Below are 56,288 nucleotides of genomic sequence, written 5' to 3'. Positions count from 1 at the left end.
CCAGATCGGCCCCCGCCAGATCGGCCAGCCGCGTCACCGGATCGACCTGCCAACCGGCTTCGCGCAGGGCGGCGGCATGTTCGTTATAGGTCGGCGACAGCACCGCCGCCCGCCCCGGCGCGGCCAGCCCCGGCACCATCTGGATCGCCGCCTGCGCCCCGGCGACCGGCAGCACGGCGGCCTGCGTGCCATAGGCCGTGCGCGCCGCACGGGTCAACAGGTCCATCGCCGCGCGGGTCGGCAGGTCGGTCCAGGCGGAGCCCGGCAGGTCGGGCAGCGGATAGGGCACGCGGTTGATGCCCGTCGACAGATCGACCCAAGGCCCGCCGCCCCAGCGGGCCTGCGCCGCATCCAGATTGCCGCCATGGTCGCGCATCACAGCACCGCCATCATCAGGATCACCGCCCACAGGCTTGCCATCGCACGGCGATACAGCGCAAGCCCCCGGCCGAGATCATGCAGCCCCGGATCGGGCGCGGCGGGGTTCAGCCACGGCTCATCCGCGATGCGGTCGCCATAGGCGCGCGGCCCGGACAGCCGCACCCCCAGCGCGCCGGCCATCGCCGATTCCGGCCAGCCGGCATTGGGCGACCGATGCCGCCGCGCGTCGCGCGCCACCACCCCCCAGGCCGCCGCCCGCCCCGAGACCGCCGCGAACAGCGCCCCGGTCAGCCGCGCGGGCAGCAGGTTGGCCAGATCGTCGATCCGGGCCGAGGCCCAGCCGAAATCCTGATACCGCGCGTTGCGGTGGCCGATCATCGAATCCAGCGTATTGATCGCCTTATAGGCGGCGATCCCCGGCAGACCGGCGACCAGGCCCCAGAACAGCGGCGCGACGATGCCGTCGGACGTGTTCTCGGCCAGACTTTCCAGACCGGCGCGGGCCACGCCGGGGCCGTCCAGCCGCGCCGGATCGCGCCCGACGATCATCGACACCGCATGGCGCGCGCCGGTCAGATCGCCCGCCGCCAGTGGCCCTGCCACCGCCGCGACGTGATCGTGCATCGACCGGATCGCGATCAGCGGCCAGGCAAGGATGCCGCCCAGCACCACCCCCAGCCAGCCCCCCGGCAGCGCCGCCTGCGCCAGCGCACCCAGCCCCGCCGCCGCGCCGATCACCACCACCGCCGTGGCCACCCCCTTGACACGCCGCGCGGGGCCGTGGTTCAGCCGCGCCTCAAGCGCCGCGATCAGGCGGCCCAGCCAGGTCACCGGATGGCCGATGCGCGCATAGATCGGCTGCGGCCAGCCAAGCGCCACATCGACCGCCATCGCCACTGCCATCATCGCCGCAAAGCCCATCAGCGCCCGCCCCCCCGAAAGCGCAGGATGCCGCGCAGCCCGGCGGCCTGCAACGCCGCGCGGGCATGGGGCGGCACCGTGCCGGGCGCAAAGATCAGTCCGCGCGCCGCCCCGGTATGGGCGATCTGCCAGCCAAGCGCGCCCAGATCGCGCGCCAGATCGGCCATGGGATCGCCCCCCTGCCCGCCGCGCCGCGCCAGCGTCCGCGCCGCACTTTCGCTGGCCAGCGCCGCGAAAACCGGCAGATCGCGGCAGCCCTGCCAGCGGGTGACAAGATCGGCAATGTCGGGGAAGTCCTGATCGGCGGGATCGGTCGGGCGCGGTGGGCCGGAAAAGCCGCCGATCACCTCATGCGCGGGCAGGGCTGGCAGGCGCGCGCAGATCACCCCCCGGCGCGAGGCCCACAGCAGCCGGTCAGGCTGCGGGAACATCAGCGGATCGCTGGCCCCCTCGGCCGCCAGACAGGCGTGGGCCAGATCGGCGGGGCGGCCGCGCCAGCCCGACAGCCGCGCCGCCGCGATCAGGCTGGCGGTCGAGATGCCGGTGCCCAGACCGGGGGCGGCGCGCAGGCGCAGATGGACGGGCGCGACCGGATGGCCAAGCGCCGCCGACAGCCGCGCCAGCCGCTGATCGGGCGCCGCCGCGGCCCCGTGCCACGCCGTCAGCCCCAGCCGCGCGCAGGCCATGGTGATCAGCACGACCGGGCCATCCGACCCCAGCCGCCCCTGCATCCATTCCCCGAAATGCCCCGGCACGCGCACCACATGCCCCGACACTTGCGCCATGACGCCCCCTTTGCGCCCCGATTGCGGGCCGTCTGTCGCCAAATCCGCGCCCGGGCGCAAGCGCCATCGGGTCAGCGCTTTTTCAGCAGCCGATAGGTGTTGCGTTCGCTGATGCCCATGGTCTCGGCGACCCGCTGACGATTGCCACCGAACCGGTCCAGCAGGTCATCCAGATAGACCTGACGGATTTCCTCAAGGCTGGGCAGGTGGTCAAAGCGCAGCGAGACCAGCGCATCGGGCGGGCTGGCGGGCGCGGGATGCAGGCCGAAATGCACCGGGAGAATGTCGGCGCTGTCGGCGGACATGATGATGCTGCGGTCGATGGCATTGTGCAATTCGCGGATATTGCCGGGCCAGTCATAGGCGGCCAGCGCGGCCAGCGCCTCAGGCGTGAAGTCCTTGTCGATGCCGCGCTGAAACGCCCGCCCGGCCAGCAATGAGCGGGCGAGCGCGGGAATATCCTCGCGCCGTTCGCGCAGCGGCGGCACCATCACCACCAGCCCGGACAGCTGATAGAACAGATCGGCGCGGTAGTGGCCCTGCCGCACGCGATCCTCGAGATCGACCGAGGTGGCGGCGATGAACCGCGCGGGGCAGGGTCGGGCGACGGTGCTGCCCTGCGGGCGATAGACGCGCTGTTCGATCAGCCGCAGCACCGGGCCTTGCAGGGCGGGCGGCAAGCGTTCGACATCGTTGAAGAACACGGTGCCGGATTCCACCGGGGCCAGCAGCCCGTCGCGGCGCGGGCCGCCGGCCTGGGCCTCGCTGCCGAACAGCTCGGCGGCGGTCAGGTCGCTGTCGCAGTCGATGGTGATCAGCCGGCCATTGGCGCGGCCCGACTGGCTGTGGATCGCGTTGGCGACCACGCTTTTGCCGGTGCCGCCCTCACCCCGGATCAGCACCGGGCTGTCCGAGGCCGCGATCAGCCCGATCAGCCGGGTCAGCTCGCGCATCGCGGGGCTGTCACCGATCAGGTCGAACCGGGCGACCCGCTGCGCCTCGGCCTGCCAGAAGGCGACATCGCGTTTCAGCGACTGGGTTTCAAAGATCCGGGCGACGGCCAGATCCAGCGCCTCACGCGTGACGGGCTTGACCAGATAGTCGACGGCCCCCGCGCGCACCGCCGTCACCGCCTGATCGATCGAGCCATAGGCCGTCAGCATGATCACCGGGCACAGATCGGCCAGATGCGGCAGGAATGCCAGCCCATCGGTATCGGGCAGCCGCACGTCAAGGATGGCCAGATCCGGCGCGCCCTGATCCAGCAGCGCCTGCGCCTCGGCCCGCGACCGTGCGCCGCGCGCGACATAGCCCATGTCGTCGATCTGGTCGCACATCAGCCGGTTCAGGGTGCGGTCATCCTCGATCACCAGCACGCTGCGAACATGCAGCGGATTGGATGGCGGATGCGAGGGGCCGGGCATGTCAGACACCTTTGGCGGCAGGCGATGCCGGGGGTTCGGCATCGGGATCGGGGAAGGTCAGGGTAAAGGTGGTGCCTTCGCCCTGCTGGCTGTCAACCTTGACCTGTCCACCGCTGCGGTCAAGGATCGACCGGACGATCGCCAGCCCCAGCCCGCGCCCGGTGCTGTTGTCGGCGCGGCGCGACCAGAAGGGCATGAAGATCCGCTCAAGATCGGCGGGGGCGATGCCGACGCCGGTATCGGCCACGGTCAACTGGATACGGCCCGCCTGCGGCAGGCGACGGGCAGCGATGGTGGTCACGCCGCCGGGCTGCATGGCGTGAAAGCTGTTCATCACCAGATTGGTCAGCAGCATCCGCAGATCGGCATCGGGCATCAGCAGCCGCAGGTCGGCGGGCACGTCGGTCACCACGGACACCCCCAGCCGCTCGGCCTGAAACCGCAGGATGCCGGTCGCGCCCTGCACCACCGGCAGCAGGTCGATCAGCGCCTGCCCCTCGCCCGGCGGCGCGGACAGGCGTAGCAGATTGTCGGTGATTTGCAGGCATTTACCGATTTCATCGCGCATCAGGTCGAAGTAATCGGCGGCGCGTTCGGGCCGCCCCGCCGCCACCTCACGCGAAAGCGCCTGCATCGCCAGTTCGACCGAGGACAGGGGATTGTGGATTTCATGCGCGACGCCGGCAGCCAGAAGCCCGATTTCCGACAGCCGTTCGGCCTGCGACAGGCGCATCTGGCGATCAAGATCGCGGATCGATTCCACCACCGCATCGCCGTCATCGCCGGGGATCGGGGCCGAGGACACCTCGACTGCGGTCTGGGCATCCGGGCCGGCCACATGGGTGTCGCGGAAGGTCAGGGCGGCGCGCTGACCGGCGCGCAGCTCGGCCACGGGGCAGGTGACCAGCGTGGCCGGGCAGGGCGTGGCCCGCCCGTGCGACGACAGATGGCAGGGCTGGCCGACAATCGCCGACAGGGGCTGGCCCACCTGTCGGGCATAGGCGTCATTCGCCGTGCGGATGATGTAATCGGCACCGATCACCCGCACCCCGTCGGGGATGCCGTCGATCAGCGATTGCAGCCCGGCCTTGGATCGTTCGACCGCCGCCATGCTACCCGCCAGCCCCTGCGCCATGCGGTTGAACGACTGGCCAAGCGCCGCGATCTCATCCTGGCCGGGCAGGGCGACGCGGGTGTCCAGCGCGCCGCCCGCAAGCGCCTGACTGGCCGCCGACAGCCGCGCCAGCGGCGCGATGACCACCCGGCGCAGCGCCAGCCACAGCGCCGCGCTGCCCATCGCGGTGACCAGCGCGCCGATCCCGGCAAGGGTCAGGGTCGAGCGGATCGCCTCCGCGCGGATGGTGGCGGCCTCAAAATCGACGACCAGCAGGCCGTTCACCGGCTGGGCGCTGACCGGCGGATGGCAGGCGGCGCATTCGGCGCGGTTATGCACCGGGTTGACTGACCGCAGCACCGTCGCGCCGCCTTCGTCCAAATAGCGGGTGGCGGTGTCCTGGCTGGCAACAGCGGCCAGCACCGCCTCGCCGCCCAGCACCTGCCCGATCAGGCCGGGGTCCGAGGCAAACCGCACCTCACGTGAAGGGGCGATGATCATCGCCCGCGCCACGCCCTGCTGGGTGCCCAGCCCGGTCAGAATGTCCTGAAGGCCGGGGATGTCGCGCTTCAGCATGGCGTTTTCCAGCGCGCCTTGCAGCAGGTCGTTGATCTGGGTCGCCGCGCGGGCATGGGCGTCGATCATCTGGCTGCGGTAATGGCTGGCCAGCACGCCCAGGAACAGCACCGAGGCGAGCGCCAGCACCCCGATCACCACGAACACCAGCTTGCGCTGAAGGCCCGCGCCCGACCATGCGCGCGACCACAGGGTCATGTGAACACCTGGAACAGCTTCTTGTGGTGGCCGGTTTCGCGGCAGATGCGGCACAGGCCATCGGCGGGGGCCGCGCCGGGGGCGTGGCTGGGCACGCCGCAAGCCCGGCAGCGCCAAGCCGACAACGCCACATCGGGCGCGGCAGCGGCCAGCGGCGTGACGGTGACGGCATCCACGTCGCAGACATCCAGGCACAAGGCGCAGCCGGTGCAGCGCGCGGCATCGGCGTGATAGGCCGGGCCGGCGCCCAGAACCAGTGCCTGCGCCGGGCAGATCGTCACGCAAGCATCGCAGCCAGTGCAGCGCGCGGCATCAATCGCCGGGGAGAAGGCAAAGACCGGCACCTGGTCCCGCGCTGCGTGCCGATGCAGGGCGACCAGCGTCGGGCGGGGATCGGGGGGCGGCGCGGGCGGCGGGCTGCCGGCGCGAAACAGCGCCCGGCGCGCGGGATCATCCAGCGGATCGGCGGCGGGCAGCAGCGCCAGATCGCCCGGCCCCGCCGGACGCGCGGTGATCGCCAGCAGCCCGCGACTGGCACATATCGCCGCCAGCCGCGCCAGCGGGTCGTCGACCGTGGTCAGCGGGCGGATCGCGCACCCCTCGCAATCGCCGGTGGCCAGCGCCAGATCGACGATGCCATCGGCCAACAGCGTCGCCAGATCGGCCAATGACAGCGCGTGTACGCAGGTCGCCGCCGCGCGGCCCTGTGCCGCCGGATGGCGCGCGCAAAGCGCCACCGCCACCTGCCCCGACCGGCGCGCGGCAATCACCGGCGCGGCCTGCGGCTGGGCCAGCGCCCGCTGCGGACAGGCCGCGACACAGGCCCCGCAACCCGAACAGGCGGTGGGGTCCAGATGCAGGTCTGGCCCGGCGGGAAAGATGGCGATTTCGGCGCAGACATCCTCACACGCCTGGCACGAGGCATCCAGCGCGCGGGCATGGGTGCAGGCGCCGGGATGCAGATCGGGCGCCAGAACTGCCGCCCCGTGTCCTACCAACTGACCGACATCCCCGGCACATAGGCGGCGTTTTCCAGCGGTTCGGCCTGACGCACCGGCTTTTCATCGGGGCGCTGTTCGACCGGGCCGCGCGGCACGCCGGTGATCGCCGCGATCATCTCGCGCAGGGCATCCAGATACATCGCGGTCAAAAGCCCGGTGGTGGCGGTCAGCGGCTGCGCGGCGCGCTTGGCGACACGGCGGCCGAACTCGGGCACCCAGGGCAGGACGTGACGATCCAGAAACCGCCCGGCATCGACCGCCGCAGGCGCGGTGCCCTGCCGCAGCAGATGGGCCACGAACTCAAGCTCATGCACGATGTGGTCGTCGGACCGGATCCGCCAGTTCGGCACGCTGACGCCGTAATGGTCATACCATTCGCGCACCTCGAACATCGGCAACTGGCGTTCCAACTGATCCTCGGTCAGCCAGACCGAGCCGTTGGGCGAGATCCGCAGGCCGTGGTTCAGATAGATGTCGGCAAAATCGACAGCAAGCTGATCCAGCGTGGGATCGTCCAGCCGGTCGGGCAGCATCGCCAGCGCCTCGGCAAAGGCGCGGGCGGCCAGGTTGCCGTCCTGCCCGGTCAGCATCGCCTGAAACAGCCCGCCCGCATCCATCTGCCGCAGCGCGTCGATCAGATCCTGGTCGACCTCGCGGTCGTGCAGGCGGATCAGGATCGCCAGCGCCTCGGCCCCCGCCGCCAGTGCCTCGGCACCGCCGGCGGGCAGTTCGGTCGGCATGGCCTCAGCCATCGACACGCCCCTTGGAATGCGGGACGAACACGATCGAGGGGTTGGTCAGTTCCGGGTTCGCCATGCTTTTCACCTGGCGGACGACCTCATCATTCGGGCCGCGCGCCTTGGTTTGATAGGAACCGTCGCGCAAGCCGTCAATCGGGCCGACATCCAGCACCCGCATCATGCAGGCGCTGACGCAATAGGGTTTGCGCCCGGCATCCTGTTCATCGACGCACATGTTGCATTTGCTGACGATGTTGTGTTCGGGGTCGAACTGCGGCGCGCCGAAGGGGCAGGCGGCCTCGCATTTGCGGCAACCGATGCACAGGGTGCTGTCGATATCGACGATCCCGTCCTTTTGCCGCTTGAAGATCGCACCTGTCGGGCAGGCCGGCAGACAGGCCGGTTCGCCGCAATGGTTGCAGGACATGTTGATCTTGAAGGCAAAGACGTTCGGAAACACGCCCCCCTCGATATACTGAACCCGGCGAAAGCGCGGGCCGGCATTCAGCCCGTTCTTGTCCTTGCAGGCGATTTCGCAGGCCCGGCAGCCGATGCAATCCACGTTGTTGTGGATGAAGCCCATCTGCATGTCGGGCACCACGGGGGTATAAACCTCGTGCTTGCGCTTGCGGGCGTTTTCCTTGATCCGCGCCTTGATCGCCGCGCGATCAAGCGTCTGGGTGGTGTTGGCCATTTGCTATCCCTCCCTTACAGATCGCGGCGGAAGACGTGGCTGCGCGCCGTGGCAAGTTGATCCCAGCCCGGTCGGTGGGCAAGGTCGGTTTTCCCGATATTCACCAGAATGGTGTTATAGGCAAAGGCCCCGGCGGGCGACGGTTCGTCCAGCGTCAGGAAGTCGGGGTTGCCCGCGCGGTCGACGCCGTTTTCGTCGATGTCCATCCAGGCGCCTTCATGCAGCACCGCGACGCCCGGCATGCAGCGTTCGGTGACATAGGCCGGCACGATGCATTTGCCGCGATCGTTCCAGACCTCGACCGTGTCGCCGGTGGCGATTCCCAGCCGCGCCGCGTCGGATGCGTTGATCGTCACCTCCTGGCTGAAGGTCTCGCGCAGCCAGGGGATGTTGTTGAAGATCGAATGCGTCCGCCAGCGCGGGTGCGGTGTGACCAAGTGGAACGGAAAGTCCTTGGTCTTTTCGCTGTTCAGGCTTTCCCACGGCTCGATCCATTTCGGGATCGCCGGGATGTGGTAGCCATACTGGGTCTTGGTGAAATCCTGGATCGTGGCCAACTGCCCCGAGAAGATCTCGATCTTGCCGGATGCTGTCTCGAACGGGATGCCCTGTTCGATCTGGTCCTGGAAGGCGACATGCGGCCGCTTCAGGATGAACTTGTAGACGCCGCGTTTCTTGAACGTCTCCCAATCCCATTCGGCGCCCTGATGGTGCTGCACCTTTTCCCACCAGGCGACCAGATAGGCCTCGTCCACCGCGTCGGGGTTATCGAAATAGCTGCGGTCGGCGCGCGGGTTGTATTGCGGACCGAAGCCCAGCCGATAGGCCAGCTCGGTGAATACCTGGAAGTCGGATTTGGATTCGCCCATCGGTTCGATCACCTTGGGGCGGTGGATGTAGTAATGCCCCTTGTACCAAGGCAACGCGACATCATGGCGTTCAAAATGCGTGGCGATCGGCAGCAGATAGTCGCACCAGATGCCGGTGGGGGTGATGGTGCTGTCCATGCAGACGAACAGCGATTCCTGTTCGCCCTCGGCCTCGAGCTTCTTGATGGCCTGGATTTCCTTGTTGATGTTGGTCAACTGGTTGAACCAGTCGGACCCCTGATAGAAAATCCCGCGGATGTTGGGGATCACCCCGTCCAGCGCGTCATTGCGCGGCCAAAGTCCGGCTTCCTCGCGCGTCACGTTCGGATAGTTCAGAACGATATGCGCCCAGCGGTCGGATTTGATCGAGGCGAACCAGACATTCGCGAACTGGTCATAGGGATAGGCCACGCCCTCGGCGTGCCAGGCCTTGCCGACACCCTCGGCGCAGCCACCCAGCTTGCCGATATTGCCGGTCATCGCTTGCAGCGCGGCGGCCATGCGATTGTATTGCTCGCCATAGGCGTTGCGCCCCGGTGCCCAGCTGGCCTTCAGCGCCGCCGGTTTGGTATCGGCATACATCTGCGCCAGCTTCCTGATGTCATCCGCCGACACGCCGCAGATGTCCGCCGCCCATTCCGGGGTCTTGGGCACGCCGTCCGAGGTGCCCTCGATATATTCGCGGAAACTTTCCTGGCCCTTCGCCCAATCGGGCATGGTGCCGGGGTCCATGCCCTGCACGAAGCGGTTGATGAAATCCTGATCATGCAGGTTGTTGGCGAAGATGTGGTGGGCCATGCCCGCCATCATCGCGGCATCGGTATTGGGCCGGATCGGGATCCACCAGGCATCATAGGCCGACGCGCTGTCGGTATATTGCGGGTCGACCAGCACGAACTTGCAGCCGCGCTGCTTGGCCATCCGCATGTAATAAAAGGTATTCCCGCCGTGGAACGTATAGGCGGGGTTCCAGCCCCACATGATGATCAGCTTGGCATGGGCGAAGGTGTCATCCTCGTTCCCGTCCTGGATCGTGCCAAAGGTGATGCGGCTGCTGAAGGTCGTGCCCTGATAGGACGGCACCGACCAGCAGTTCGTGCGGCAGCCGAACATGCCCATGAAGCGGCCCAGCAGGCCCTCGATCTGGTCGGATTTGTGCAGCACGCCATAGGACGCCCCGGCATAGGATTGATCGACCAGCGCGGTCGGGCCGTATTTGTCCTTCAGATAGACCATGCGTTCGGCGATCTCGGTCAGCGCCTGATCCCAGGTCACGCGCTTGAACTTGGCCTCGCCGCGCGCACCGACGCGCTTCATCGGATAGAGCAGGCGTTCCGGGCTATACAGGCGCGCGCGATAGGACCGGCCACGCAGACAGGCCCGCAACTGCGGCTTTTCCTCGGTATCGGTGCCGTATTCATCGCCCTGATAGGTGCCGTTGTCGGTGGACAGGCGCACGATCACGTCGCCCTTTTTATGCGCCACCAGCATGTGCCGACTGCCGCAGTTATGCGCACAGGACGTCGGCACCTCGACCAGATCGTCATCGGTCGGGTAAGGCTCATAGGCGAAGGCCTCGGCCTTTTTCCCGCTGGCGGGCAGTACCAGCGCCGCCCCCGCCGTCGCGGTCGCCGTTTGCAGGAACTGGCGGCGCGTGGGCGACATCGCCTTCAGCCAGGCCGAGGGGTCCATCAGCGCGGTTTTCATATGCTTGGTCATGGCGCGTTTCCTCAATTGGCGGCTGCTGCGGGCAACGCATATTCGGGGTCAGAGGCGGTCGGGCGGTCCTTGGCCCAGTCGGGCACCGCAGGATCCATGCCCGGCCACGGATGGCGCGGATACGGATAGCTGATCCGATACCACTGCCGACCACCATGGCAACCATAGCAGGTATCCGACCCGGCTTCAGCCAGATCTTCGATGGTGGCGGCTTTCAGATAGGTCACGGCGTGGCGATTGGTGCGGAACAGATCCTTGTGGCAGGACAGGCAGCCGTTGGCCAACAGCGGGTCGTCCGAGGTCACGTCCTCCATATCGGCGCGGATTTCGTGCCAGGGACCAGCCAGACCCATGATGTTTTCCGGGTCGGGCATCGCGCCATGGCAGCGCAGGCAGGTGGTCTCTGGGTTCACCATCTTGCGCAGCGTGAACTCGGGCTGGGCCGGATCGGCGCTGAAGGCAGCGCGGTTCGGCATCATGTCCGGCGTTTCCTCGCGCACATCATTGCCCTTGTGGCAGAAATTGCAGGTCAGGTTCATCGTCGCCTGCGCGAAATCCGACGTCATGTGGCGGCTGTGGAAATCGGCCTGCGCGCCATCATAGGTCGCCAGCGTCTGATACCAGGCAATCGTGCTGTCCGTTTTCAGGCCAGCCGGGCTTTCGTCGCGCAGCTTGTGATCCAGGATTTCGGCGTGGCAGACCAGGCATTCCTGATCCGAGGCCTGCGCGATCTGCGGCGGGTAATGCAGCGGGTGATGGCGGGCGCGTTCGTAATCCATGCCCTTCACCGCTTCGGTCAGCGCGGCCACACGGGCGTCGATTTCGGCCTGCTGGGCCTCGGTCAGGGCGGGCGGGTCGACATAGACCGGGGCCGGGGCGTCGGCCACCGGCTCGGCTACAGGTTCGGCTGCGGGATCGGCGGCAGCCGGTTCGGCTGCGGCGGTCTCGGCGGCAGGCGCTTCGGCGGCCGGGGCAGCCGCACCAGTAGCGGCTGCAAAGGGCAGCGCCTCGGGCGCGATCGGGGTGTCGGCCTGCTGGGCCAGCCAGGCGATGAGATTGTGACGATCACCCGCGTCCTTGATGCCCGCGAAGGCCATCTTGTTGCCGGGGATGGATTTTTTCGGATCGGCCAGATAGGCGTCAAGCTGTTCCGGCGTCCAGGCCTCGGTGTCGGCCAGCATCGCGTCGGAATATTTGAAACCCTCGGCTGCATGCGGCGCGCGACCGACGATGTTCCACAGGTTCGGGCCGGTCTTGGATTTGCCATCCGGCTTGGCGTCATGGCAGGCCTTGCATTTGGCAAAGACCTTTTCACCGGCGGCGGGGTCCAGCCCGGCGGGCGCTGCGGCAGGCGTGGCGGCAGGTGTCCCTGCAGCGACGGCGACCGGCGCGGCCTCGGGCGCTGCGGCGGGAACCGCGGCAGGGGTCGGCGCTGTCGTCGCGGCCATCCCCTCGGGTGCGGGCGCGGCGGTCGTCGCCACCTGGGCGATCGCCGGCTTGTTCATCACATAGGCGATCAGATTGCTGACGTTGAAAAGCGCCAGCAATCCCGTCCCGATATACAGGGCGAAGGTCAAAAGTCCCAGTAGTCGTTCCATTGATCGCATCTTGGCACCCGCTATTCATCCGATCTTTTCGTTCAGGTTCCGAGGGGCGAATGCCCGCCCCCCGGAGGTTTCACTCGTCACAAAATCCGGGGCGCCCGGTCAGGCGTCCCGGCCCACAACCTCAGTTCGAGGCAGGGGGCGTCCAAGTGCCGCCCATGCCGGACATACCCGACATGCCCGACTGGCCCGAGACCGACCACTGGGTGCAAACCCAGCCGGGCGCGGTGTGACCGGCCATGCCGGACATGCCCGACATACCGCTCATGCCGCCCATGCCGGACATACCCGACATGCCACCCATGCCGCTCATCCCGGACATGCCACCCATGCCCGACATGCCATCCATACCGGCCATACCGCCCATGCCCGACATGCCGTCCATACCGGCCATGCCGCCCATGCCGGACATACCCGACATACCGCCCATGCCGCTCATACCGGACATGCCGCCCATGCCCGACATGCCATCCATACCGGCCATACCGCCCATGCCGGACATGCCCGACATGCCGCCCATGCCGCTCATACCGGACATGCCGCCCATGCCCGACATGCCGTCCATACCGGCCATGCCACCCATGCCCGACATGCCATCCATACCGGCCATACCGCCCATGCCGGACATACCCGACATACCGCCCATGCCGCTCATACCGGACATGCCACCCATGCCGGACATGCCATCCATACCGGCCATACCGCCCATGCCACCCATACCCGACATACCGCTCATACCGGACATGCCACCCATGCCGGACATACCTGACATGCCGCCCATCCCGGACATACCTGACATGCCGCCCATCCCGGACATACCGCCCATGCCGACTTGCGATTGGGCCGGAGCGAAGGTCCACTGGGTGCAGGCCCAGCCGGCGTCACCGGCCATACCCGACATCCCCGACATGCCGTCCATACCGGCCATGCCGCTCATACCGGACATGCCACCCATGCCCGACATGCCGCTCATGCCGTCCATGCCGGACATGCCCGACATGCCTTCGGCCTGAGCGACCGACAGCAGCGCGCCAGTGCACAGGGCGGCGGCCAGGGTCACTTTGAAGGTCTTGGTCATAACTTCTCTCCTTTGGGTTCCGCGTAACCATTCCCGGTTGCCCAGGGCTTCATCCGGCGTGCCGGACGGCGGTGCAGGCGATTGCCCGCCGCACCTCAATTCGCAGCGTGCCAGCCGCGAATGTCGTAGGGGCCAGGCATCCCGGGATGGTTGAACGGCGTCCACCAGCCGCCCTGATCCTCAAGAAAGCCCAGGCTGGCCGGATAGGGTTCGCTGACGCCAAAAAGGGCGTTGGCATACCATTCCGGCGATTTCACATATTCGGTAATGACCGGCGCGCCGGCGGGGCGTTCCCACGGCTTTACACCGGCGATGTACAGATAGGGGCTGGCCTCGGCAGCCGGGGCGGCTGCGGGCGCATCGGCTGCGGGCGCATCGGTGGTCTGCTGCGCCAGGGCGGCGACCGGCAGGGCGGCGGCTGCGGCGGCCATCCAGATCCAGTGACGCGCGGTAAACTGTGACATCCGTGAGCCCTTTCCTTTTGCGGATCGCCCGGTCAAGCGAGCGTGGGGGGCGGCGCATCCGGGGCGCCTTTCCCCTGATTCCTGCCGGATGTTAGCATCACATTGTAACGGGGACAGAAAAACTCGCGTCCAGCCAAAGCCTTAGCAAAATGGTTGGCGGATGGGTCGACTGACATTTTGTCAGCACCCCCGCGATTTAGGCGGGAAAGCCCCGGCGGGCCAAGCGCATTGACCTGACAAAATTGCAGACCGGTTGGGTGCGCCCAAGATGCGACATATTGTCACAGCTTGCGCCTGACCTCGGGGTGGTTAACGCTGGCACCGCAAGCCCCACCGACAGGAGAGAGCCGATGACCGACAGCACGTCCCCACCCGATGCCTTGCGTGACCGGGTGGCGCAAGCCCTGTCGGACCTGTCCCTCCCCGGCCTTGCCGGCAGCGCCGCCGACCATGCGCGCGGTCTGGTGATCGGCGCGGATGGCGCGGTTCGGATGGTGTTGGACCCGCAGGGCGCGGGCGGCACCGCCGATGAGGCCGCGCTGCGCGATCTGGCCCAGGCGGTGCGGCAGGCGCTGAGCGGGCTGGCGGGCGTGACGTCGGTCAGCGCGGCGGTCGCCTCAGCCCCGGTGATCGCGCCGCAACCGACCGCGCCGGATGGGCCGACCGGCATTCCGGGCGTGCGCCATGTGATCGCCGTCGGCTCGGGCAAGGGCGGGGTCGGCAAATCCACCGTCTCGGCCAACCTGGCACTGGCACTGGCCGACCAGGGGCTGCGGGTCGGGCTGCTGGATGCCGACATCTATGGCCCCTCGTTGCCGCGCATGTTGGGTGCCGACGATGCCCGCCCCATCGCGCGCGAGGACATGATGATCCCGATCTCTGCGCAGGGCATCAAGGTCATGTCGGTGGGCTTTCTGTTTGAACAGTCGCGCGCCTTGGTCTGGCGCGGGCCGATCCTGGTGACGGCGCTGCGCCAGATGCTGTTCGAGGTCGACTGGGCGCCGCTGGATGTGCTGGTCGTCGACCTGCCGCCCGGCACCGGCGATGTGCAGATCACCCTGGCCCAGCAGATCCCGCTGACCGGGGCGGTGATCGTGACCACGCCGCAAGACGTCGCCCTGCTGGATGCGCGCCGTGCCATCGACCTGTTCGATCAGGTCGACACCCCAGTTCTGGGGCTGATCGAAAACATGTCGATGCATGTCTGCCCGAATTGCGGCTTTCACGATCCGGTCTTTGGGCAGGGCGGCGGCGAGGCCGAAGCCGAGGCGCGCGGCATCCCCTTTCTGGGCGCGCTGCCGCTTGATCGGACCCTGCGCGAGACCGGCGACGGCGGCCAGCCGATCGTGCGCGCCCAGCCCGACAGCGCCCCGGCGACCGCCTTCCGCGATCTGGCCGAAGTCCTGGCCGAGGCGTTCCGCGATGACACCTGAGGCGCGCCCGCGGTGGCTGTTCACCGGCGGCTCGGGCCGGGTCGGGCGGATGGTGCTGCGCGCCTGGCAGCAGCGCCCGCCGCCCGCCGATCTGCTAATCCAGACCCGCCACAGGCCTGGGCTGGTCTGGTCGCCGCTGACCGAACCCCTGCCCGACACCGGGCCGCTGGATTGCGTCATCGCCTTTGCCGGGATCACCCCGGCCACCGGCAGCGACCTGTCGCTGAACACCGATCTGGCGCAGGCGACGCTGGCCGCCGCCCAGGCAGCCGGGGCGCGGCGGGTGCTGCTCACGTCATCCTCGGCGGTTTACGGCGCGCCACCCGATGCCTCGCCCCTGTCCGAGGCCAGCCCGTTGCGCCCGGTGAACGCCTATGGCGCCGCCAAGGTCGACATGGAGGCCGCCTGTCAGCCCTGGCGTGATCGCGGGCTTGAGGTCTGCTGCCTGCGCATCGGCAATGTCGCCGGGGCCGATGCGCTGCTGCTGAATGGGCCAAAGGCCAGTGCCGAGACCCCGATCCGCATCGACCGCTTTGCCGATGGTGGCGGGCCGATCCGCTCTTATCTGGGGCCTGCCACGCTTGCCGCGGTCGTGCAGAGCCTTGCCTGCACCTCCGCGCCGCTGCCCGATCAGATCAACATCGCCGCCCCCGGTCCGATCGGCATGGACCAACTGGCCGATGCCGCCGGGCTGCCCTGGGTCTGGTCGCCTGCCCCCACCGGCGCGCATCAGCGTATCACCCTGACCACCGACCTGATCGCCGGCTTGCACAGCTTTGCGCCAACCGATAGCAATCCCGCCGAAATGGTCCGCCAATGGACCGCCACACGAGACCCCGCATGACCCCCGCCAAGCGCCTGTTCGATATCATCGTGGCCCTGATCCTGGCCGTCATCCTGGCGATCCCGGTGGCGCTGACGGCGATCCTGATCCTGCTGCGCGACGGCCGCCCGGTGTTCTACATCTCGGAACGGATGAAAACCCCGACCCAAGGCTTCAACCTGGTCAAGTTCCGCACCATGACCACCGTCGCGAGCGACAGCGGCGTGTCGGGCGGCGACAAGTCATCGCGCATCACCCGCACCGGCCATTTCCTGCGCCGCACCCGCCTGGATGAGGTGCCGCAACTGTGGAACGTGCTGAAGGGCGACATCAGCTTTGTCGGCCCGCGCCCGCCGCTGCGCCAATACGTCGAACGCTTCCCCGAGATCTACCGCGAGGTGCTGAAATCGCGGCCCGGCATCACCGGGCTGGCCTCGGTCTATTTCCACGCGCATGAGGAAAAGCTGCTGGCCCGCGCCCGCACCACGGCGGAAACCGACGCGATCTATTCGCGCGCCTGCGTGCCGCGCAAGGCGCGGCTGGACCTGATCTATCAGCGCCGCCGCAACGTCTGCATGGATGCGGCGATCATGCTTAAGACGGTGTTCAAACGTCTGCGCTAGGCGGCTGACGCGCGGCGGCCTGACCCAGCCAGCGGTTCAACTGGTCATAGACCAGATCGCGGCGATACATCTGATCGTAATAGGCCCGCGCGCGGCCGCCCATCGCCTGACGTTCAGCCGCAGGCATCGCCATCAGCAAGGTGACGGCATCGGCCAGTGCCTGCGCATCGCCCGGCACCACCGGCAAGCCCCCACCCGAGGCCGCAACGACGCGCGCCCCCTCGCCCGCAAGCGCGGCGATGATGGGCCGACCGCAGGCCAGATAGCAGGGCACCTTATAGGGCACGGTCAGGTTGAAAATGTCGTTTTCCTTGAGGCTGACCAGCAGCGCATCGGCCTGGGCAAAGAAATCGGGCATCGTCTCTTCGGGGTGGCGGCCCATCAGGTGAAAGCGGTCGGCCAGCCCCAGATCGGCAACGCGCGCCCGCACCCGCTCCAGATCGCGACCGCTGCCCAGAATGACCCAATGCAGATCGGCGCGGTCGCGCAGCAGCGCGGCGGCATCCAGGATCGTGTCAAAGTTCTGGCTTTCGCCGATGTTGCCCGCGAACATCACCCGGAACGCGCCGGGCGGGTTGGGAACGCCGTGATCCGCCGCCTGTTCGGGGGCGATCGGCCGATACATGGCGGGCGCGGTGTTGCGCAGCACCCGGATGCGGTCGGCGGGAACCCCGAAGCGGGTGATCATCGGCGGCAGCGCTGCGCTTTGCACGAGCACCAGATCGGCGCGGCGGGTGATCCAGCCGCTGATCCAGTGCAGCGGCCGCACGATCAGCGGATTGGTCAGCCGCAGCGTGTGGGTGGCGCTTTCGGGCCAGATGTCCTGAACGTGGTAAACCAGCGGCACCCGGAACCGCCGGGCCAGCACAATCGCCGGTATCGCCAGGAAGATCGGCGACAGAAGCGAGACGAACACCACATCGGGCCGCGTCTTGATGCGCCGCAGCGCGGTCCAGGTTCCGGTCACCGGAAAGGTCAGGTAATTTAGCAAAAGCCGCAGGTTGCCCCGCTTCCGCGCCAGCGACCAGGCGCGAAAGATCCGCGCGCCCCGCCAAGTCTCGGTGCGTTTCTCACGGTTGGAATAGCCGGGGAAAAAGTCGGGCTGGCCGTAATTCGGCACGCCCGTCACCACATCGACGCTGTGGCCCCGTTCCACCCAGTCGGCGACATAGGAATTGTGCCCGAACTGCTCGGGAAAGAAATACTGCGACACAAACGCGATCGACAGCGGCTTCTCGGGCGGGTGGGTCATGTCAGATCGTTCTTGCGGATCCCGTCCCAACTATTCGACAGCCGCGCCGTGCCAAGGATCAGGCTCAGCACCCGTTCGGATGTGTTCAGGATGGCATAGTCATCGGGCAGCGGATGCGGGATGCCCGCCGCCTTGCGTTCGGCGTGCAAGGCGGTGACGGCCTTGACCGCCGCGCGGATCGTGTCGCGGTTCAGGCCGGTCGCGATGATGCAGCCGACGTCCAGCCCCTCGGGTCGTTCGATGGCATCGCGCGGGGTGATCGCCGGAAACCCCAGGATCGAGCTTTCCTCGGCAATCGTGCCGCTGTCGGAGATCACGCAGAAGGCCGACTTTTGCAGCGCGTTGTAATCCAGAAAACCAAAGGGCGTCATGTATTGCACGCGCGGGTCGATCTGCGCATCGGCCAGGGCCTCGATCCGCTTGCGGGTGCGCGGATGGGTCGAGACGATCACCGGCATGTCGTAATCTTCCGCCAGCGTGTTCAGCGTGCCCAGCAGCGCGGCCAGCCGATCGCTGTTATCGACGTTTTCCTCGCGGTGAAGGGAGACGACGAAATAGCGCCCCTCGGTCAGATCCAGCCGCGACAGCGCATCCGAAGCGGCGATCTTGTCGCTGTAATGGTTCAGCACCTCGCGCATGGGCGATCCGGTCAGATAGATGCGGCGGTGCTGGATACCTTCCGACAGCAGATGGCGGCGGGCGTGTTCGGTATAGACCAGATTGAAATCCGCGATGTGGTCGACCAGCCGACGGTTGGTTTCCTCGGGGACGTTGCGGTCGAACGACCGGTTGCCGGCCTCCATGTGATAGACCGGCACTTTCAGGCGGGTGGCCATCAGCGCGGCAATGGCCGAATTGGTGTCGCCCAGGATCAGCACGGCATCGGGATTTTCGGCACGGATGACCTTTTCGGATTCGATCAGAACCTTGCCCAGCGTCTCACCCAGGGTGCCGCCGCCGATGCCAAGGAAGTGGTCCGGCTGGCGAACGCCCAGTTCGTTGAAGAACACCTCGTTCAGGTTGTAGTCCCAATTCTGGCCGGTATGGACGATGCAATGGTCGGTATGCGCATCAAGCCGGGCCATCACGCGCGACAGGCGGATGATCTCGGGCCGGGTGCCCAGGATCGTCATCACTTTCAATTTGCTCACGGCAACCTCATGCTTTGGGGCGCGACAGTCGCAATTGATGGTCGCGGTGCATCTGGGCGATCAGCGCGGGCCAGGCCGGGGGGTTGAACCCGGTCGCCGCCCTGAACCGGTCCGAGTTCAGCGAACGGTCGATCACCACCGCATCCGACGCTTGCAGCGTGGCGCCGGTGCCATAGGTCTCGGCCACCAGGCGCAGAAGCGACAGCTTGTCGATGGGCGCCGCCGAGACATGATACAGCCCGGCAAGATCCGGGTTGGTCAGCACGTGATCGCGGATCACCTGCGCCAGAACGATGGTCGGCAGCCCCGAAAAGATCGCCTTGCCATAGCCAGGAACGGTGCCGGTCTGCGCCAGGAACCATTCCAGAAGCGAGGTCTTGCCGTGCAGTTCCGGCCCGATGATCGAGGTGCGCAGCGTCAGGTGGCCACCGGTCGTGACCTCACCCAGGGCTTTGCTGACGCCGTAAAGATCGCGGGCATCGGGCGTGTCGGCCTCGGCATAGCAGCCCTTTGTTCCGTCAAAGACGCAATCGGTGCTGATATGCACCAGCTTCGCGCCAACGGCGGTGCAGATCTGCGCCAGCCGGTGTGGAAACAGCGCGTTCAGCGGCAGCACGGTCAGCGGATCGTGGGCGGCCGCCAGATGCTTGATCACCCCGATGCAGTTGATCACGACCTGCGGTCGTGCCTCGGCAAAGGCGCGCAGCACGCTGTCAAGGTTATCGGCATCCACCCCGTCGATCAGCCGCGACGCGATCTCGGGGGCGAAATGGCTTTTGCCCGCCGCCGACCGGACGGTGCCGAACGCGGTGACCCCATCGGCAGCGGACAGCAGGCGAAAGGCCGCATGGCCCAGCATACCCGTCGCGCCAAGGATCAGCACGCGTGTCGAACTGTCGGGGGTCTGGCGGGTCATTCTTCCGGCTCGATCATGGTGCTGTTCATCAGCGCCTGCACGAACTTCAGCTTGCGCAGCAGATCCTGCATCCCCGCCACGTCAAGCTGCTGGGTATTGTGCGAGTTGTAATCGACCGCCTGCGAGATCTTCACCTCGCCCTGTTCGACGAACTTGCCATAGTTCAGGTCGCGCAGGTCCGGCGGAACGCGGTAATATTCGCCCATGTCCTGCGCTGCCACCATTTCCTCGCGGCTCAGCAGCACTTCGAACAGCTTTTCGCCGTGCCGTGTCCCGATCACATTGATCGGGTGATCGGGCGCATCCATCAGCCCGGTCAGCGCCTTGGCCAGCACCTCGATCGTGGCGGCTGGGGCCTTTTGCACGAAAATCTCGCCGGGTTTGCCGTGTTCAAAGGCATACAGCACCAGATCGACCGCATCATCCAGCGTCATCATGAAGCGGGTCATCGACCCGTCGGTGATGGTGATCGGCTGCTGATCCCAGATCTGGCGGGCAAACAGCGGGATCACCGACCCGCGCGAGGCCATGACATTGCCATAGCGCGTGGTGCAGATCACCGTGTCGCCGCTGGAGCGCGACTTGGCCACGATGACCTTTTCCATCATCGCCTTGCTGATGCCCATGGCGTTGATCGGGTAAACCGCCTTGTCGGTCGACAGGCAGACCACCCGTTCGACGTTGCAGGCGATCGCGGCCTCAAGCACGTTCTCGGTGCCCAGCACGTTGGTCTTGACCGCCTCCATCGGGTGAAACTCGCATGAGGGCACCTGCTTCAGCGCGGCGGCGTGGTAGACGTAATCGACCCCGCGCATGGCGTTCAGGATCGACTGATAGTCGCGCACATCGCCGATATAGAACTTCAGCTTGGGGCTGTTATAGCGCTTGCGCATGTCGTCCTGCTTCTTCTCATCGCGTGAGAAGATGCGGATTTCGCGCAGGTCGGAATCCAGGAACCGGCGCAGCACCGCATTGCCGAAAGAACCGGTTCCGCCCGTGATCAAAAGGGTCTTGTCAGTGAACATGTCAGCTTCCATTGGTCAGGTGTTCCGCCGGGGCCGCGCCGCGCAGCAAGGCCAGATAGCTGTTAGCGCGGTGGGCTGGCGAAGAAAAGTGGATCGCGTGGTCGCGCGCCGCCGCCAGACGGGCGGGATCAAAGCCCGCGCGCCAGCCTTCCGCAATGCGCCGGGCAGCATCGGCGGGGTCCAGCGGGTCGAAATAGGTCGCCAGGTCGCCACAGACATCGCGATTGAAGCCTCGGTCGGATGCGAATAGCGGGCGCTGCATCGCCATCGCCTCAAGCGGGGTGGCGGAAAAACATTCCAGCAGGGATGGGAACACCACCGCGTCGATGGCCTGATAAAAGCCGGGGCACTGCGGGGCGGTCAACGGCCCGACATTCACGCAGGCCTGGCGGAACTCGGGCGTCGTGGCACTCCATTCGTCATCGGTCAGCGTGACGAAAACCCGTGCGTTGATGCCGTGATCGTCGTGCAGAATCCGCACCAGTTCGGGAAAGATCACCGTATTCTTGTGCAGATAGTTGCGCCCCAGAAACCCCAGGCGCAGGTCGCAGTCCACCTGCGGCACCGCGACCGGACGCCAAGCTGAGGGGTCCAGGAACAGCCGCGACAGGCAATTGCGAACGACATGGATCCGCGCCGGGTCGATGCCCAGTTCGCGGACCAGCCCGTCCTTGACGTGCGGCAGCTCGACCACCAGCACATCGGCGCGTTTGAAGAATCGCGCGTGGATCCAGAACTTCAGCCGCGTTTTCAGCCGCTGGATCATGCCCATGCGGCCATAGCATTCGTTTCGTGGAAAGATGATCCAGGGCTGCGCAAAGCCGACCACGCTACGGAACCGGGGCCGCCATCGATAGAGCGGACCAAAGACCGTCAGCACGGCGTCAAAGCCCTGCATCGCGCGGTGGCTGTCGCCGTCGGTCAGGTTGAACCCGCGGATCGTGCGCCGCGTCACGTTCGGCCCCGGATCGACGTCCATCGCCGCCAGATTTTCCGCCACCTCATCCGACACATGGGCAAAGACATTGCCCGACAGCGCGCCCTGCGCCAACAGTTCGGCCACGGCGGAGGTCGCCACTTGCACGCCGCCCCCCGCATGAAGATTGGCAGCATTGACAAGATAGCGGGGCGCGGATGCGGGATGATCTTTTCTCATGACGCCGCGCTAATACCACGCGCTTGGCCTCACGGCCATATGGCAAGCAAGAGCGTTTGTCTTTCGACCCGTTTCACGTTAGGACTTCGCCGCGCCCGGCAATGCGGGGCCATTTCGACCGCGGGATTTGCATATTGTCCAGACATCTTGGCCGCCTTGCAAATGTTGGCCTGCGGGTCACGACCCTGGCCATCCGGTTTCTGCTGGTGTTCTTCCTTGCGCGCTATCTGGACCCCGCCGACCTGGGATATTATGGCCTGTTCACGGCCACAGTGACGCTGGCGCTGTATGTGATCGGCCTGGATTTCTATGTATTCACGACGCGGGAAGTGCTGCGCCGCCCCGAAGGCGACCGCGCGCCGCCGGTCAAGGCCCAGATCGCGCTGTCGGGTCTGCTGTATCTGATCGCGCTGCCTCTTGCTGCGGCTGTGCTGGTGGCCCTGGGCTGGCCTGGGCATCTGATCTGGTGGTTCACCCTGATCGCCGTACTGGAACATGTGAACCAAGAGGTGTTCCGCCTGCTGATCGCGCTGTCACGGCAGATTACCGCCAGCCTGCTGATGTTCGCTCGACAGGGCAGTTGGGCGATCGCGGCGGTGGCAGTCATGGCGCTGCGGGCTGACGCGCGCAGCCTTGATCTGGTGCTTGCGCTGTGGGCTGCGTCGGGGCTGGTCACCGCTGTCCTGGGCGTCTGGGCGATCCGACATCAGCAGCTTGGCGGGTGGCAGGCCCGCGTGAACTGGTCGGTCGTGTGGTCGGGCGTCAAGGTCAGCCTCGCCTTTCTGATCGCCACCATGGCCCTGCGCACCATCCAGACCCTTGACCGCTACGGTGTCGAATATTTGAACGGGATCGAATCCGTCGCCGCCTATGTGCTGTTCCTGGGTGTCGCTGGCGCGCTGCTGACCTTTCTGGATGCGGGGGTGCTGGCCTATGCCTATCCGGCGCTGATCGCCCTGTGCCATCAGCGTGAATTCGCCGCCGCCCGCCGCAAGTTGCGCGAGATGGCGGTGCAGACCGTCGCCATTTGCCTGGGCTTTTCGGTCATCAGCTGGCTGATCCTGCCCTATCTTCTGGCCTGGATCGGCAACCCGCTGTATCAAGATGCGGTCGGCCTTTACCCATGGCTGCTGGGCGCGGTCGTGCTGAATGCGCTTGGCATGATCCCCCACTATGCCCTTTACGCCAGCGGGCATGACCGGCAGATCATCTACAGCCACCTTGCCGCGCTGCCGGTGTTTCTTGTCAGCGCCTGGGGCTTGGGGCAGATTGTGCCTGACTTGGCAGTTCCGATTGCCTTGGCTATGTCTTTCGCGCTGATCCTGTTGTGGAAGTCGGTCGCTTATCTGCGATGTGGCTTTGCGCGCAGGCCCGACCAGCCGCAGTCCGAATGAACGCACGCACACAGACAGGGTGATCCAAGTATGATCCGCTATGGCCAACAAGACATCACCCAGCAGGATATCGACGCCGTCGTTGCTGTGCTGAAATCCCCCAACCTGACCCAGGGCCCGAACATCCCCCAGTTCGAGGACGCGGTGCGCGCCCAAACCGGGGCGGCCCATGCGGTTGCGGTGAACAGCGCCACCTCGGCGCTGCATATCGCCTGCATGGCGCTGGATCTGGGGCCGGGCGACTGGCTGTGGACCACGCCCAACACCTTCGTCGCCTCGGCCAACTGCGCGCTGTATTGCGGCGCTCAGGTCGATTTCGTCGACATCGACCCCAAGACCTATAACCTGTGCCCCAAGGCGCTTGAGGCCAAGCTGATCGAGGCCGAAAAGCAGGGGAAACTGCCGAAGATCGTCGTGCCGGTGCATCTGACCGGTCAGCCCTGCGACATGCAGGCGATCCATGCGCTTGGCCAGAAATACGGCTTTCGCATCATCGAGGATGCCTCGCATGCGATCGGCGGGCGCTATCAGGGCGAGCCGATCGGCAACTGCCGTTATAGCGACATCACCGTGTTCAGCTTTCACCCGGTCAAGATCATCACAACCGCCGAGGGCGGCATGGCGATGACCAATGATGCGGCCCTGGCCACCCGGCTGGGCCTGCTTCGCAGCCACGGCATTACCCGCGATCCCGATCTGATGACGCAGGACATGGATGGGGTCTGGTTCTACCAGCAGGTCGCACTTGGCTTCAACTATCGCATGACCGACCTTCAGGCGGTGCTGGGCGTCAGCCAGATGACCCGACTGCACGCCTATGTCGAGCGCCGCCACCAGATCGCGGCGCGGTATGACGACCTGCTGGCCGACCTTCCGCTGACGTTGCCGTGGCAGCATCCCGACAGCCACTCTGCCTATCACCTTTATGTGATCCGGCTGAAGCTGGACCAGATCAGCACCACCCGCAGGGCGGTGTTCGACCATCTGCGCGACCATGAGATCATGGTGAATGTGCATTACATCCCGGTCCATACCCAGCCGCATTACGCGAAGATGGGCTTCAAGCCCGGCGATTTCCCGCAGGCCGAGCAGTATTACGAGGAAGCGATCAGCATCCCGATGCACCCGCTGCTGACGGATGCGGATCAGGATTTCGTCGTCCAGACCCTGCGCGAGGCCCTGGCGGAATGAGGCTGGCCGTCATCCCGGCGCGGGGCGGCAGCAAGCGCATCCCGCGCAAGAACATCAAGCCCTTCTGCGGCAAGCCGATGATCGCCTGGTCGATCGCGGCGGCGCGGGACAGCGGCTGTTTCGACCGGATCATCGTCAGCACCGATGATGCCGAAATTGCCCAGGTCGCCCGCGATCACGGCGCCGAGGTGCCCTTCACCCGCCCGGCCGCGCTGTCGGATGACCATACGGGTACGATACCGGTGATCGCCCATGCCGCCGCCTGGCAGGCCGACCATGGCACGGCCCCGGATCTGGTCTGCTGCCTGTACGCCACCGCGCCTTTCGTCCGCGCGGCCGACCTGCGCGACGGGCATCAGGCCCTGACGGGATCGGGGGCGGATTACGCCTTTTCGGTCACCACCTATGCGTTCCCGATCCAGCGTGCGCTGCGCCGCACCGAGGATGGCCGCGTGGCGATGTTCCAACCCGACCATTTCGCCACCCGCTCGCAAGACCTGGAAGAAGCCTGGCACGATGCCGGACAATTCTATTGGGGCCGGGCGGCGGCCTGGCAGGCGGGCCGCGTGCTGTTCGGGTCCGGCTCGGTCCCGGTGCCGATCCCGCGCCACAGGGTGCAGGACATCGACACGCCCGAGGACTGGCGGCGCGCCGAGCTGATGTTCGCGGCCTTGGCCGCCCAGTCGGCAGAGTAACGATGCTGCGCGTGGCGTTCCGCGTCGATGCCTCGGTGCGAATCGGGTCGGGGCATGTGATGCGCTGCCTGACGCTTGCCGATGCGCTGCGCGAGGCGGGGGCTGACTGCCAGTTCCTGTGCCGCGTCCATGATGGCAATCTGAACGACCTGATCGCGGCGCGCAGCTTTGCGGTGACGGCGCTGCCGATGGGCGGGGCGGCGTTGCCAGACGAACCGGTGCTGGCCCATGCCGACTGGCTGGGCAGCGACTGGCAGACCGATGCGCATCAGGTGGTCGCCGCGCTTGGCGGTAAGCCTGTGGATGTGCTGGTGGTCGATCACTACGCGCTGGATCACCGCTGGCATCGCGCGCTCCGCCCGCATGTCGGGCGGATCATGGTGATCGACGATCTGGCAGACCGGGCCCATGACTGCGACCTGCTGCTGGATCAGAATCTGGGGCGGCAGGCGGCTGATTATGACGGCCTGGTGCCCGATCACGCCCCCCGCATGATCGGCCCGCATCACGCCCTGCTGCGCCCCGATTTCGCCCGCGCCCGCCCCGACAGCCTGCGCCGCCGCGGTCCGCCCGCGCTGCGCCACCTGCTGATCACCATGGGTGGCGTCGATCAAGATAACGTGACCGGCCAGATCCTGAACGCGCTGCCGGGCCTGCACCTGCCCGACCTGACCGGGATCGAGGTCATCCTTGGCCCCTCGGCCCCCTGGGTCGAAGCGGTGCGCGAAGCTGCGGCCAGAATGCCCTGGCCTACGACAGTGCGCGTCGGCATCACCGACATGGCCGCGACCATGGCGCGCAGCGACCTTGCCGTCGGTGCCGCGGGCGGCACGTCATGGGAACGCTGCTGCCTGGGCCTGCCGACCATTCAGATCGTGCTGGCCGATAACCAGATGGGCGCGGCAGAGGCGCTGGATCGCACCGGCGCTGCAATCGCGGTGCGCACGCCCGGACAGATCGCCGAGACCCTGCGCGGTCTGGACAGCCGCGACCGGATGCGCGACATGTTGCAGCGCGTCGGCCGCACCGCCGCCGGGCTGGTCGACGGTCTGGGCGCGCAGCGGGTCGCTGCCATCATCTTGGGGGGCCAGCATGACTGAAAACTGCCGTATCCGCCCCTTGGCCGAGGCGGATCTGCCCATGGTCCTCGCCTGGCGCAACGCCCCTGCGGTGCGGGCGGTCATGTTCACCCGACACGAAATTACCCTGGACGAGCATCGCCTCTGGTTCGCGCGCGTCAGCCAGGATCCGAGCCGTTGCCTGATCCTGGTCGAGGACACCAGCGGCCCCATCGGTTACGCGCAGTTTGCCGATGTGGAACCGGGCGGCGTTGCCGACTGGGGCTTTTACGCCCGCCCCGGCGCGCCGAAAGGCACCGGACAGCGGCTGGGGCGTGCCGCGCTTGACCACGCCTTTGGTCCGCTCGGGCTGCACAAGGTCTGCGGTCAGGCCATCGGCAGCAATCTGCCGTCGATCCGGCTGCATCTTCGGCTGGGCTTCACCCAAGAGGGGGTCTTGCGCGACCAGCGACGCCGCGATGGCGGCTATGACGACCTTGTCTGCTTCGGCCTTCTGGCCAGTGAATGGCAGCGCGACGGACATTCAGGAGACATTTCATGAAGCCCATCCACATTGCCGGTCGCGCCATCGGCCCCGACCATCCGCCCTATGTGATCGCTGAACTGTCGGCCAATCACAACGGCAGCCTGGACACCGCGCTGCGGATCATTGATGCCGCAAAGGCCGCCGGAGCGGATGCAATCAAGTTGCAAACCTACAAGCCGGAGACGATCACACTGGACAGCGATGCCGAGGATTTCATGATCCGTGGCGGGTTGTGGGACGGCCAGCGACTGTTCGACCTGTATCAACAGGCCCACATGCCTTGGGATTGGCACAAGCCGTTGTTCGATCACGCGCGCGCGCAGGGGATCACGATCTTTTCCTCACCCTTCGACAATACCGCCGTCGACCTGCTGGAGGATCTGGGCGCGCCCGCCTACAAGATCGCCTCGTTCGAGGCGGTTGACCTGCCGCTGATCCGCTATGTCGCCGCGACCGGCAAGCCGATGATCATCTCGACCGGGATGGCCGATGCCGATGAAATCGCCGAGGCCATCGCCGCCGCCCGTGACGGCGGCTGCCGTGAACTGGCGATCCTGCACTGCGTCAGCGGCTATCCCGCCCCGCCCGAGGATTACAACCTGCGCACCATCCCCGACATGATCGACCGGTTCGGGATGGTCACCGGCCTGTCGGATCACACGCTGGACAATACCACCGCGATTGCCAGCGTGGTGATGGGCGCCTCGATCATCGAAAAGCACTTCACGCTGGATCGCAGCGGCGGCGGGCCGGATGACAGCTTTTCGCTGGAGCCGGCAGAATTGGCGACGCTGTGCCAATCGGCGCGCACCGCCTGGTCGGCGCTTGGCGCGGTGGATTATGGCCGCAAATCCAGCGAACAGGGCAACGTCCAGTTCCGCCGGTCGCTGTATTTCGTCCGCGACCTGCGCGCGGGCGAGGTTATCACTGCCGACGCGATCCGCAGCGTCCGCCCCGGCTATGGCCTGGCCCCCAAACACATGGACCGCGTGATCGGCACCACCGTCACCACCGACGTTCGCGCCATGACCCCGGTCCGCGCCGAGGTGCTGACCAAGGGGCTGATCGCATGAATATCCTGCTACTGTCGAACAACGCGCCGAACGATGGTGCATAGACGCTACCTTGGCTGCTGGCGTTGTTCGTCGTCAGCAGCTCAGATTGAAAAAGGCGACGTTGGGCAGGTCGACGTATCGCTCCGCGCTGGTTCCGTGATGATAAATCCTAACGATGTCGTAGTTCTTGGCGAGATAGGGTATCAGTATCTCGGCCGGCAGGCCTGCGGGGGCCATGATCCCAGATGCAAACAAGGTATGATCTCGCAGGTGCGGATGAGGTTTAATGTACAGATCGACACGTTTTGCGCTTAGCTTTTCGGCGATAGCGGCCTCCGGCTGCCAGTTGGTCATATAAAGAGCGCACTCGGAATGACCCGGAATGGGAAAGTCTGGCATGGCAAAGACTTTGGCCCAGAAATCGAAATCGTCCTCAATCACCTGTGCGATGCTGGTCGAAATCTGCAGGACGGTCGCGACTTCGCCCACCTTCTCTTTATATTCGGCGGGCTCCAGGACATTGATGTAGTCAGTGAAGCGGCTGTGACCAAATCGGGTGCCAATGCCGATCAGTCGAAACAGACGTTCCCGCCAGCCCCGATAAAGGTCGGATCGATAGGTTCCCACGCCCTCCTCGAACACATGAATGTTTATCCGCGGCAGTGCTGCCTTGAGGCGCGCAAGTCGGATAAAGCTGCGCGGGCCGACATCAGCGTCAATAAAGATCGACTTGGGAGCCAGTAGACGTGCGGCGGTCATCGCGTCGTCGCGCGACGCCGCATAAGTGACTTCAACCTCAGCCAGACGAGCCAGCCTATCGGTCACCTCACGGGCACCGTCAAACTCGTCAAAGATGATGATTTGCGACGGTTGGCCAGCGCGATCTCGCCGAAGCGCATGAGCGATCAGAATTTGAAGCGGCTTTCCTACAACGTAAGCGTCCATTGAGAATGTCGCCTAAGCCCGGTCGCCGCCATCTTGAACCGCGCTCTCAGCCGACGTGCCGTCTGTTTGCATAGCCGCCCTTTCGCCCGACGCAGGCGTTCGCGCGCCACCATAGTTGCGGTAAACGATGAGCAGCGCCGCCAGCAGCGTGCCCAGCACCCAGATCATTGCGATCAGCCTGGTGCGGCCCTGCCCCACCGGCTTGTCGTCGGCAAGGGCCGGATCAAGGATTTGCACCGTCCCATGCGCACTGGCGCGCAGGATGCGCTGCTCCTGCACGACCTTCATCAGCTCAAGATAGATCTGCTGCGCGATCTCCACATCGCGTTGCAGGTTCTGCAATTGCAACTGCGCATCCGGTACCGCCGACAGGTCGTCCAGAATGCCTTCGCGGATCCGCTCCAGCCGCTCGCGTTCCTTGGGCAGCTGATTGTCGCGCAGCAGTTCTTCGTTCTCGGCCAGACGCTTCAGCAGAAACTCGGTCTGCACCTGCATGTTGATGGTGCGCGATTCCTTCTGGAACTCGTTCAGGGCCTCTTCGGCGCGGTCGATCGCGGCCATCGCGGCGGGCAGTTCCTTTTCCACATGCTCGACCCGGCGCTGCGCGGTCGCGACCGCATAGCGATCGTTGAAGGCGGAGTAGATCTCCAGCGTGGTGGACAGGATGTGCTCGGCCCGGCGTGGATCATAGTCGCGGAAGGCAAGCTCGATCAGTTCGGTCCGGCGAAGCTGGCTGACGGTCAGCGCCTCGTCCATCCATTTCATCGTGTCGAACAGCGTGTCCTTGCGCAGCAGGAAATCCTGGCCGGGATCGCCGGACAGGGCGGTGACGTTCAGCGCAAAGCCAAGATCGGGCAGCTCGATCTTTTGCCCAACTGTACCGTCCACGCGGTCGCCGTTCGGCAGTTCCAGCCGGAACCTGCCGTCCTCGGTCAGGATCAGGTCCATGTCCTCACCATACCATGCGCGCGGCACGGTCAACTCATCAACGGTGATGCTGGCGGGGCCAGCCTGACCGGCACCAAACAGCAGGCTGCCAAGGACGGGCAGCCGCTGCATCAGCGGCGGGTGGGCGGGGCGGGCCAGCACTTGCAGGTCCAGCGCCTCGATCACCGCGCCCATGATTGCACGCGACTTGACGATGGCGATTTCGGTTTCCATCGCATCGCCACCACCGCCGCCCAGCAACGGCAGGTTCAAACCCGCGGCCATCAACGACGAACCCGGCTCGATGCGGATATTGGCGGTGCTTTCGTAAGCGTTGGTGATCGACAGCGCCACCAGCAGCCCGATCACCAGCGCCGCCCCCGAGGCCAGCGCCATCGCGCGCTTGCGCCGCAGGACGACGCGAAACACCTCGGACAGGTTCAGGATGTCTTTTTCAGCGGCGGCATCGGTCATCATCTGTCTCGGGATCTGGGGCAAGGTGCAGGCTTTGTCTTAGCAACATCGCAGTCGAACTCAACCCGTCAGGGTAGTGGCCGGTCGGACTGGAAAAGTGGCGCGATATATAAAGATCAACAAAATCGTTGCCATAATGCCTTTGAGGGGCGCTGAGATTTGAACATACCAAATGATGGCGAAACCGAACTGCAACTTGAACAAGAGAAAAGCATAAACGAGATTGCGAACGGCTAGAGCCGATACCAATTTCTGCTGCAGAACACCCATAGCGAATGAAATCACCGCATGTAGGGCCATGGACAGCACCGCACCAAGCGTAAGAATGGGTAACGCCGGCATAAACCCCGACAGAACATTGCCTATTTCATCATAGTGACTGAACAAGCTAACAGGCAAATATCTGAAAGATATGAATTGCTGGCCGCTCTCAAACGGCCAACAGCCGAACAGGCACTCTGATCGGCCGGGCCACAGCGACAAAGCACCGGGCTCGTCGAAAACGCTCCATAGAAGTTGCGCCTGAAGCGCGGCGCGTACAAGTAAAAAGCCCGCTTCTTTCTCCTGCATCATATAGCTCGTCACTGCGAAGATCACGAGCATGATCAAAGCGCCAACCGCCAGCAAAAGATGCCCGCGCCTTAAGGTGACCTGTCCGATGGCTCCTGGCACGACGAAGAACCAGGCATTCATGAACACAATGAACATGGTGAATTTTTCGCCCAAAACGAAAATGGCCGTTAGGACGTAGCTACCCAGGATCAAAGTGGGCAGCATGAGGCGCTCACTTTTTTTCCGTTGTGTCAGGTAGTAGAAGGCGACAAAGAAAAAACTTTGGCTAACCAGACTGCCGAGGATGGCCGAACCCGGAGGGGCAATTTCACGCCAGAATGTCTTGCGATCAACGCCGAGGAGGACGGGGCCACCCGTCGCGGCCAAGACATAGGCGGCTATGGCAAGCGTCAAACCGACGAACAGAAAGATCAGCGCGCGATTGGCAGCCTCCGACGGCCGCAGCATGCCGTGGCCCCAACGAAAGCGCGCCGCCAGATGGTAGCCGACGCGGCATACCTCAAGCCCCACAACCAGATAGATCAGCAGAACCCAGAAGATGCCGTTGGCGGTGCCAACACGCCCAATCTCGATCATCAAGGTTCCGGCGCTGATGATCGCTGCGCTCAGCATCATGCCGACCGTGTAGTAGATCTGGAAAAAGCTGGTCAGCACCACAGCTTGCTGATTGCGCAAGAAGATCCACAGATAGATCAGCGTGGCCAGCACGCCAAAGCCCTGCGCCCAGCTGACCCAGGGCCCCGGTGCGGCGCGTTCGACCAGATACAGCACCACCCCGGCGACCAGCATCACTCCGGACGCCAGAGCCCGCGCGGACACGTGCCAATCACCATCCTCACTGTGGCCGGGCAGGGTGACGGTCGCCTCGGTCATGCCGCGCCATCGGTGTGATAGCCCTCGGCATGGGTGGCGATCAGGTGGCGCACGGCGGCCGCATCCTGTCGGGTGATACCATCGGCCAGATCGCTCAGAAGCTTCGCCAGCCGCGCCGGGTCGGGCATGTTTTCGTTCGCGCGCATGATCTTGGGATGCGGTGTCTGCACTAGGTTGTCACCGCTGATCAGTAGTTCCTCATACAGCTCTTCACCCGGGCGCAGGCCAGTATAGCGGATCTCGATATCGCCAAGCCCGGTTTCGGGGTCGCGCAGGCTGCGACCCGACAGCAGGATCATCTGCCGCGCCAGATCGGCAATGCGGCGCGGCTCGCCCATGTCCAGCACGAACACATCGCCACCCTGGGCATAGGTGCCCGCCAGCAGCACCAGCCGCGCCGCCTCGGGGATGGTCATGAAGAACCGGGTCACCTCGGGGTGGGTGACGGTCACCGGGCCGCCGCCCTGGATCTGGCGCTGGAACAGCGGCAGGACCGACCCGGACGACCCCAGCACGTTGCCGAACCGCACCATCGAAAACAGCGTGCCGTCGCTGCGGGTCTGCGCATCCTGCACAAGTTGTTCTGCGATCCGCTTGGTCGCGCCCATGATATTGGTCGGCCGCACCGCCTTGTCGGTCGAGATCAGGATCATCCGCGCCACGCCCGCGGCCCGCGCCGCATCCACCACATTGCGGGTGCCCAGGATGTTGTTGCGCGCGCCCTCAAGCTCGTTCGCTTCGATGATCGGCACATGCTTGTAGGCGGCAGCGTGAAGGATGACGTCGGGCCGGGTCTCGTTCAGCACCTGCCGCAGCCGCACCCGATCCGCGACCGATCCCAGCCGGGTCACGATCCGCACATTCCGGCAATCGGCGCGTTCCAGCAGCTCGCGCTCGATCGTATACAGCGCAAATTCGCTGTGCTCGAACAGGATCAGCGTGGCGACCTTGCCCATCGCCAACTGACGGCACAGTTCCGAACCGATGGAGCCGCCCGCCCCCGTGACCATCACTGTCTTGCCCAGATAGGTGCGGGCGATGTCAGGATGATCCAGCGCCACGCTTTCGCGGCCCAGAAGGTCCAGCGGCGTCACCTCATTCGGGCTTTCGGCGGCCGGGCGCATCAGCAGATCCATCAGCGAGGGGGTCGCGCGCACCTTGAAGCCCTGCTCCTGGATGCTGGCCAGGATTTCATCGCGCCGGGGACCGGTCAGGGACGGGATGCTCAGCCAGATTTCCTCGAAGCCCCATTTGCGTTGCAGGCTCTCCAGATCGCGCGGCGATCCGACCGGCAGGCCGCCGATCACCAACCGGTGCAGGTTCGGGTTGTCGTCGATGAAGCCGACGGGGCGGGCGTCGGTCGACCGATGCAGGGTCGCGGCCAGCTGGATGCCGGCCGTGCCCGCGCCATAGATCGCCACACGCTTCAGGCCGCGATCCAGCGTCAGGCGGTTCAGCACCTGCAACACCACCACCCGCGCCAGCACCAGCAGGCCAAAGAACACCACCCCGAACAGCAGCCACAGCGATGCCAGCACCGGCCCGCCGCGCAACAGGGCGATCAGCGCCATCGCCGCCGCCGTCAGCGCCGCGACCATCGCCAGCCGCACCACCGCCGTCGCATCAAAGGCGCCCAGCTTCAGCCAGGGCAGGCGAAAGCCAAAGACCACCGCCGCCGTCACCGCCAGCAACAGCAGCAGCGTCAGCCCGTCCATCGCCACGCCCGGCATGAACAGCAACACCGTCACCGCAAAGGCCAGACCCGCCAACGCGACGTCATGCACAAAGAACAGGGCCTTCTTGGTCTGACGGGGCAGACCGGCAAGCTGTGCCGCGACGCGCTTCAGTGGCAATGTCGTCTCCCGCAGTTGCCATCACAAAGGCCACCCTGGCCGGGTGGTCCCGTTCCTTGACGCGGCTTTGTAAAGTCTTCTTGGTCAAAGCTAAAGTGCTTTGACGATGGCACCGCGCAAGGCAGGCATCGCGCCGCCGAACACGTTTAGGTGAGGGTCTGGCAGGGCGCCGCCCATCGCCCCTGCCGCATCCGCGCATGTCATTGGCAGCGGGTCGCAAAGAACCTATAGTGCGCGCGCACATCAAAGGAACCGCCATGAAACCGTCCCTGCGTCTGCTTCTGATGACCTCGACCGCGGTCTGCGCCACCGCCAGTGCCGGGTTGGTCACGGCTGAACCGACGATCGGATCGTCGCTGAACAGCTATGGGATGCCGGGCGCGATCGAGACCCCCACCGCCGAGGTGCTGCCCGACGCCACCGCCGCCGGCACGCTGAACAAGACCACCTATGCGCAGCGCAGCAACCTTGCCTTCCAGATCCTGCCGCAGGTGACCGGTCTGTTGCGCTATGCCACGATCCCCGGACTGGATCCGACGCGCGGTCGCGGCAAGCTGTATGACCGCAGCTTTGACGTGCATTATCAGGTCTTTGGCGAAGAGGGCTGGCGCCCCGCCGTCGCCATCGGTCTGCGCGATTTCATGGGCACCGGCGTCTATTCGTCGGAATATGTCGTCGCCACCAAGACCCTGGCACCCGGCATCAAGGCCAGTGCCGGGATCGGCTGGGGCCGTCTGGCGGGCAATCACCGCACCGCCAATGTCGGCCAGGGCGGCGTGCCGGATGTCGACAACTGGTTCCGTGGCACCGCCAAGCCTTTTGGCTCGATCAGTTGGCAGGCCAGCGACAAGCTGAGCCTGACCGCCGAATATTCAAACGACATGTACACCCGCGAGGTGGCCGAGGGCGCGACGCCGCTGACCCGGCACATCAACCTGGGCGCCAGCTACAAGCTGACGCAGGGCGCCACCGTGTCCGCCTATACACTGGGCGGAGAGGTGTTCGGGGCGCAGATCTCATTGGCGATGAACCTGAAGGATTCGCCCTTCCCGTCGGGGCTGGAACCCGCGCCCGCGCCGGTGCGCCCGCGCGTTGCACCGGGGGCCGACCCGCAGGGCTGGTCCGGCGCCTGGACCGCCGACTCGACCGCGCATCCGGCCATTCAAAAGGCGCTTGGCGATGCCCTGGCGAAAGAGGGGCAGCGGCTGGATTCCATGTCGCTGTCGGCCAACCGCGCCGAGGTTCGCATCCGCAACGACCGCTATTGGCACCAGCCCGAGGCGATCGGCCGCACCGCGCGGCTGATGACCCGCGCGCTGCCGCCCTCGGTCGAAACGCTGGTCATCACCTCGGTCAAGGCCGGGATGCCGGTGTCATCCGTCGAACTGAAGCGGTCCGATGTGGAACGGCTGGAAAACGGCCCCGCCGCCGACATCGCGCAGCGCGCCCAGATCGTGAACGCCGCGCCCAATCCGGGCGATCTGGTGGCGACCCCCGGCCTTTATCCGCGCTTTGAATGGGGGCTGAAGCCCTATGGCACGCTGGTGCTGTTCAACGCCGACACGCCCTATCGCTATGAAATCGGGGCGGAACTGGGCGGCAAATACGAATTGATGCCGGGCCTGGAAATCGCGGGCCACCTGCGGCAGCGCGTCCTGGGCACCGCCAAGCAGACCGCGCCGCGCGGCTATACGCTGGATCAATACCTGGCCAAGACCGATGACTATGCCGCCAACGGCATTCCACATGTGCGGTCGGATTCGGGCATGTATAACGGCGCATCCGGCCCGGTCGTCAAAGACCTGACCCTGGCCTGGAAGGCGCACCCGACGGAAACCACCTATACCCGCGTGACCGTGGGCCTGCTGGAACGCGCCTATGGTGGCGTCTCGGCGGAAGTGCTGTGGAAGCCGGTGGATTCGCGCCTGGCCTTGGGTGCGGAAATCAACCATGTCAAAAAGCGTGACTTTGAAAAAAGCTTCGCCTTCCGCGATTATGAGGTCACGACGGGCCATGTGTCCGCCTATTACGACTTTGGCGGCGGCTTCTGGGGTCAGATGGATGTCGGCAAATATCTGGCCGGCGATGTCGGCGCGACCGTCGCGCTGAACCGCGACCTGTCGAACGGCTGGCGTTTGGGGGCCTATGCTACCAAGACCGACATGAGCGCCGAGCAATTCGGCGAAGGCTCGTTCGACAAGGGTATCCGGGTCACGATCCCGCTGTCCTGGGCGGTCGGCACGCCGTCCACGCGCAAGGTCGATACCGACCTGCGGTCGCTGTCACGCGATGGCGGGGCGCGCGTCAACGTCGATGGTCGTCTGTATGAAGGCATCCGCGATGCCCATACCGGCAAATTGTATGAAGGCTGGGGGAAGTTCTGGCGATGATCGGCACGCGCAAACAATTCACGCTTCGGGCGCTTGGCGTCGTGGCAATCGCCCTGCTGGCGGGTTGCGGCTCGGGCCAGACCGACACCGGCAGCCTGGGCATGGTGCGCCAGCTTGCGGCGCCAGCACTGGCCAAGGTCGGCCTGGGCGCCAAGCCCGCCGCCCCCGCCGCCGCCCCCAACCCCGAGGCCATGGCCAGCCGCGCCCTGGCCGCGAATCCCAACCCGTTGATCCTGGTCGGCATCGAATCCCTGGGCGGGATGCAGGTGATGGCGCTGAACGGCAGCAATGGTGACATGCGCACCTATATGACGCCCTCGATGCAGGCGATCGTCACCCGCCGTGGGCTCGTCACCGGCACCAAGGGCTTTGGCCATGACCTGTCGTCGGCCGATCTGAACGGCGTCGCCCCGCTGATCCTGGGCCGCCGCGCCGGTGAGGGGACGCGCACCATGCGTTACATCATGGGCGATGCGGTCGAACGTCCGGTCACCGTCACCTGCAAGGTCACCCCCGGCCCGCGCCAGTCCGTGCCCTTTGCCGGGCGGACCTGGGCCGGCACCACGGTGGCAGAATCCTGTCAGGGCAGCGGCGTCAAGTTCGTCAACAGCTATCTGGTGGGCGACAATGGCACGGCGCTGATCTCGCAACAGTGGGTGGGGCCGCGGATGGGGTCGGTGACGATCCAGACCATCCGCGACTGATCGGTTTTTCGCAAAAGCTCTGCGTCTGGCGTGACTTGTCGCGTCAGACGCGATGTGGCAAACCTCTGGGACGTGCCCCCCGACCGGAGCCAGCACATGCAGGTTGACGCGACGCCGATCCCCGGTCTTCTGCTGCTGAGCCCGCGCCGCTTTACCGATGCGCGCGGCTTTTTTGCCGAGACCTGGAGCCGCCGCACGCTAGAGCTGGCGGGCGTGCATCTGCCCGATTTCGTGCAGGACAACCATTCGCTGTCGCACCAGATCGGCACCATTCGCGGCCTGCATTTCCAGTCGCCGCCCCATGCCCAGGGCAAGCTGGTGCGCTGCGGGCGCGGGCGGCTGTTCGACGTGGCGGTGGATGCGCGGCGTGGCAGCCCGACGTATGGCCGCTGGTTCGGCGTCGAACTGTCGGCGGCCAATGCCGCGCAATTGTGGATCCCCGCAGGGTTCCTGCATGGCTTCGTCACGCGCGAGGCGGACACCGAAATCATCTACAAATGCACCGATTACTACGCCGCGGACTGCGACGGCGCGGTGCATTGGGATAGCGTCGGTATCGACTGGGGGCTGACGGGCGATCCGCTGCTATCCGACAAGGACGCGACCGCACAGGCCTTTGCCGATTTCGCCTCGCCCTTTGAATGGGGGGGCGCGGCGTGAAGATTCTGGTCACGGGCGGCGCGGGGTTCATCGGCTCGGCGGTGGTGCGGCTGGCGGTCGGGCGCGGGCATCAGGTGGTGAATGTCGATGCGCTGACCTATGCAGCGAACCTGGAAAACATCGCCAGCGTGGCGAATACGCCGGGCTATGCCTTTGAACATGTGGACATCCGCGACCGCGCCGCGCTGGACCGGGTGTTTGCGCAGCATCGGCCCGACGCGGTGATGCATCTGGCCGCCGAAAGCCATGTCGATCGGTCCATCGACGGCCCCGGCACCTTCATCGAGACCAACATCACCGGCACCTACAATATGCTCGAGGCCGCCCGCGCCTTCTGGACGGCGCAGGGACGGCCGGATGGCTTCCGCTTTCACCACATTTCAACGGATGAGGTGTTCGGCTCGCTGGGGGCCGAGGGCCAGTTCACCGAGACCACCCCCTATGACCCGCGCAGCCCCTATTCGGCGTCCAAGGCAGCCAGCGACCACCTGGTCCGCGCCTGGCATGAAACCTATGGGCTGCCCACGGTCCTGACCAATTGTTCCAACAACTACGGCCCCTTCCATTTCCCTGAAAAGCTGGTGCCCGTGGTGATCCTGAACGCGCTGCATGGCCAACCGATCCCGGTTTACGGCGACGGCGGCAACATCCGCGACTGGCTGTATGTCGAAGATCACGCCGATGCCCTGCTGCTGTGTCTGGAAAAAGCCGCGGTCGGCCGCAGCTACAACATCGGTGGCGAGAATGAGGCGACGAATATCGACTTGGTGCGCATGATCTGCGCCCATCTGGACGATCTGCGCCCGCAAGGCGCACCGCATGACCGGCTGATCACCTTTGTCACCGACCGCCCCGGCCATGACCGCCGCTATGCGATCGACCCCAGCCGCATCCGCAGCGAACTGGGCTGGCGGCCCTCGGTTACGCTGGATCAGGGGCTGCGGCATACCGTGGAATGGTATCTGGCCAACGAAGATTGGTGGCGACCGCTGCTGAACCGTCAGGGTGTGGGGGAGCGGCTGGGACGCGGATCATGCTGACCGCGCGTTTTCGCTCGGGTTATATTGCGGGTTCTCTGGCCCCCGGATTGGCTGGGCGAACGATCCTTGCCGCGATGCCGGTGCCGCTGGTCGCCTTAGTCTTGCCGGATGTGGATATGATCTGGTTTCACGCTATCGATCATGGCAGCATCCACCATCACCCGTATTGGACGCATATCCAGGCTTTCTGGCTGGCGCTTGCGCTGCCAACCGTCGCGCTGACGTGGAACAGCCGCTGGCGATGGGCGGTCGGTCTGTTCTTTGCGGTGATCCTGTTGCATCTGCTGCTGGACAGTATCGGCGGTGACATCATGTGGGCCGCCCCGTTCAGCGACCGTTTTTTCAGTCTGGTGACGGTGCCCGCGACCCGGGGTCACTGGGCCTTGTCCTTCATGCTGCATTGGACCTTTGCGTTTGAACTGGCGATCTGGCTGTGGGCATTCGTCCTGTGGCAACGGAGGGGATCATGATCCTGATCTTTGGCCAGACCGGGCAGGTGGCGCGGGAATTGGCGCGGTTGTTGCCGGATGCGGTGTTTCTGGGGCGCGACCGGGCCGATCTGACCGACCCGGTCGCTTGCGCCGCAGCGATCGGCGCGGGTGATTACAGCGCCGTCATCAACGCCGCCGCCTATACTGCCGTGGACCGGGCCGAGACGGACGCCCAGACAGCCCGGCTGGTGAATGCCGATGCCCCCGGCGCCATGGCGCGGGCCTGCGCCGCGCGGGGCATCCCGTTCCTGCACGTCTCGACCGATTATGTCTTTGACGGTTCAGGCAGCCGCCCGTGGCATCCGGGCGACCCGACGGGCCCGCTGGGCGTTTACGGCGCGACCAAGCTGGCGGGTGAGGATGCGGTGAGGGCATCCGGCGCGCGGGCGGCGATCCTGCGCACAAGCTGGGTGTTTTCGGCGCATGGCAGCAATTTCGTGAAAACCATGCTGCGCCTTGGGGCCGAGCGTGACCGGCTGACCATCGTCGCCGACCAGATCGGCGGCCCGACGCCCGCCGCCGCCATCACCCGCGCCCTGGTGACGATGGCAGCCGCAATGCAGGGCGGGCAGCCGGGCGGCACCTATCACCTCAGCGGCGCGCCCGACACCTCCTGGGCCGACTTTGCGCGCGAAATATTTCGCCAGTCCGGGCTGTCCTGCCAGGTCGAGGATATTCCAACCGCCGCTTACCCGACCCCGGCGAAACGCCCGGCCAATTCGCGCCTGAATTGCGACAGCCTGACGGCGGATTTCGGTATCGCGCGCCCCGACTGGCGCGACGGGCTGACCACCGTTCTGGCCGAGCTGAAAGGATAGACCATGCAGCGCAAGGGCATCATTCTGGCCGGCGGCAGCGGCACGCGGCTTTATCCGATCACCCAGGCGGTGTCGAAACAACTGCTGCCGATCTATGACAAGCCGATGATCTATTATCCGATCAGCGTCCTGATGCTGGCCGGCATCCGCGAGATGGCGATCATCACCACGCCCGAGGATCAGGCGCAATTCCAACGGCTTCTGGGCGATGGCAGCCAATGGGGCCTGACCTTCACCTGGATAGTGCAGCCCAGCCCCGACGGTCTGGCGCAGGCCTATATCCTGGCCGAGGATTTCCTGGCCGGGGCGCCATCCGCCATGGTGCTGGGCGACAACATCTTTTTCGGCCACGGCCTGCCGGAACTGATGGCCAAGGCCGATTCCCAGCCCAGCGGCGGCACCGTCTTTGGCTATCACGTCGCCGACCCCGAGCGTTATGGCGTGGTCGACTTCGACACGGATTTCCGGGTGCGCGCGATCATCGAAAAGCCCGCGCGGCCGCCGTCATCCTTTGCCGTCACCGGGCTTTACTTCCTGGACGCCACCGCCCCGGAACGCGCCCACCGCGTCACCCCGTCACCGCGGGGCGAGCTTGAGATCGTCACCCTGCTGGACAGCTACCTGGCCGAGGGCAGCCTGAGCGTCGAACGCATGGGGCGCGGTTTTGCCTGGCTGGACACCGGCACCCATGCCAGCCTGCTGGATGCGGGCAATTTCGTGCGCACCCTGCAAGATCGTCAGGGCTTGCAAACCGGCTGCCCCGAGGAGATCGCCTTTCAAAAGGGCTGGATCAGCCGCGCCGATCTGCGCGCCTTGGCCGGACGCTGCGCGAAGAACGACTATGGCCGCTATCTGATGCGGCTAGCGGACGGGGCCTAGGCCTGATCCTCGGCGGCCAGCACGGCGGCCAGACCGGCGCGGTAATCTGGATAGGCCAGCACCACGCCCAGATCGGCCTTGATCCGCTCGTTCCGCACCCGTTTGGATTCCGCATAAAAGCTGCGCGCCATCGGGCTTTGTTCGGCGGTGGCGTAATCCTCGGCCGGGGGGATCGGCAGGTTCAGCATCCGGGCGGCGGCCTCGATCACGTCCTCGGGCGGGGCCGGTTCGTCGTCGCAGACATTATAGACCGCGCCGGGGTCGGGCCGCGCGATCGAGGCCAGTACCACGGCGGCGATGTCATCGACATGGATGCGCGAAAAGATCTGGCCGGGCTTGATGATGCGCCGCGCGGTACCGGCACGGACCTTGGCAAAGGGGCCGCGTCCGGGGCCATAGATGCCCGCCAGCCGGAACAGGTGCAGCGGCAGGCCGCAATCCGCCGCAAAGGCCTGCCAGTCGCCTTCGGCCTCCACCCGCGCACGCCCGCGCCCGGTGCTGGGCGACAGCGCCGTGCCCTCATCCACCCAGGCGCCCTGATGATCGCCATAGACATTGGTCGAGGACAGATACCCCGCCCACCGCAATCTGGGCGCTACGCGGCGGATGACCTCGCGCGCGGCGGTATCAGCCAGCACCGGGTCGCCCCCCTGATCCGGCCCGGTCGAGATCAGCAGATGGTCCGCGCTGTCCAGCGCCGCAGCGACCGCCGCCGGATCGCCCGGCCAGATCAGCGGCGTGGCCCCGCTGGCGCCGATGCGTTCGGCCCCTCCCGCATCGCGCGTGGTGCCGGTCACGCGCCAGCCCTGCGCCCGCAAGGCGCGGGTGATCGCCGCCGCGCTGTAGCCATGGCCAAAGGTGAAAAGATGTCCGCTCATGCCGCGACTATCGCGCCCCGGCCCGCAGCCCGCAAGCCCGGCACGCCCAGATGTCTTGCAACTGTGACACCGGAATGAGAACCTGCCGCATCCGGGGACCGGCCAGCCCGCCCCACCACTGGCGCGCCGCGCCCAAGGAAAAAACCGTCATGACCGACACCCAGCACCTGCCGATCCTGTCCCCCGATGCGCCCGCGCCGCAGGCCTTTACCGATGCCGCCGCCGCCGTCGAACGCCTGACCGAACTTTATGACGCCGCCACCGGCTTTCTGCTGGATCACTTCGTCGCGGTGATGGGCGGCGCCCCCGCGCAGGCGCGCTATCGCGCCTTCTACCCCGAGGTGCGGATCACCACCACCAGCTTTGCCCTGACCGACAGCCGTCTGGCGTTTGGCCATGTGCCCGAACCCGGCACCTATAGCGCCACGATCACCCATCCGCGCCTGTTCGCGCATTACCTGCGTCAGCAACTTGGCCTCTTGATCCGCAATCACGGCGTCGCGGTGATCGTGGGGCCGTCGCAGACGCCGATTCCGGTGCATTTCGCCGTCGCCTCGCGCTCGGATCTGAACGTCCCGCAGGAAGGCGTGCTGGACGTGCCGCTGCGCGACATCTTCGACGTGCCTGATCTGGCCACCACCAGCGATGACATCGTGAACGGCACCGCCGGGCCGAATGCCGATGGGTCGGGCCATCTGGCCCCCTTTACCGCACAGCGCGTGGATTATTCGCTGGCCCGGCTGTCACATTACACTGCCACCGACCCGGTGCATTTCCAGAACCATGTTCTGTTCACCAACTATCAGTTCTATGTGGATGAGTTCGAGGCCTATGCGCGCCGCGTGCTGGCCGATCCGGCCTCAGGCTATACCGGCTTTGTCGGGCCGGGGAATGCCCGCATCACCAGCCCTGATGCGGTGCTGGACGCCCCGCCGCGCCTGCCGCAGATGCCGACCTATCACCTGACCCGCGATGACGGGCAGGGGATCACGCTGGTCAATATCGGCGTAGGCCCCTCGAACGCGAAAACCGCGACCGACCATATCGCGGTGCTGCGCCCGCATGCCTGGCTGATGGTCGGCCATTGCGCGGGCCTGCGCAATTCGCAGCGGCTGGGCGATTTCGTGCTGGCCCATGCCTATCTGCGCGAAGATCACGTTCTGGATGACGACCTGCCCGTCTGGGTGCCGATCCCCGCCCTGGCCGAAATCCAGATCGCCCTGCAAGAGGCCGTGGCCGAGGTCACGCAACTTGAGGGCTATGAGCTGAAGCGCATCATGCGCACCGGCACCGTCGCCACGATCGACAACCGCAACTGGGAATTGCGCGACCAATCCGGCCCGGTCCAGCGCCTGTCGCAATCGCGCGCCGTCGCGCTGGATATGGAAAGCGCGACCATTGCCGCCAATGGTTACCGGTTCCGGGTGCCCTATGGCACGCTGCTGTGCGTCAGTGACAAGCCGCTGCATGGCGAACTGAAACTTCCCGGCATGGCCACCGCCTTTTACCGCACGCAGGTGGCCAATCACCTGCTGATCGGCGTCCGCGCGATGGAGAAAATGCGCGATATGCCGCTGGAACGGGTGCATAGCCGCAAATTGCGCAGCTTTGACGAAACCGCCTTTCTATAGCGCGCGTTGGCCCGTCAGAATGCGCCAATCGCGCGTTGCGGGGGCGCCCCGGTGGCCCCGCCTTCGCGGGCGTGGCGTTATAGCAGTGGCAAAAAGGCTTGAATTGCTGGCCAAAAGATAGTCTAGCACCGCACAGGCCGCCCCGTGGGCGGCGCAAGAAAACCCGTCAAGGGACACCAAGGAGAGACAGCATATGTCGAAACCGATGACCAAAACGCAGCTCGTCGCTGCAATCGCCGACGAAATGGGCGGCGACAAGAAGACCGCCTCGGCCGCGCTGGACGCCATCGCCGCGGTTGTGTCGCGCGAAGTCGTCGCCGGTGGCGCGATCAACCTGCCGGGGATCGGCAAGATCGCCTGCCGCGCCCGCCCCGAACGCATGGTCCGCAACCCGCAGACGCAGGAAATGGTGCAGAAGCCGGCCGACCGTCAGGTCAAGATGACCATCGCCAAAGCGCTGAAGGACAGCGTGAACGGCTGATCGGGTCCACGACCCCTGGCGCAGGCCCGACCGGGCGGCGCCGCACCAATCGCAAAGGGTCGCCCGCCGGGCGGCCCTTTCCCATAGCTACCCGGGGGGCCAAGAATGGATCTGCGCGCGATCGCAATGGGGCTGCTGTTCGCGGTCATGTGGGCCTCGGCCTTTACCTCGACGCGGATGATCGTGACGGCGGCACCGCCGCTGACGGCACTGGCGATCCGGTTCCTGCTGTCGGGGCTGATCGGCGTCATGCTGGCCCGCGCCATGGGCCAAAGCTGGCGGCTCAGCCGCGCGCAATGGCGCGCCGTCATCATCTTCGGCCTGTGCCAGAACGCCATCTATCTGGGCCTGAACTGGATCGCGATGCAGTGGATCGAGGCCGGGCTTGCCTCGATCATCGCCGCCACGATGCCGCTGATGGTCGCCGGGATCGGCTGGTTCGCCTTTGGCGAAAGGCTGCGGCCAATGGGGCTGGCCGGGCTGGCGGTCGGGCTGGTGGGCGTGGCGATCATCATGGGCGGGCGGCTGACCGGCGGGTCGAACCTGATCGGCATCGCGCTGTGCTTTGGCGGCGCGCTTGCCCTGGCGGTGGCGACGCTGACGGTGCGCGGGGCCTCGACCGGGGGGAACCTGTTGATGATCGTCGGCTTGCAGATGCTGGTCGGGTCGGCGGCGCTGTCCATCGTTGCCCTGGCGTTCGAGCCGTTCCATGTCGACTGGTCGCCGCGCCTGGTGGTGGCCTTCGTCTATACGCTGCTGGTGCCGGGGCTGCTGGCCACCTGGGTCTGGTTCCTGCTGGTCGGGCGGATCGGCGCGGTGCGGGCGGCGGCCTTTCACTTTCTGACGCCGTTCTTTGGCGTGGCGATTGCCGCTTTGCTGTTGAACGAACGGCTGGGCGCCTATGACGTGATCGGCGTGGCGGTGATCATGGCCGGTATCCTGGCGGTGCAACTGTCGAAAGCCCCGCCCGCCTTGACGGTTTCGCCACGAAACTCACGCTGATGTTTGTGCCGGGGGCTTGCTTCGGCACCCCCGGATGCGGAACAAGCGCCGCAAGGCCGCGTTGCCGCTAGGCCCGCCAGCACGCGCCCCGATCGAGCCAACAAAAACCACCGGACCAACCGATGACCCGTCTTATTGCGTTCATGTTTATCCTGCTGCCATCGCTGACCACGGCGCTGCCCGTCGTCGCCGCCCCGATCACCCCCGAGGCGATCGAAGCCGCCACCTATTCCGGCCCGCTGCCAGCCGGCAAAAGCGCCATCACCGCCAAGGTGCAACTGCTGCTGGACCGGTCCGGCATCTCGCCCGGCGTCGTCGACGGCCATCGCGGCGGGATGAGCGAAAGCGCCATCAAGGCCTTTCAGCGCCGTGAAGGCCTGCCGACGACCGGCGTGCTGACCGAGGAAGTCTGGAACCGCCTGCAAGCCTATGCCAGCGCCCCGATCATCGTCGATTACACCATCACCCAGGATGATCTGAACGGGCTGGTCGTGCAAATCCCGCGCGATTACGCGCTGATGGCGCAGATGGATCGGCTGGGCTATACCAGCGTCGCCGAGAAACTGGGTGAGCGGTTCCACATGGACCAGGATTTCCTGATCGCGCTGAACCCCGGCGCGCGGTTCGTGCCGACCGAGACGATCAAGGTGATCGGCCCCGCCGCGCCGCGTCGCGGTCAGGTGGCGCGGATCCTGGTCGACAAGGCGACCCGGCGGGTGGCTGCCTATGACGCCAGGGGCCAGTTGCTTGCCGATTACCCGGCGACGGTCGGGTCGCAGCAGATGCCGTCCCCCTCGGGCGAGCACAAGGTGCGGGCGGTGGCGATCGACCCGACCTATCACTACAACCCGCGCATCAACCCGCAGCAGGGCGACAATGACCAGCCGCTGACGCTGCCGCCGGGGCCGAACGGGCCGGTGGGGTCGGTCTGGATCGGGCTGACGAAGCCGACCTATGGCATCCATGGCACGCCCACGCCCTCGCGGTTGTTCGTGAACCAGTCCTCGGGTTGTGTGCGCCTGACCAACTGGGATGCGCGCGAACTGGCGAATATGGTGCAGCCGGGCGTGACCACCGTGACCTTCCTTGAGCCGGGACAGACCATCGCCGGGGTGATGGCCGGAGACACGACCTTGGCCCCCGCCCCCGGACAAGAGGCCGCTATTCAGGCGACGGTTCAGGCGGCGGTGCTGACCAGCCCGCGCCCCCAGCCGCGCCCCGCCAGCCTGCGCCTGCCGGTTGAGGCGGCGCCGCAGGTTGGACCGCAGGTTGGGCCGCAGGTTGGACAACTGCCGGAGGCGCCCGGCCAAAGCGCAGCCAGCCAGCCTGCGCCGGATGCGCCGGTGCAGGCCGCGCCGGTGCCGGGCGACATTCAGACGCGAACCCTGCCCGCGCCGCAGGTTCTGCCGCAGCGGGGCCGATAGGATGGCGGGGCGGCGGCAGCTTGGGGCGGTTCTGGCGCTGATGGCGCTGTTGCAGGCGACAGCCGCCGATGCGCAGCCGCGGCCCTTGCCGCGCCCCGAGGCGCCAGACGCCCCTGACGCGGAAAGGCCCGCCGCCAAGCCAGCCGCTGCCGCCGCTGCCCCTGCGCCTACCCCTGCCCCTGTCCCTGCGCCTGACACCACGCCCGTCGGCCGCCTGACACCGCCTGCGCCCACGCCTGCCACGCCCCCCCCGCCCGGCGGCCTGCCCTGGATGACGCTGGACCCGCGCCCGATCCTGGCCGAGCCGCCGGTCTTTGCGCCGCCGCAGGATCTGCACGCGCTGGCGCAGACGGCGGATGACGGATGCCTTGCCGATCTGCGCGCCATGGGCACGGAGTTTACCCCGCTGCCCCCGATCACCGAGACTACGCCCGGCTGCGGTATCGCCGCGCCGTTGCGCGTCGATCAGGTGGTCCCGGGCGTCGCGCTTCACGGCGGGGCGGTGATGCGCTGCGAAACCGCGCAGGCGCTCGCACGTTGGACGCGGGATTTCGTGCAGCCCGCCGCGCGCCTGTGGCAGGATCAGGGCGGCGCGCCGCTGACCGGCTATCGCACCGGTTCGACCTATGCCTGCCGGATGCGGGTCGGTGACGGGTCGGGCAAGGTGTCGGAACACGCCACCGGCAATGCCATCGACATCGCCGCCTTTACCTTTGACGGCGCGCCCGATCTGGCCATCGCCCCGCGCGAGGGCGGCAATGACATGGCCACCGCCTTTCAGCGTGCCGCGCGCGGCACCGCCTGCCTGCTGTTCACCACCGTGCTTGGCCCCGGCGCCGACGACGCGCATGACGACCACCTGCATCTGGACATCATGCCGCGGCGTGGCGGCTGGCGCATCTGCCAATAGCGGCGTTGCAAAACCTTCATCTTTGCGTCACCTTTCTGTCGTGGCGGGCGGCTAGGGCTGCGCCGTTGACCCTGACCTCAACGACGACACAAAGGACCGATGATGACCCGTCTTATGATGACCTCGGCCGCCGCGCTGATCGCCATGGCCGCCGCCGCGCAGGCCAGAACCGAAATCCAGTGGTGGCACGCCATGGGCGGCGAGTTGGGCGCCAAGCTGGAAGACATCGTGAAAGGCTTCAATGAAAGCCAGGACGATTTCACCGTGGTCCCCAGCTACAAGGGCACCTATCCCGAAACGATGACCGCCGCGATCTCGGCTTTTCGCGCGAAACAGCAGCCGGCCATCGTCCAGGTGTTCGAGGTCGGCACCGGCACGATGATGGCCGCCAAGGGCGCCGTGAAGCCGGTCTATCAACTGATGCAGGAGGCGGGCGAGGGCTTTGACCAGGCCGCCTTCCTGCCGGCCGTTGTCGGCTATTACACCGATACCGATGGCAACATGCTGTCGATGCCCTTCAACAGCTCGACCCCGATCCTGTATTACAACAAGACCGTGTTCGAAAAAGCCGGGCTGGACCCCGCGACCCCGCCGAAAACCTGGGCCGAGGTCGAGGCGTTTTCCAAGAAGATCATGGATTCGGGCGCGGCGAAATGCGGCTTCACGACCGGTTGGGTGTCGTGGATCCAGACCGAAAACCTGTCGGCCTGGCACAACCAGCCGATCGGCACCGAACAGAACGGCTTTGGCGGCACCGCTGCGCGGCTGACGCTGAACGGGCCGGTGCAGGTCAAGCATTGGGACAACCTGAAGAAATGGGCCGACGCCGGGATCTTCAAATACGGCGGCCCGACCGGCGGCGATAACGCGCCCCCGATGTTCTATTCGCAGGAATGCGCGATGATCATGAACAGCTCGGCCAGCCGCGCGGGCGTCATCGCCAATGCCAAGGATTTCGACCTCGGCTTCGGCATGTTGCCCTATTACGACGACGTGGACGGTGCGCCGCAGAACAGCATCATCGGCGGCGCGACGCTGTGGGTGCTTGAGGGGCGGCCGGCAGAGGAATACGCGGGCGTCGCAAAGTTCTTCCACTATCTGTCCAGCCCCGAGGTGCAAGCCAAATGGCACCAGGACACCGGCTATCTGCCGATCACCCAGGCCGCCTATGACCTGACCAAATCGCAGGGCTATTACGACGCCAATCCCGGCGCCGAAACCAGCCTGAACCAGATCACCCTGAACGCACCGACCGAGAACTCGAAAGGGTTGCGGTTCGGCAGCTATGTCCAGATCCGCGGCATCATCGACGAAGAGTTTGAACAGCTTCTGGCCGGGTCCAAGACTGCCCAGCAGGCGCTGGACGGCGTGGTCGAGCGCGGCAACAAGCTGCTGGACGACTTTCAGGCGCAGAACCCCTGATCGTCCTTTCTGACAGCAGGGGGGCGGCCCCGCGGCGGCCCCCCAACCCGGATTCCCGATGAAACGCACCATCTTTCAGGGTCGATTGCTGCCGTGGCTGTTGCTGGCCCCGCAACTGGCGATCACCGCGATCTTTTTCCTGTGGCCCGCCGGACAGGCGATCTGGCAAAGTTTCCTGCGCCAGGACGCCTTTGGCATCACCACCACCTTTGTCGGCCTGGCGAATTACACGGCGCTGTGGGGCAGCCCGGAATATCTGAACAGCCTGCGTGTGACGGCGGTCTTTGCGATCTTGGTCACGGTGCTGTCAATGGGGCTGGCGCTGCTGCTGGCCCTGGCGGTCGACCGGATGATTGCCTCGGCGCGCGTCTACACCACCGCACTGGTCTGGCCCTATGCGGTTGCCCCCGCCGTCGCGGGCATCCTGTGGTGGTTCATCTTCAACCCGACGGTCGGCGTCATGCCCTATGTGCTGCGCGGGATCGGCTATGACTGGAACCACATCAGTTCCAAGGTCGACGCGATGGTCCTAGTGGTCATCGCAAGCGCGTGGAAGCAGATCAGCTACAACTTCCTGTTCTTCGTCGCGGGCCTGCAATCCATCCCCGCCAGCCTGCGCGAGGCCGCCGCCATCGACGGTGCGGGCCCGGTCAAGCGGTTCTTCACCATCACTTTCCCGCTGCTGTCCCCGACCACCTTTTTCCTGATGGTGGTGAACATCGTCTATGCGATGTTCGACACCTTCGCGGTGATCGACGCCACCACCGAGGGCGGCCCCGCGCAGGCCACGAACATCCTGGTCTACAAGGTCTATTTCGATGGCTTCATCGGTCAGAACATGGGGTCATCCGCCGCGCAATCGGTGGTGCTGATGGCGATTGTCGTCGTGCTGACCGTGGCACAATTCCGCTGGGTCGAAAAACGGGTGGCCTATTGATGATCGAGAACCGCCCTGGCCTGAACCTGCTGGCCCATCTTGTGCTGATCCTGGGCGTGGTTGCCGTCGCGCTGCCGGTCTGGGTGGCCTTCGTCGCCTCGACCCATACCGCGACCGACTTCATGTCGGGGCGCGTGCCGATCTGGCCCGGCCCGCATCTGGTCGACAATTACCGCACCATGTTCGGCGCCGGCCTGTCGACAAGCGGCACCCCGCCGATTGCGCCGATGATGCTGAACAGCCTGATCATGGCGCTGCTGATCGCCGTGGGAAAGATCGCGATTTCCATCATCTCGGCCTTTGCCATCGTCTATTTCCGCTTTCGGTTCCGCATGTTGGCCTTTTGGGCGATCTTCGTCACGCTGATGCTGCCGGTCGAGGTGCGGATCGTGCCGACCTTCAAGGTGGTGGCCGATCTGGGGCTGCTGAACAGCTATGCGGGCCTGTCGATCCCGCTGATCGCATCGGCCACCGCGACCTTCCTGTTCCGGCAGGTGTTCCTGACCATCCCGGATGAACTGACCGAGGCCGCGCGGATCGACGGCGCCGGCCCAATGAAGTTCTTTCGCGACATCCTGCTGCCCTTGTCGCGCACCAATATCGCGGCCTTGTTCGTGATCCTGTTCATCTATGGCTGGAACCAATACCTCTGGCCGCTGCTGATCACCACCGACGCGCGCTATTACACCATCGTCGCGGGGATCAAGCGGATGGCCGATGCCGTCGACGGGCTGCCGCAATGGCATCTGGTGATGGCCACCGCGATCATGGCAATGCTGCCGCCGGTGCTGGTCGTCGTCGGGATGCAGAAGCTGTTCGTCAAAGGTCTGATCGAGACGGAGAAATAACCATGGCCGCCATCACCCTTGACCATCTGGGCAAACTGTATGCCGCCAGCAACCGCGCCGTCACCGATGTGAATATCGACATCGCGGATGGAGAGTTCATCGTGCTGGTCGGCCCCTCGGGCTGCGGCAAGTCCACCCTGCTGCGGATGATCGCCGGGCTGGAAACGATCAGCGAAGGCCGCGTGACCATCGGTGGGCGCGTGGTCAACGATCTGGAACCGGCCGACCGCGACATCGCCATGGTGTTTCAGAACTACGCGCTTTACCCGCATATGTCGGTTCGCCAGAACCTTGCCTATGGGCTGAAGAACCGTGGCACGCCGCGCGACGAAATCGACCGCCGCGTGGCCGAGGCCGCCGAGATCCTGCAAATCGCACCCTTCCTGGATCGCAAGCCGCGCGCCCTGTCCGGCGGCCAGCGGCAGCGCGTGGCCATGGGCCGCGCGATCGTGCGCGAACCGGCGGCGTTTCTGTTCGATGAACCCCTGTCGAACCTGGATGCCAAGCTGCGCGGCACGATGCGACTGGAGATCAAGGCCCTGCAAAAGCGTCTGGGCACGACCAGCATCTATGTCACCCACGACCAGCTTGAGGCGATGACCCTGGCCGACCGGCTGGTGGTGCTGAACAAGGGCCGGGTCGAACAGATCGGCACCCCGCTTGAGGTCTACCGCCGCCCTGCCACCGCCTTTGTCGCGGGCTTTATCGGCAGCCCGGCGATGAACCTGCTGCCCGCCGAGGCGCTGCCCGGCATCCCTGCGCCGCGCGGCGCGGTGATCGGCATTCGCCCCGAGGATCTGCGCCCCGATCCGGCGGGCGATATCGCGCTGAACGTTACCGCGGTCGAGGAACTGGGCGCCTCCCGGCTGGTTCACGGCCAGTTGGGTGCGCATCCGGTCACCGTGACCCTGCCCGCGGGCGAGGCCATCGGCCCGCTGCTGCACCTGTCGCTGGCCCCCGCTGCTGCGCATCTGTTTGACGGCGACACCGGCGCGCGGCTGGACGCCTGATCGCGCCCAGGGCCGTGGCCGCAACGGTGATCCCGACCCGGCAGGTGCCCGGCCAGACGGCGTGATCAGGCCTTGGCCCACGGCCCATGCGGGTGATCCGCGCCGTCCAGCCGCAGAAAGCCGTGCAGGCCAAAGAAGTCGCGCTGCCCCTGGATCATGTTCGCCGTGCCGCGCGCGGTGCGCATCATGTCGAACCACGCCAGACCCGAGGCCAAAGCCGGAACCGCCAGCCCGTTCAGCGCCCCGGTCGCCACCACCCGGCGCAGGGCGGGCACGCACCGGCACAGGTGGTCGGCAAAGAACGGCGCCAGCATCAGGTTGCGTGCCGGATCTTCGGTCAACGCGGCAGCCATGTCGTTCAACATCGCGGAACGGATGATGCAACCCGCGCGCCAGACCCGCGCGATGGCCGGCATGTCCAGCGCCCAGCCAAAGGCCTGCCCCGCCGCCGTCATCATCGCAAAACCCTGCGCATAGCACAGGATCTTGCCCGCGATCAGCGCCTGTTCCAGATCGGTCACGCTGATCTGCCCGTCCAGCGGCTGCGGCGCCGCGCCATACAGAGCCTGACCCGCCGCGCGCTCATCCCGGCGGGCCGAGACGTTGCGCGCCATCACCGCCGCCTCGATCACCGGGATCGGCGCGGCCAGGTTCTGCGCCTCAATCGCGGTCCAGCGGCCGGTGCCCTTTTGCCCCGCCGCATCGACGATCATGTCCAGCAGCGGCCCACCCGCCAGCGGGTCGCGCGCCAAGGCGACATGGCCGGAAATCTCGATCAGATAGGACCGCAGCGTGCCGGTGTTCCACTGCGCGAAGGTCTGGCCGATGTCAGACGCCTGCATGGCCATGCCGTCGCGCATGACGCCGTAGATCTCGGCGATCATCTGCATGTCGGCATATTCGATGCCGTTGTGCACGGCCTTGACGAAATGCCCGGCCCCCGCAGGCCCCATATGGTCGGCGCAGGGGGTGCCGTCCTCGGCGCGGGCGGCGATGGCGCGCAAGACCGGGGCGATGCGGTTGAAATCGGTGGCGTCGCCGCCCGCCATGATCGCCGGGCCGTGGCGCGCGCCCTCTTCGCCGCCCGAGACGCCAAGCCCCAGAAAGCGGAACGGCAGCCCCGCCGCCTGACGCCGGTTGGTGTCGTGGAAATTGGCGTTCCCCGCGTCGATCACCAGATCGTCGGCCCCCAGCAGCGGGCTTAGTGCCGCCAGTTGGTCATCGACGGGCTGCCCCGCCGGCACCATCAGGATGATCGCGCGCGGCGGCGCAATGGCGGCAACCAGATCGGCCAGCGTCTGCGTCGGCACGATGCGATCCGCCAGATCGCCCGCCCCGGCGACAAAGGCGTCGGTGACGCTGCCGGTGCGGTTCCAGACGGCAATCGGAAAGCCCTTTTCGGCGATGTTCAGCGCCAGTGCGGCCCCCATCGTGCCCAGGCCGATCAGCCCGGTGTTCGGTTTCGTCATCGCCATTGGCTGCCTCGTCGGTTCAGGATCACGGAATAGATGCTGGTGGTGGCGGTCATGAACAGCCGGTTGCGGGCCGGTCCGCCAAAGCACAGGTTCGACACCAGTTCCGGCACCAGGATGCGGCCCAGAAGCCGCCCGTCCGGGGCCAGGCAATGCACACCATCGGCGGCCGACGACCACAGGTTGCCGTCCTCATCCAGGCGGAAGCCATCGGCGCAACCGGGGTTGATCGTGTGGAACAGGCGGCCATTCACCGGTCGGCCCTCCACCATGTCATAGACGCGGATGTGCTGCGGGTCGTTGCTGAACATGCGGCCCGTATCGGCCACATAAAGCCGCGTCTCATCAGGGCTGAAGGCGAGGCCGTTGGGGCATTGCATGTCGGTGATCATCGCGTCAATGCCGCCATCGGACGCGACGCGATAGACCGCGCAGGGCAGTTCCTGTTCGGCCTTGAAACCTTCGTAATCGGTCATGATCCCGTAATGCGGATCGCTGAACCAGATCGCGCCATCGCGCGCCACGATCACGTCATTGGGGCTGTTCAGGCGCTTGCCCTGAAAGTTGTCGGCGATGACGGTGATGCTTCCATCCCATTCGGTGCGCGTCACCCGGCGGGTGCCGTGCTCGCAGGTCACCAGCCGCCCCTGACGGTCGCGGGTGTTGCCATTGGCAAAGTTCGACGGCGCGCGGAACGTGGTCACGCCATCGGGCGACCAGCGCAGGATGCGGTTGTTGGGGATGTCGGAAAACAGCAGGCAGCCGTGATCCCCGAACCAGACCGGGCCCTCCACCCAGTCAAAGCCGGTGGCCAGCCGTTTGACCGGCGCATGGCCCAGCACATAGGTCTGAAACACCGGATCATGGACCTGAAAGAATGACATTGCGCGCCCCCGATGGTTGGCCGTTGTTATCGATACCACAGGCAAGCGTCAAACCGAAAGGATCAGGTCATGGCGGCGACAGGCCCGGACAGCAGTTTCGCAACCCGGCGACTGAGCGGCAAGGGGGTGATGGGGCGCGGGCGGCACTGGCCGCCATTGGCACGACGGCCAGCCCCGATGGGTCAGTCTGAAAAGACGATCTGCGCCTTCATCGCCTGGCTGCGGTCGGACGCCAGCCGGAACGCGGTTTCGGCATCGGCCAGCGGCACCGAGTGGGTGATCAGCGCGCGCACGTCGATCAGCCGCTTCTGCATCAGCCCGACGCCGGTGGCGAATTCGGGGTGAAAGCGGAAGCTGCCGCGCAGGTCCAGTTCCTTTGCGGTGATCGCCATCATCGGAAGGCTCATGTCGCCGCCCAGCCCCAGCTGCAGGATCACCCCGCGCGGGCGCATCGCCGCGATGCCGGATGAGAGCGCGGCCGCCACGCCGGTGCATTCATAAAGCACGTCGAACGTGCCCTTGCCCGCTGCATAGGTGGCCAGCGCATCGGGGTCGGTGCCGGTGTTGATCACCCGATCCGCGCCCGCCTTGACCGCCAGCGACAAGGTGAAATCCGACAGGTCGGTGGCGACGATTTCCGCCGCACCGGCGCGGCGGGCCGCCAGGATCGACAGCACCCCGATCGGCCCGCAGCCGGTCACCAGCACCCGCTTGCCCAGCATCGTGCCCGCGCGCATGGTGGCGTGCAGGGTGACGGCGAGAGGCTCGGCCATGGCGGCCTCGGCGGGGGTCAGCCCGGTCGCATCGACGCATTGGCTGGCATCGGCCACCAGCGTTTCGCGGAACGCGCCCTGAATATGCGGAAACGGCATGGCGCTGCCGTAAAACCGCATGTTCAGGCAGTGGTTCGGCAGACCCTGATGGCAATAGTCGCAGCCCCCGCAGGGGCGGCTGGGCGACACCGCAACCAGTTGGCCGGGCTGAAAGCCGGTCACGCCGGCGCCCAGTGCGGTGACATAGGCCGACACCTCATGCCCCAGGATCATCGGTTCGCGCAGGCGGACGGCGCCGAAGCCGCCGTGGTTGTAGTAATGCAGATCCGACCCGCAGACCCCGCCGGTGGCCAGTCGCAGGGCGATCTGGCCGGGGCCGGGGGCCTCGTCCGGGCGGTCCTCGATGCGCAGATCGCGGGCGGCATGAATGACGATGGCTTTCATCACAGCACCGGCGTCGGCAGCGGCTGACCGGCGAAATGCGCGGTCAGGTTGTCGCGGACCAGCTTGCCCATGGCCTTGCGCGTTTCCACCGTGCCGCTGGCGTGGTGGGGTTGCAGCAGCACGTTGGGCAGGTCCAGGAAGCGCGGGTTCAGGCGCGGCTCGCCCTCGAACACGTCCAGCGCGGCGGATCCCAGCCGACCGCTTTCCAGCGCATCCAGCAGCGCGGCCTCATCGATATTCGAGGCGCGGCTGATATTGATCAGCATCCCCTCGGGGCCAAGCGCGTCGATGACCTGCGCGCCGACGATATGCCGCGTGGCCGCCGAGGCCGCCAGCGTGACGAACAGAAAGTCCGACCGTTCGGCCAGCGCAACAGGGTCAGCGATGAAATCCCAATCCGTCGCGTAATCCTTGGGCGCGGTCTCGGAATAGGCGATCTGCATGTCGAAACCGGCCAGACGCTTGGCGACCTCGAAGCCGATGCGGCCCAGGCCCAGCACCCCGGCGCGGCGGCCCCAGACCCGGCGTTGCAGCGGATACAGGCCCTTGGCCGCCCAGGAACCGTCGCGCACCCAGGTTTCGGCCCCGATCATGCCGCGCGACTGCACCAGCATCATCGCCACGCCCAGATCGGCCACGTCATTGGTCAGCACGTCCGGCGTGTTGGTCACCCGGATGCCGCGCGCCTTGCAGGCCGCCAGATCCACCGCGTCAAAGCCCACGCCATAGACGCTGACGATTTCCAGATTGGGGCAAGCCGCGATCATCGCCGCATCCGCCCCCAATTCGCCGCGCGTGGCAATGCCGCGCACCTTCGGCCCATGTTCAGCCAGAAAGGCGGCGCGGTCGGTGGCCTGAAACAGCTTGTGGCAATAAAAGGCCTGGTCCAGCGGACCTTGATCCCATTCGGGATAGGGACCGACTTGCAGGATATGCGGTTTGGTCATGGGTGCCTCTGACGCTGACTCGGGCTTGACGGCTTGTTATCGATAACATAACCATGGGTAACGGCCCTTGTCCATGGGGTTTTCAACGCGGGGGATGGCGATGAGGATGTTCGATCTGACCGGCAGGCGGGCACTGATCACCGGGTCGTCGCAGGGCATCGGTTTCGCCCTGGCGCAGGGGCTGGCGGCGGCGGGGGCGCAGGTGGTGCTGAACGGGCGCGACCGGGCCAAGCTGGAACAGGCCGCCGCGCGGCTGCCGGGGGCTGACATGCTGGCCTTTGACGCGACCGATCATGACGCCGTGCGCACCGCCATCGACGCCCATGAGGGCGCGGGCCAGCCCATCGACATCTTGGTGAACAATGCCGGCATGCAGCACCGCGCCCCGCTTGAGGATTTCCCGGCGGATGCCTTTGAACGCCTGCTGCAAACCAATATCGCCAGCGTGTTCCATGTCGGCCAGGCGGTCGCGCGGCACATGATCGGGCGCGGGCGCGGCAAGATCATCAACATTGCCAGCGTGCAAACCGCCTTGGCGCGCCCCGGAATCGCGCCCTATACGGCCACCAAGGGCGCGGTCGGCAACCTGACCAAGGGCATGGCGACGGATTGGGCCAGGCACGGGCTGAACGTCAACGCCATTGCGCCGGGCTATTTCGATACGCCGTTGAACGCTGCACTGGTCGCTGACCCCACGTTTTCGGCATGGCT

The 56,288-nt window shown here is 66.1% G+C and carries 52 protein-coding genes (2 of these 52 running past the window's edge); 26 read left to right on the top strand and 26 right to left on the bottom strand.

What is annotated here, in order from left to right; all coding sequences use genetic code 11:
* The 12 genes from cobD to ACEYYA_RS05220 all read right to left on the bottom strand — a co-directional run.
* Positions 1-376: the start of a threonine-phosphate decarboxylase CobD gene (gene cobD, locus ACEYYA_RS05275; RefSeq protein WP_374798340.1), read on the bottom strand. The gene continues 575 nt to the left of window position 1, outside the view; 376 of the gene's 951 nt are visible here — the first part of the coding sequence; it begins with the start codon at positions 374-376; its stop codon lies beyond the left edge, outside the window.
* On the bottom strand, positions 376-1,302 hold the full coding sequence (cbiB, locus tag ACEYYA_RS05270) for an adenosylcobinamide-phosphate synthase CbiB (RefSeq protein WP_374798338.1): 927 nt from the start codon (positions 1,300-1,302) through the stop codon (positions 376-378). The genes cobD and cbiB overlap by 1 nt, the downstream gene beginning before the upstream one ends.
* Positions 1,302-2,087 carry a propanediol utilization protein gene (locus tag ACEYYA_RS05265; protein WP_374798336.1) on the bottom strand — a complete coding sequence of 262 codons (786 nt, stop codon included), beginning with the start codon at positions 2,085-2,087 and terminating at the stop codon, positions 1,302-1,304. The genes cbiB and ACEYYA_RS05265 overlap by 1 nt, the downstream gene beginning before the upstream one ends.
* A gap of 71 nt (positions 2,088-2,158) precedes the next feature.
* On the bottom strand, positions 2,159-3,511 hold the full coding sequence (locus tag ACEYYA_RS05260) for a sigma-54-dependent transcriptional regulator (RefSeq protein ID WP_374798334.1): 1,353 nt from the start codon (positions 3,509-3,511) through the stop codon (positions 2,159-2,161).
* 1 nt (position 3,512) lies between these two features.
* Complete coding sequence (locus ACEYYA_RS05255) at positions 3,513-5,399, bottom strand: sensor histidine kinase (RefSeq protein WP_374798332.1); 1,887 nt, start codon at positions 5,397-5,399, stop codon at positions 3,513-3,515.
* Positions 5,396-6,397 (bottom strand): 4Fe-4S binding protein, encoded by a 1,002-nt coding sequence (locus ACEYYA_RS05250; RefSeq protein WP_374798330.1) that lies wholly within the window; start codon positions 6,395-6,397, stop codon positions 5,396-5,398. The genes ACEYYA_RS05255 and ACEYYA_RS05250 overlap by 4 nt, the downstream gene beginning before the upstream one ends.
* Complete coding sequence (locus tag ACEYYA_RS05245) at positions 6,391-7,152, bottom strand: TorD/DmsD family molecular chaperone (RefSeq protein ID WP_374798328.1); 762 nt, start codon at positions 7,150-7,152, stop codon at positions 6,391-6,393. Before ACEYYA_RS05245 ends, ACEYYA_RS05250 begins: the two co-directional genes overlap by 7 nt.
* Positions 7,145-7,834, bottom strand: a complete 690-nt coding sequence (locus ACEYYA_RS05240; RefSeq protein ID WP_374798326.1) for a 4Fe-4S dicluster domain-containing protein — start codon at positions 7,832-7,834, stop codon at positions 7,145-7,147. Before ACEYYA_RS05240 ends, ACEYYA_RS05245 begins: the two co-directional genes overlap by 8 nt.
* Before the next feature lie 14 nt (positions 7,835-7,848).
* Complete coding sequence (locus ACEYYA_RS05235; RefSeq protein WP_374798324.1) at positions 7,849-10,422, bottom strand: molybdopterin-dependent oxidoreductase; 2,574 nt, start codon at positions 10,420-10,422, stop codon at positions 7,849-7,851.
* A gap of 11 nt (positions 10,423-10,433) precedes the next feature.
* Positions 10,434-12,020 carry a c-type cytochrome gene (locus ACEYYA_RS05230; RefSeq protein ID WP_374798322.1) on the bottom strand — a complete coding sequence of 529 codons (1,587 nt, stop codon included), beginning with the start codon at positions 12,018-12,020 and terminating at the stop codon, positions 10,434-10,436.
* Between the two features lie 130 nt (positions 12,021-12,150).
* Entirely contained in the window at positions 12,151-13,104 is a 954-nt protein-coding gene (locus ACEYYA_RS05225) for a hypothetical protein (RefSeq protein ID WP_374798320.1), read from the bottom strand.
* A gap of 95 nt (positions 13,105-13,199) precedes the next feature.
* Positions 13,200-13,568, bottom strand: coding sequence for a hypothetical protein (locus ACEYYA_RS05220; protein ID WP_374798318.1), 369 nt, complete (start codon positions 13,566-13,568; stop codon positions 13,200-13,202).
* Positions 13,569-13,918: 350 nt separating this feature from the next.
* On the opposite strand from ACEYYA_RS05220, the gene ACEYYA_RS05215 reads away from it, so the two are divergent.
* The 3 genes from ACEYYA_RS05215 to ACEYYA_RS05205 are packed head-to-tail and all read left to right on the top strand — an operon-like array spanning position 13,919 to position 16,447.
* Positions 13,919-15,001 carry an Mrp/NBP35 family ATP-binding protein gene (locus tag ACEYYA_RS05215; protein ID WP_374798316.1) on the top strand — a complete coding sequence of 361 codons (1,083 nt, stop codon included), beginning with the start codon at positions 13,919-13,921 and terminating at the stop codon, positions 14,999-15,001.
* Entirely contained in the window at positions 14,991-15,845 is an 855-nt protein-coding gene (locus ACEYYA_RS05210; RefSeq protein WP_374798314.1) for an NAD-dependent epimerase/dehydratase family protein, read from the top strand. Before ACEYYA_RS05215 ends, ACEYYA_RS05210 begins: the two co-directional genes overlap by 11 nt.
* Positions 15,842-16,447: a sugar transferase gene (locus tag ACEYYA_RS05205; protein ID WP_374798312.1), complete on the top strand. Its 606-nt coding sequence runs from the start codon at positions 15,842-15,844 to the stop codon at positions 16,445-16,447. Before ACEYYA_RS05210 ends, ACEYYA_RS05205 begins: the two co-directional genes overlap by 4 nt.
* Here the strand turns inward: ACEYYA_RS05205 and ACEYYA_RS05200 are convergent.
* The 5 genes from ACEYYA_RS05200 to ACEYYA_RS05180 are packed head-to-tail and all read right to left on the bottom strand — an operon-like array spanning position 16,431 to position 21,947.
* Positions 16,431-17,699, bottom strand: a complete 1,269-nt coding sequence (locus ACEYYA_RS05200; protein ID WP_374798310.1) for a glycosyltransferase family 4 protein — start codon at positions 17,697-17,699, stop codon at positions 16,431-16,433. The two genes, ACEYYA_RS05205 and ACEYYA_RS05200, sit on opposite strands and share 17 nt — an antisense overlap.
* Positions 17,696-18,850, bottom strand: coding sequence for a non-hydrolyzing UDP-N-acetylglucosamine 2-epimerase (wecB, locus tag ACEYYA_RS05195; RefSeq protein ID WP_374798308.1), 1,155 nt, complete (start codon positions 18,848-18,850; stop codon positions 17,696-17,698). The genes ACEYYA_RS05200 and wecB overlap by 4 nt, the downstream gene beginning before the upstream one ends.
* A gap of 7 nt (positions 18,851-18,857) precedes the next feature.
* On the bottom strand, positions 18,858-19,766 hold the full coding sequence (locus ACEYYA_RS05190) for a dTDP-4-dehydrorhamnose reductase family protein (protein ID WP_374798306.1): 909 nt from the start codon (positions 19,764-19,766) through the stop codon (positions 18,858-18,860).
* Complete coding sequence (locus ACEYYA_RS05185; RefSeq protein ID WP_374798304.1) at positions 19,763-20,791, bottom strand: polysaccharide biosynthesis protein; 1,029 nt, start codon at positions 20,789-20,791, stop codon at positions 19,763-19,765. Before ACEYYA_RS05185 ends, ACEYYA_RS05190 begins: the two co-directional genes overlap by 4 nt.
* 1 nt (position 20,792) lies before the next feature.
* Positions 20,793-21,947 carry a glycosyltransferase gene (locus ACEYYA_RS05180; RefSeq protein ID WP_374798302.1) on the bottom strand — a complete coding sequence of 385 codons (1,155 nt, stop codon included), beginning with the start codon at positions 21,945-21,947 and terminating at the stop codon, positions 20,793-20,795.
* A gap of 134 nt (positions 21,948-22,081) precedes the next feature.
* Between ACEYYA_RS05180 and ACEYYA_RS05175 the strand changes: the two genes are divergently transcribed.
* Genes ACEYYA_RS05175 through pseI form a run of 6 tightly spaced genes read left to right on the top strand, consistent with a single transcriptional unit; the run spans position 22,082 to position 27,905 of the window.
* Positions 22,082-23,341, top strand: a complete 1,260-nt coding sequence (locus ACEYYA_RS05175) for a lipopolysaccharide biosynthesis protein (RefSeq protein WP_374798300.1) — start codon at positions 22,082-22,084, stop codon at positions 23,339-23,341.
* Between the two features lie 30 nt (positions 23,342-23,371).
* Entirely contained in the window at positions 23,372-24,532 is a 1,161-nt protein-coding gene (gene pseC, locus ACEYYA_RS05170; protein WP_374798298.1) for a UDP-4-amino-4,6-dideoxy-N-acetyl-beta-L-altrosamine transaminase, read from the top strand.
* The gene (pseF, locus tag ACEYYA_RS05165) at positions 24,529-25,227 is read left to right on the top strand and encodes a pseudaminic acid cytidylyltransferase (protein WP_374798296.1); all 699 of its coding nucleotides are present in this window, start codon (positions 24,529-24,531) and stop codon (positions 25,225-25,227) included. The genes pseC and pseF overlap by 4 nt, the downstream gene beginning before the upstream one ends.
* Positions 25,228-25,229: 2 nt before the next feature.
* The gene (gene pseG / locus ACEYYA_RS05160) at positions 25,230-26,327 is read left to right on the top strand and encodes a UDP-2,4-diacetamido-2,4,6-trideoxy-beta-L-altropyranose hydrolase (RefSeq protein WP_374798294.1); all 1,098 of its coding nucleotides are present in this window, start codon (positions 25,230-25,232) and stop codon (positions 26,325-26,327) included.
* The gene (gene pseH / locus ACEYYA_RS05155; RefSeq protein ID WP_374798292.1) at positions 26,320-26,847 is read left to right on the top strand and encodes a UDP-4-amino-4,6-dideoxy-N-acetyl-beta-L-altrosamine N-acetyltransferase; all 528 of its coding nucleotides are present in this window, start codon (positions 26,320-26,322) and stop codon (positions 26,845-26,847) included. The genes pseG and pseH overlap by 8 nt, the downstream gene beginning before the upstream one ends.
* Positions 26,844-27,905: a pseudaminic acid synthase gene (gene pseI, locus ACEYYA_RS05150; protein WP_374798290.1), complete on the top strand. Its 1,062-nt coding sequence runs from the start codon at positions 26,844-26,846 to the stop codon at positions 27,903-27,905. The genes pseH and pseI overlap by 4 nt, the downstream gene beginning before the upstream one ends.
* A 75-nt stretch (positions 27,906-27,980) precedes the next feature.
* Here pseI and ACEYYA_RS05145 read toward each other — a convergent pair whose 3' ends face one another.
* The 4 genes from ACEYYA_RS05145 to ACEYYA_RS05130 are packed head-to-tail and all read right to left on the bottom strand — an operon-like array spanning position 27,981 to position 33,532.
* Positions 27,981-28,832 (bottom strand): polysialyltransferase family glycosyltransferase, encoded by an 852-nt coding sequence (locus ACEYYA_RS05145; protein WP_374798288.1) that lies wholly within the window; start codon positions 28,830-28,832, stop codon positions 27,981-27,983.
* 12 nt (positions 28,833-28,844) lie between these two features.
* A complete protein-coding gene (locus tag ACEYYA_RS05140) occupies positions 28,845-30,236 on the bottom strand; it encodes a GNVR domain-containing protein (RefSeq protein ID WP_374798286.1) in 1,392 nt (463 codons plus the stop codon).
* A gap of 57 nt (positions 30,237-30,293) precedes the next feature.
* Positions 30,294-31,679 carry a hypothetical protein gene (locus ACEYYA_RS05135; protein WP_374798284.1) on the bottom strand — a complete coding sequence of 462 codons (1,386 nt, stop codon included), beginning with the start codon at positions 31,677-31,679 and terminating at the stop codon, positions 30,294-30,296.
* Positions 31,676-33,532: a polysaccharide biosynthesis protein gene (locus ACEYYA_RS05130; protein ID WP_374798282.1), complete on the bottom strand. Its 1,857-nt coding sequence runs from the start codon at positions 33,530-33,532 to the stop codon at positions 31,676-31,678. Before ACEYYA_RS05130 ends, ACEYYA_RS05135 begins: the two co-directional genes overlap by 4 nt.
* A gap of 257 nt (positions 33,533-33,789) precedes the next feature.
* On the opposite strand from ACEYYA_RS05130, the gene ACEYYA_RS05125 reads away from it, so the two are divergent.
* From ACEYYA_RS05125 to rfbA, 7 genes are all read left to right on the top strand, one after another.
* Entirely contained in the window at positions 33,790-35,922 is a 2,133-nt protein-coding gene (locus ACEYYA_RS05125; RefSeq protein ID WP_374798280.1) for a YjbH domain-containing protein, read from the top strand.
* Entirely contained in the window at positions 35,919-36,626 is a 708-nt protein-coding gene (locus ACEYYA_RS05120) for a YjbF family lipoprotein (RefSeq protein WP_374798278.1), read from the top strand. Before ACEYYA_RS05125 ends, ACEYYA_RS05120 begins: the two co-directional genes overlap by 4 nt.
* A 96-nt stretch (positions 36,627-36,722) precedes the next feature.
* A complete protein-coding gene (gene rfbC, locus ACEYYA_RS05115) occupies positions 36,723-37,286 on the top strand; it encodes a dTDP-4-dehydrorhamnose 3,5-epimerase (RefSeq protein WP_374798276.1) in 564 nt (187 codons plus the stop codon).
* Positions 37,283-38,326, top strand: a complete 1,044-nt coding sequence (gene rfbB, locus ACEYYA_RS05110; protein WP_374798274.1) for a dTDP-glucose 4,6-dehydratase — start codon at positions 37,283-37,285, stop codon at positions 38,324-38,326. The genes rfbC and rfbB overlap by 4 nt, the downstream gene beginning before the upstream one ends.
* Entirely contained in the window at positions 38,320-38,796 is a 477-nt protein-coding gene (locus ACEYYA_RS05105; RefSeq protein WP_374798272.1) for a metal-dependent hydrolase, read from the top strand. Before rfbB ends, ACEYYA_RS05105 begins: the two co-directional genes overlap by 7 nt.
* Positions 38,793-39,635, top strand: a complete 843-nt coding sequence (gene rfbD, locus ACEYYA_RS05100) for a dTDP-4-dehydrorhamnose reductase (protein ID WP_374798270.1) — start codon at positions 38,793-38,795, stop codon at positions 39,633-39,635. The genes ACEYYA_RS05105 and rfbD overlap by 4 nt, the downstream gene beginning before the upstream one ends.
* Before the next feature lie 3 nt (positions 39,636-39,638).
* Entirely contained in the window at positions 39,639-40,514 is an 876-nt protein-coding gene (gene rfbA / locus ACEYYA_RS05095) for a glucose-1-phosphate thymidylyltransferase RfbA (protein ID WP_374798268.1), read from the top strand.
* Here the strand turns inward: rfbA and ACEYYA_RS05090 are convergent.
* Positions 40,511-41,392, bottom strand: a complete 882-nt coding sequence (locus ACEYYA_RS05090; protein WP_374798266.1) for an SDR family oxidoreductase — start codon at positions 41,390-41,392, stop codon at positions 40,511-40,513. The two genes, rfbA and ACEYYA_RS05090, sit on opposite strands and share 4 nt — an antisense overlap.
* 149 nt (positions 41,393-41,541) lie before the next feature.
* Between ACEYYA_RS05090 and ACEYYA_RS05085 the strand changes: the two genes are divergently transcribed.
* From ACEYYA_RS05085 to ACEYYA_RS05045, 9 genes are all read left to right on the top strand, one after another.
* Complete coding sequence (locus ACEYYA_RS05085) at positions 41,542-43,023, top strand: AMP nucleosidase (RefSeq protein WP_374798264.1); 1,482 nt, start codon at positions 41,542-41,544, stop codon at positions 43,021-43,023.
* Between the two features lie 193 nt (positions 43,024-43,216).
* On the top strand, positions 43,217-43,504 hold the full coding sequence (locus tag ACEYYA_RS05080; RefSeq protein WP_374798262.1) for an HU family DNA-binding protein: 288 nt from the start codon (positions 43,217-43,219) through the stop codon (positions 43,502-43,504).
* Positions 43,505-43,609: 105 nt separating this feature from the next.
* On the top strand, positions 43,610-44,506 hold the full coding sequence (locus ACEYYA_RS05075; RefSeq protein WP_374798260.1) for a DMT family transporter: 897 nt from the start codon (positions 43,610-43,612) through the stop codon (positions 44,504-44,506).
* Positions 44,507-44,628: 122 nt separating this feature from the next.
* Complete coding sequence (locus ACEYYA_RS05070; RefSeq protein WP_374798258.1) at positions 44,629-45,930, top strand: L,D-transpeptidase family protein; 1,302 nt, start codon at positions 44,629-44,631, stop codon at positions 45,928-45,930.
* A gap of 1 nt (position 45,931) precedes the next feature.
* Complete coding sequence (locus tag ACEYYA_RS05065) at positions 45,932-46,840, top strand: extensin-like domain-containing protein (RefSeq protein WP_374798256.1); 909 nt, start codon at positions 45,932-45,934, stop codon at positions 46,838-46,840.
* A 102-nt stretch (positions 46,841-46,942) separates the two neighbouring features.
* Positions 46,943-48,262, top strand: a complete 1,320-nt coding sequence (gene ugpB, locus ACEYYA_RS05060) for a sn-glycerol-3-phosphate ABC transporter substrate-binding protein UgpB (protein WP_374798254.1) — start codon at positions 46,943-46,945, stop codon at positions 48,260-48,262.
* A gap of 58 nt (positions 48,263-48,320) precedes the next feature.
* Positions 48,321-49,199: a sn-glycerol-3-phosphate ABC transporter permease UgpA gene (gene ugpA, locus ACEYYA_RS05055; RefSeq protein WP_374798252.1), complete on the top strand. Its 879-nt coding sequence runs from the start codon at positions 48,321-48,323 to the stop codon at positions 49,197-49,199.
* Positions 49,199-50,047, top strand: a complete 849-nt coding sequence (ugpE, locus tag ACEYYA_RS05050) for a sn-glycerol-3-phosphate ABC transporter permease UgpE (protein ID WP_374798250.1) — start codon at positions 49,199-49,201, stop codon at positions 50,045-50,047. Before ugpA ends, ugpE begins: the two co-directional genes overlap by 1 nt.
* A 2-nt stretch (positions 50,048-50,049) precedes the next feature.
* Positions 50,050-51,057 carry a sn-glycerol-3-phosphate import ATP-binding protein UgpC gene (locus ACEYYA_RS05045; protein WP_374798248.1) on the top strand — a complete coding sequence of 336 codons (1,008 nt, stop codon included), beginning with the start codon at positions 50,050-50,052 and terminating at the stop codon, positions 51,055-51,057.
* A gap of 65 nt (positions 51,058-51,122) precedes the next feature.
* Here ACEYYA_RS05045 and gndA read toward each other — a convergent pair whose 3' ends face one another.
* The 4 genes from gndA to ACEYYA_RS05025 all read right to left on the bottom strand — a co-directional run bounded on the left by gndA (position 51,123) and on the right by ACEYYA_RS05025 (position 55,577).
* Positions 51,123-52,526, bottom strand: a complete 1,404-nt coding sequence (gene gndA, locus ACEYYA_RS05040) for an NADP-dependent phosphogluconate dehydrogenase (RefSeq protein WP_374798246.1) — start codon at positions 52,524-52,526, stop codon at positions 51,123-51,125.
* Entirely contained in the window at positions 52,523-53,413 is an 891-nt protein-coding gene (locus tag ACEYYA_RS05035; protein ID WP_374798244.1) for an SMP-30/gluconolactonase/LRE family protein, read from the bottom strand. Before ACEYYA_RS05035 ends, gndA begins: the two co-directional genes overlap by 4 nt.
* A 182-nt stretch (positions 53,414-53,595) precedes the next feature.
* A complete protein-coding gene (locus ACEYYA_RS05030) occupies positions 53,596-54,630 on the bottom strand; it encodes an L-idonate 5-dehydrogenase (RefSeq protein WP_374798242.1) in 1,035 nt (344 codons plus the stop codon).
* The gene (locus ACEYYA_RS05025) at positions 54,630-55,577 is read right to left on the bottom strand and encodes a 2-hydroxyacid dehydrogenase (RefSeq protein ID WP_374798240.1); all 948 of its coding nucleotides are present in this window, start codon (positions 55,575-55,577) and stop codon (positions 54,630-54,632) included. Before ACEYYA_RS05025 ends, ACEYYA_RS05030 begins: the two co-directional genes overlap by 1 nt.
* 94 nt (positions 55,578-55,671) lie before the next feature.
* Between ACEYYA_RS05025 and ACEYYA_RS05020 the strand changes: the two genes are divergently transcribed.
* Positions 55,672-56,288, top strand: partial view of an SDR family oxidoreductase gene (locus ACEYYA_RS05020; protein WP_374798238.1) — the 5' portion only. The gene runs 139 nt beyond the window's last position; 617 of the gene's 756 nt are visible here — the first part of the coding sequence; it begins with the start codon at positions 55,672-55,674; its stop codon lies off the right edge, out of view.

Origin of the sequence: Paracoccus zhouxuedongae, from assembly GCF_041927815.1 — a bacterium.
In the GTDB taxonomy this organism is placed as follows: Bacteria; Pseudomonadota; Alphaproteobacteria; order Rhodobacterales; family Rhodobacteraceae; genus Paracoccus.
This window is presented reverse-complemented; position numbering and strand designations above follow the sequence as displayed.

What these genes read in the sequence shown, in the direction of transcription:
- cbiB (WP_374798338.1), bottom strand. Translation starts at nt 1,302, where the DNA reads ATGGGCTTTGCGGCGATGATGGCAGTGGCGATGGCGGTCGATGTGGCG.
- ACEYYA_RS05265 (WP_374798336.1), bottom strand. Translation starts at nt 2,087, where the DNA reads ATGGCGCAAGTGTCGGGGCATGTGGTGCGCGTGCCGGGGCATTTCGGG.
- ACEYYA_RS05260 (WP_374798334.1), bottom strand. Translation starts at nt 3,511, where the DNA reads ATGCCCGGCCCCTCGCATCCGCCATCCAATCCGCTGCATGTTCGCAGC.
- ACEYYA_RS05255 (WP_374798332.1), bottom strand. Translation starts at nt 5,399, where the DNA reads ATGACCCTGTGGTCGCGCGCATGGTCGGGCGCGGGCCTTCAGCGCAAG.
- ACEYYA_RS05245 (WP_374798328.1), bottom strand. Translation starts at nt 7,152, where the DNA reads ATGGCTGAGGCCATGCCGACCGAACTGCCCGCCGGCGGTGCCGAGGCA.
- ACEYYA_RS05240 (WP_374798326.1), bottom strand. Translation starts at nt 7,834, where the DNA reads ATGGCCAACACCACCCAGACGCTTGATCGCGCGGCGATCAAGGCGCGG.
- ACEYYA_RS05235 (WP_374798324.1), bottom strand. Translation starts at nt 10,422, where the DNA reads ATGACCAAGCATATGAAAACCGCGCTGATGGACCCCTCGGCCTGGCTG.
- ACEYYA_RS05230 (WP_374798322.1), bottom strand. Translation starts at nt 12,020, where the DNA reads ATGGAACGACTACTGGGACTTTTGACCTTCGCCCTGTATATCGGGACG.
- ACEYYA_RS05225 (WP_374798320.1), bottom strand. Translation starts at nt 13,104, where the DNA reads ATGACCAAGACCTTCAAAGTGACCCTGGCCGCCGCCCTGTGCACTGGC.
- ACEYYA_RS05220 (WP_374798318.1), bottom strand. Translation starts at nt 13,568, where the DNA reads ATGTCACAGTTTACCGCGCGTCACTGGATCTGGATGGCCGCCGCAGCC.
- ACEYYA_RS05215 (WP_374798316.1), top strand. Translation starts at nt 13,919, where the DNA reads ATGACCGACAGCACGTCCCCACCCGATGCCTTGCGTGACCGGGTGGCG.
- ACEYYA_RS05210 (WP_374798314.1), top strand. Translation starts at nt 14,991, where the DNA reads ATGACACCTGAGGCGCGCCCGCGGTGGCTGTTCACCGGCGGCTCGGGC.
- ACEYYA_RS05205 (WP_374798312.1), top strand. Translation starts at nt 15,842, where the DNA reads ATGACCCCCGCCAAGCGCCTGTTCGATATCATCGTGGCCCTGATCCTG.
- ACEYYA_RS05200 (WP_374798310.1), bottom strand. Translation starts at nt 17,699, where the DNA reads ATGACCCACCCGCCCGAGAAGCCGCTGTCGATCGCGTTTGTGTCGCAG.
- ACEYYA_RS05190 (WP_374798306.1), bottom strand. Translation starts at nt 19,766, where the DNA reads ATGACCCGCCAGACCCCCGACAGTTCGACACGCGTGCTGATCCTTGGC.
- ACEYYA_RS05185 (WP_374798304.1), bottom strand. Translation starts at nt 20,791, where the DNA reads ATGTTCACTGACAAGACCCTTTTGATCACGGGCGGAACCGGTTCTTTC.
- ACEYYA_RS05180 (WP_374798302.1), bottom strand. Translation starts at nt 21,947, where the DNA reads ATGAGAAAAGATCATCCCGCATCCGCGCCCCGCTATCTTGTCAATGCT.
- pseC (WP_374798298.1), top strand. Translation starts at nt 23,372, where the DNA reads ATGATCCGCTATGGCCAACAAGACATCACCCAGCAGGATATCGACGCC.
- pseF (WP_374798296.1), top strand. Translation starts at nt 24,529, where the DNA reads ATGAGGCTGGCCGTCATCCCGGCGCGGGGCGGCAGCAAGCGCATCCCG.
- pseG (WP_374798294.1), top strand. Translation starts at nt 25,230, where the DNA reads ATGCTGCGCGTGGCGTTCCGCGTCGATGCCTCGGTGCGAATCGGGTCG.
- pseH (WP_374798292.1), top strand. Translation starts at nt 26,320, where the DNA reads ATGACTGAAAACTGCCGTATCCGCCCCTTGGCCGAGGCGGATCTGCCC.
- pseI (WP_374798290.1), top strand. Translation starts at nt 26,844, where the DNA reads ATGAAGCCCATCCACATTGCCGGTCGCGCCATCGGCCCCGACCATCCG.
- ACEYYA_RS05145 (WP_374798288.1), bottom strand. Translation starts at nt 28,832, where the DNA reads ATGGACGCTTACGTTGTAGGAAAGCCGCTTCAAATTCTGATCGCTCAT.
- ACEYYA_RS05140 (WP_374798286.1), bottom strand. Translation starts at nt 30,236, where the DNA reads ATGATGACCGATGCCGCCGCTGAAAAAGACATCCTGAACCTGTCCGAG.
- ACEYYA_RS05135 (WP_374798284.1), bottom strand. Translation starts at nt 31,679, where the DNA reads ATGACCGAGGCGACCGTCACCCTGCCCGGCCACAGTGAGGATGGTGAT.
- ACEYYA_RS05125 (WP_374798280.1), top strand. Translation starts at nt 33,790, where the DNA reads ATGAAACCGTCCCTGCGTCTGCTTCTGATGACCTCGACCGCGGTCTGC.
- ACEYYA_RS05120 (WP_374798278.1), top strand. Translation starts at nt 35,919, where the DNA reads ATGATCGGCACGCGCAAACAATTCACGCTTCGGGCGCTTGGCGTCGTG.
- rfbC (WP_374798276.1), top strand. Translation starts at nt 36,723, where the DNA reads ATGCAGGTTGACGCGACGCCGATCCCCGGTCTTCTGCTGCTGAGCCCG.
- ACEYYA_RS05105 (WP_374798272.1), top strand. Translation starts at nt 38,320, where the DNA reads ATGCTGACCGCGCGTTTTCGCTCGGGTTATATTGCGGGTTCTCTGGCC.
- rfbD (WP_374798270.1), top strand. Translation starts at nt 38,793, where the DNA reads ATGATCCTGATCTTTGGCCAGACCGGGCAGGTGGCGCGGGAATTGGCG.
- rfbA (WP_374798268.1), top strand. Translation starts at nt 39,639, where the DNA reads ATGCAGCGCAAGGGCATCATTCTGGCCGGCGGCAGCGGCACGCGGCTT.
- ACEYYA_RS05090 (WP_374798266.1), bottom strand. Translation starts at nt 41,392, where the DNA reads ATGAGCGGACATCTTTTCACCTTTGGCCATGGCTACAGCGCGGCGGCG.
- ACEYYA_RS05085 (WP_374798264.1), top strand. Translation starts at nt 41,542, where the DNA reads ATGACCGACACCCAGCACCTGCCGATCCTGTCCCCCGATGCGCCCGCG.
- ACEYYA_RS05080 (WP_374798262.1), top strand. Translation starts at nt 43,217, where the DNA reads ATGTCGAAACCGATGACCAAAACGCAGCTCGTCGCTGCAATCGCCGAC.
- ACEYYA_RS05075 (WP_374798260.1), top strand. Translation starts at nt 43,610, where the DNA reads ATGGATCTGCGCGCGATCGCAATGGGGCTGCTGTTCGCGGTCATGTGG.
- ACEYYA_RS05070 (WP_374798258.1), top strand. Translation starts at nt 44,629, where the DNA reads ATGACCCGTCTTATTGCGTTCATGTTTATCCTGCTGCCATCGCTGACC.
- ACEYYA_RS05065 (WP_374798256.1), top strand. Translation starts at nt 45,932, where the DNA reads ATGGCGGGGCGGCGGCAGCTTGGGGCGGTTCTGGCGCTGATGGCGCTG.
- ugpB (WP_374798254.1), top strand. Translation starts at nt 46,943, where the DNA reads ATGACCCGTCTTATGATGACCTCGGCCGCCGCGCTGATCGCCATGGCC.
- ugpA (WP_374798252.1), top strand. Translation starts at nt 48,321, where the DNA reads ATGAAACGCACCATCTTTCAGGGTCGATTGCTGCCGTGGCTGTTGCTG.
- ugpE (WP_374798250.1), top strand. Translation starts at nt 49,199, where the DNA reads ATGATCGAGAACCGCCCTGGCCTGAACCTGCTGGCCCATCTTGTGCTG.
- ACEYYA_RS05045 (WP_374798248.1), top strand. Translation starts at nt 50,050, where the DNA reads ATGGCCGCCATCACCCTTGACCATCTGGGCAAACTGTATGCCGCCAGC.
- gndA (WP_374798246.1), bottom strand. Translation starts at nt 52,526, where the DNA reads ATGACGAAACCGAACACCGGGCTGATCGGCCTGGGCACGATGGGGGCC.
- ACEYYA_RS05035 (WP_374798244.1), bottom strand. Translation starts at nt 53,413, where the DNA reads ATGTCATTCTTTCAGGTCCATGATCCGGTGTTTCAGACCTATGTGCTG.
- ACEYYA_RS05030 (WP_374798242.1), bottom strand. Translation starts at nt 54,630, where the DNA reads ATGAAAGCCATCGTCATTCATGCCGCCCGCGATCTGCGCATCGAGGAC.
- ACEYYA_RS05025 (WP_374798240.1), bottom strand. Translation starts at nt 55,577, where the DNA reads ATGACCAAACCGCATATCCTGCAAGTCGGTCCCTATCCCGAATGGGAT.